The 57549-nt window shown below is 58.4% G+C and carries 47 protein-coding genes, 3 tRNA genes and 1 pseudogene; 26 read left to right on the top strand and 25 right to left on the bottom strand.

Annotated features, from left to right (window positions below; all coding sequences use genetic code 11):
- Positions 1–152: 152 nt before the first annotated feature.
- Both HMPREF2562_RS00750 and HMPREF2562_RS00745 read right to left on the bottom strand, forming a co-directional pair.
- Positions 153–1337, bottom strand: coding sequence for an isocitrate/isopropylmalate dehydrogenase family protein (locus HMPREF2562_RS00750; RefSeq protein WP_049193910.1), 1185 nt, complete (start codon positions 1335–1337; stop codon positions 153–155).
- A 45-nt stretch (positions 1338–1382) separates the two neighbouring features.
- A complete protein-coding gene (locus tag HMPREF2562_RS00745) occupies positions 1383–1931 on the bottom strand; it encodes a neocarzinostatin apoprotein domain-containing protein (protein WP_049172509.1) in 549 nt (182 codons plus the stop codon).
- A gap of 203 nt (positions 1932–2134) precedes the next feature.
- On the opposite strand from HMPREF2562_RS00745, the gene HMPREF2562_RS00740 reads away from it, so the two are divergent.
- From HMPREF2562_RS00740 to HMPREF2562_RS00725, 4 genes are read left to right on the top strand one after another with little or no spacing between them, the layout of a single operon-like run.
- Complete coding sequence (locus HMPREF2562_RS00740; RefSeq protein WP_049193908.1) at positions 2135–3190, top strand: heme/hemin ABC transporter substrate-binding protein; 1056 nt, start codon at positions 2135–2137, stop codon at positions 3188–3190.
- An 11-nt stretch (positions 3191–3201) separates the two neighbouring features.
- Positions 3202–4281: a FecCD family ABC transporter permease gene (locus HMPREF2562_RS00735; RefSeq protein WP_016421808.1), complete on the top strand. Its 1080-nt coding sequence runs from the start codon at positions 3202–3204 to the stop codon at positions 4279–4281.
- Complete coding sequence (locus HMPREF2562_RS00730) at positions 4281–5105, top strand: heme ABC transporter ATP-binding protein (protein WP_083295679.1); 825 nt, start codon at positions 4281–4283, stop codon at positions 5103–5105. The genes HMPREF2562_RS00735 and HMPREF2562_RS00730 overlap by 1 nt, the downstream gene beginning before the upstream one ends.
- The gene (locus HMPREF2562_RS00725; RefSeq protein WP_049193904.1) at positions 5098–5784 is read left to right on the top strand and encodes a biliverdin-producing heme oxygenase; all 687 of its coding nucleotides are present in this window, start codon (positions 5098–5100) and stop codon (positions 5782–5784) included. Before HMPREF2562_RS00730 ends, HMPREF2562_RS00725 begins: the two co-directional genes overlap by 8 nt.
- A 44-nt stretch (positions 5785–5828) precedes the next feature.
- Here the strand turns inward: HMPREF2562_RS00725 and HMPREF2562_RS00720 are convergent, their stop codons facing one another.
- The 4 genes from HMPREF2562_RS00720 to HMPREF2562_RS00705 form a co-directional block, all read right to left on the bottom strand.
- Positions 5829–6518, bottom strand: a complete 690-nt coding sequence (locus HMPREF2562_RS00720; RefSeq protein ID WP_246819310.1) for a hypothetical protein — start codon at positions 6516–6518, stop codon at positions 5829–5831.
- 421 nt (positions 6519–6939) lie between these two features.
- Positions 6940–8703, bottom strand: coding sequence for a phospho-sugar mutase (locus HMPREF2562_RS00715; protein WP_070549376.1), 1764 nt, complete (start codon positions 8701–8703; stop codon positions 6940–6942).
- A 10-nt stretch (positions 8704–8713) separates the two neighbouring features.
- Positions 8714–9364, bottom strand: coding sequence for a deoxyribose-phosphate aldolase (gene deoC, locus HMPREF2562_RS00710; RefSeq protein ID WP_070549375.1), 651 nt, complete (start codon positions 9362–9364; stop codon positions 8714–8716).
- A gap of 104 nt (positions 9365–9468) precedes the next feature.
- Complete coding sequence (locus tag HMPREF2562_RS00705) at positions 9469–10755, bottom strand: thymidine phosphorylase (RefSeq protein WP_070549373.1); 1287 nt, start codon at positions 10753–10755, stop codon at positions 9469–9471.
- Between the two features lie 169 nt (positions 10756–10924).
- On the opposite strand from HMPREF2562_RS00705, the gene HMPREF2562_RS00700 reads away from it, so the two are divergent.
- Both HMPREF2562_RS00700 and HMPREF2562_RS00695 read left to right on the top strand, forming a co-directional pair.
- A complete protein-coding gene (locus HMPREF2562_RS00700) occupies positions 10925–11344 on the top strand; it encodes a cytidine deaminase (RefSeq protein ID WP_049189792.1) in 420 nt (139 codons plus the stop codon).
- Between the two features lie 45 nt (positions 11345–11389).
- Positions 11390–12607 carry a NupC/NupG family nucleoside CNT transporter gene (locus HMPREF2562_RS00695; protein ID WP_048732023.1) on the top strand — a complete coding sequence of 406 codons (1218 nt, stop codon included), beginning with the start codon at positions 11390–11392 and terminating at the stop codon, positions 12605–12607.
- A gap of 35 nt (positions 12608–12642) precedes the next feature.
- Here HMPREF2562_RS00695 and HMPREF2562_RS00690 read toward each other — a convergent pair whose 3' ends face one another.
- The 3 genes from HMPREF2562_RS00690 to HMPREF2562_RS00680 form a co-directional block, all read right to left on the bottom strand.
- On the bottom strand, positions 12643–13836 hold the full coding sequence (locus HMPREF2562_RS00690) for a YihY/virulence factor BrkB family protein (RefSeq protein ID WP_224783750.1): 1194 nt from the start codon (positions 13834–13836) through the stop codon (positions 12643–12645).
- Between the two features lie 143 nt (positions 13837–13979).
- Positions 13980–14981, bottom strand: coding sequence for a sugar-binding transcriptional regulator (locus HMPREF2562_RS00685; protein WP_049172610.1), 1002 nt, complete (start codon positions 14979–14981; stop codon positions 13980–13982).
- A 259-nt stretch (positions 14982–15240) separates the two neighbouring features.
- Entirely contained in the window at positions 15241–17274 is a 2034-nt protein-coding gene (locus tag HMPREF2562_RS00680; RefSeq protein WP_070549371.1) for a M13 family metallopeptidase, read from the bottom strand.
- 106 nt (positions 17275–17380) lie between these two features.
- Here HMPREF2562_RS00680 and HMPREF2562_RS00675 point away from each other — a divergent pair, with 106 nt between their 5' ends.
- Positions 17381–18346, top strand: a complete 966-nt coding sequence (locus HMPREF2562_RS00675) for a glycoside hydrolase family 25 protein (protein WP_070549369.1) — start codon at positions 17381–17383, stop codon at positions 18344–18346.
- Positions 18347–18373: 27 nt separating this feature from the next.
- Here the strand turns inward: HMPREF2562_RS00675 and HMPREF2562_RS00670 are convergent, their stop codons facing one another.
- The 8 genes from HMPREF2562_RS00670 to HMPREF2562_RS00640 all read right to left on the bottom strand — a co-directional run bounded on the left by HMPREF2562_RS00670 (position 18374) and on the right by HMPREF2562_RS00640 (position 30937).
- On the bottom strand, positions 18374–19402 hold the full coding sequence (locus tag HMPREF2562_RS00670; protein ID WP_070549367.1) for a TIGR00730 family Rossman fold protein: 1029 nt from the start codon (positions 19400–19402) through the stop codon (positions 18374–18376).
- A 40-nt stretch (positions 19403–19442) separates the two neighbouring features.
- Positions 19443–22841, bottom strand: coding sequence for an arabinosyltransferase domain-containing protein (locus HMPREF2562_RS00665; protein ID WP_070549365.1), 3399 nt, complete (start codon positions 22839–22841; stop codon positions 19443–19445).
- A gap of 132 nt (positions 22842–22973) precedes the next feature.
- Positions 22974–25007 carry a galactan 5-O-arabinofuranosyltransferase gene (locus tag HMPREF2562_RS00660; protein ID WP_070549363.1) on the bottom strand — a complete coding sequence of 678 codons (2034 nt, stop codon included), beginning with the start codon at positions 25005–25007 and terminating at the stop codon, positions 22974–22976.
- 74 nt (positions 25008–25081) lie between these two features.
- Positions 25082–26536, bottom strand: coding sequence for an MATE family efflux transporter (locus HMPREF2562_RS00655; protein ID WP_070429115.1), 1455 nt, complete (start codon positions 26534–26536; stop codon positions 25082–25084).
- The gene (locus HMPREF2562_RS00650) at positions 26518–27579 is read right to left on the bottom strand and encodes a PLP-dependent cysteine synthase family protein (protein ID WP_069359689.1); all 1062 of its coding nucleotides are present in this window, start codon (positions 27577–27579) and stop codon (positions 26518–26520) included. Before HMPREF2562_RS00650 ends, HMPREF2562_RS00655 begins: the two co-directional genes overlap by 19 nt.
- An 18-nt stretch (positions 27580–27597) precedes the next feature.
- Positions 27598–28986 (bottom strand): alanine racemase, encoded by a 1389-nt coding sequence (locus HMPREF2562_RS10670; protein ID WP_076772194.1) that lies wholly within the window; start codon positions 28984–28986, stop codon positions 27598–27600.
- Positions 28980–29972: an ornithine cyclodeaminase gene (locus HMPREF2562_RS00645; protein WP_070429116.1), complete on the bottom strand. Its 993-nt coding sequence runs from the start codon at positions 29970–29972 to the stop codon at positions 28980–28982. Before HMPREF2562_RS00645 ends, HMPREF2562_RS10670 begins: the two co-directional genes overlap by 7 nt.
- Positions 29969–30937, bottom strand: a complete 969-nt coding sequence (locus HMPREF2562_RS00640; protein ID WP_069359687.1) for a TauD/TfdA family dioxygenase — start codon at positions 30935–30937, stop codon at positions 29969–29971. The genes HMPREF2562_RS00645 and HMPREF2562_RS00640 overlap by 4 nt, the downstream gene beginning before the upstream one ends.
- Positions 30938–31101: 164 nt before the next feature.
- On the opposite strand from HMPREF2562_RS00640, the gene HMPREF2562_RS00635 reads away from it, so the two are divergent.
- From HMPREF2562_RS00635 to HMPREF2562_RS11150, 5 genes and pseudogenes are all read left to right on the top strand, one after another.
- A complete protein-coding gene (locus tag HMPREF2562_RS00635; protein WP_035010183.1) occupies positions 31102–32634 on the top strand; it encodes an ABC transporter substrate-binding protein in 1533 nt (510 codons plus the stop codon).
- A gap of 1 nt (position 32635) precedes the next feature.
- Positions 32636–33583 carry an ABC transporter permease gene (locus tag HMPREF2562_RS00630; RefSeq protein WP_070549362.1) on the top strand — a complete coding sequence of 316 codons (948 nt, stop codon included), beginning with the start codon at positions 32636–32638 and terminating at the stop codon, positions 33581–33583.
- Positions 33580–34371, top strand: coding sequence for an ABC transporter permease subunit (locus HMPREF2562_RS00625; RefSeq protein WP_070429118.1), 792 nt, complete (start codon positions 33580–33582; stop codon positions 34369–34371). Before HMPREF2562_RS00630 ends, HMPREF2562_RS00625 begins: the two co-directional genes overlap by 4 nt.
- A 20-nt stretch (positions 34372–34391) precedes the next feature.
- Positions 34392–34878: pseudogene (locus HMPREF2562_RS11155) on the top strand (ATP-binding cassette domain-containing protein); the annotation flags it as partial.
- A 263-nt stretch (positions 34879–35141) separates the two neighbouring features.
- Entirely contained in the window at positions 35142–35834 is a 693-nt protein-coding gene (locus tag HMPREF2562_RS11150) for an ABC transporter ATP-binding protein (protein WP_255468947.1), read from the top strand.
- Between the two features lie 200 nt (positions 35835–36034).
- On the opposite strand, the gene HMPREF2562_RS00615 is transcribed toward HMPREF2562_RS11150, so the two are convergent.
- The 3 genes from HMPREF2562_RS00615 to HMPREF2562_RS00605 all read right to left on the bottom strand — a co-directional run bounded on the left by HMPREF2562_RS00615 (position 36035) and on the right by HMPREF2562_RS00605 (position 38632).
- On the bottom strand, positions 36035–36796 hold the full coding sequence (locus HMPREF2562_RS00615; RefSeq protein WP_038627263.1) for a decaprenylphospho-beta-D-erythro-pentofuranosid-2-ulose 2-reductase: 762 nt from the start codon (positions 36794–36796) through the stop codon (positions 36035–36037).
- A 25-nt stretch (positions 36797–36821) separates the two neighbouring features.
- On the bottom strand, positions 36822–38291 hold the full coding sequence (locus HMPREF2562_RS00610; RefSeq protein ID WP_070549359.1) for a decaprenylphosphoryl-beta-D-ribose oxidase: 1470 nt from the start codon (positions 38289–38291) through the stop codon (positions 36822–36824).
- 113 nt (positions 38292–38404) lie between these two features.
- Complete coding sequence (locus HMPREF2562_RS00605; RefSeq protein WP_048761551.1) at positions 38405–38632, bottom strand: hypothetical protein; 228 nt, start codon at positions 38630–38632, stop codon at positions 38405–38407.
- A gap of 52 nt (positions 38633–38684) precedes the next feature.
- Here HMPREF2562_RS00605 and HMPREF2562_RS00600 point away from each other — a divergent pair, with 52 nt between their 5' ends.
- From HMPREF2562_RS00600 to HMPREF2562_RS00575, 6 genes are all read left to right on the top strand, one after another.
- Positions 38685–39314, top strand: coding sequence for a hypothetical protein (locus HMPREF2562_RS00600; protein ID WP_070549357.1), 630 nt, complete (start codon positions 38685–38687; stop codon positions 39312–39314).
- A 51-nt stretch (positions 39315–39365) separates the two neighbouring features.
- Complete coding sequence (locus tag HMPREF2562_RS00595; protein ID WP_070549355.1) at positions 39366–40349, top strand: hypothetical protein; 984 nt, start codon at positions 39366–39368, stop codon at positions 40347–40349.
- A gap of 78 nt (positions 40350–40427) precedes the next feature.
- Positions 40428–40961: a GtrA family protein gene (locus HMPREF2562_RS00590; RefSeq protein WP_070547045.1), complete on the top strand. Its 534-nt coding sequence runs from the start codon at positions 40428–40430 to the stop codon at positions 40959–40961.
- Between the two features lie 18 nt (positions 40962–40979).
- On the top strand, positions 40980–42902 hold the full coding sequence (locus HMPREF2562_RS00585; protein ID WP_016421829.1) for a glycosyltransferase: 1923 nt from the start codon (positions 40980–40982) through the stop codon (positions 42900–42902).
- Between the two features lie 10 nt (positions 42903–42912).
- Positions 42913–44109 carry a hypothetical protein gene (locus HMPREF2562_RS00580; protein ID WP_070549353.1) on the top strand — a complete coding sequence of 399 codons (1197 nt, stop codon included), beginning with the start codon at positions 42913–42915 and terminating at the stop codon, positions 44107–44109.
- Between the two features lie 174 nt (positions 44110–44283).
- Positions 44284–45414: a PDDEXK family nuclease gene (locus HMPREF2562_RS00575; protein WP_070549352.1), complete on the top strand. Its 1131-nt coding sequence runs from the start codon at positions 44284–44286 to the stop codon at positions 45412–45414.
- Positions 45415–45784: 370 nt separating this feature from the next.
- On the opposite strand, the gene HMPREF2562_RS00570 is transcribed toward HMPREF2562_RS00575, so the two are convergent.
- The 3 genes from HMPREF2562_RS00570 to HMPREF2562_RS00560 all read right to left on the bottom strand — a co-directional run bounded on the left by HMPREF2562_RS00570 (position 45785) and on the right by HMPREF2562_RS00560 (position 48844).
- Positions 45785–46891, bottom strand: a complete 1107-nt coding sequence (locus HMPREF2562_RS00570; RefSeq protein ID WP_070549350.1) for a glycosyltransferase — start codon at positions 46889–46891, stop codon at positions 45785–45787.
- 155 nt (positions 46892–47046) lie between these two features.
- Positions 47047–47829, bottom strand: a complete 783-nt coding sequence (locus tag HMPREF2562_RS00565; RefSeq protein WP_038627279.1) for a galactan export ABC transporter ATP-binding subunit Wzt/RfbE — start codon at positions 47827–47829, stop codon at positions 47047–47049.
- Between the two features lie 46 nt (positions 47830–47875).
- Positions 47876–48844, bottom strand: coding sequence for a galactan export ABC transporter permease subunit Wzm/RfbD (locus HMPREF2562_RS00560; protein ID WP_083295678.1), 969 nt, complete (start codon positions 48842–48844; stop codon positions 47876–47878).
- A gap of 471 nt (positions 48845–49315) precedes the next feature.
- Between HMPREF2562_RS00560 and HMPREF2562_RS00555 the strand changes: the two genes are divergently transcribed.
- Entirely contained in the window at positions 49316–50584 is a 1269-nt protein-coding gene (locus HMPREF2562_RS00555; protein WP_070549347.1) for an aminotransferase class V-fold PLP-dependent enzyme, read from the top strand.
- Positions 50585–50600: 16 nt separating this feature from the next.
- Here HMPREF2562_RS00555 and HMPREF2562_RS00550 read toward each other — a convergent pair whose 3' ends face one another.
- The gene (locus HMPREF2562_RS00550) at positions 50601–51569 is read right to left on the bottom strand and encodes an NAD(P)H-quinone oxidoreductase (protein WP_049189776.1); all 969 of its coding nucleotides are present in this window, start codon (positions 51567–51569) and stop codon (positions 50601–50603) included.
- A gap of 198 nt (positions 51570–51767) precedes the next feature.
- Between HMPREF2562_RS00550 and HMPREF2562_RS00545 the strand changes: the two genes are divergently transcribed.
- From HMPREF2562_RS00545 to HMPREF2562_RS00525, 5 genes are all read left to right on the top strand, one after another.
- A tRNA-Ser gene (locus tag HMPREF2562_RS00545) sits at positions 51768–51852 on the top strand.
- Between the two features lie 540 nt (positions 51853–52392).
- The gene (locus HMPREF2562_RS00540) at positions 52393–53160 is read left to right on the top strand and encodes a DUF11 domain-containing protein (protein WP_049189775.1); all 768 of its coding nucleotides are present in this window, start codon (positions 52393–52395) and stop codon (positions 53158–53160) included.
- A 62-nt stretch (positions 53161–53222) separates the two neighbouring features.
- The gene (locus HMPREF2562_RS00535; RefSeq protein WP_049189774.1) at positions 53223–53951 is read left to right on the top strand and encodes a hypothetical protein; all 729 of its coding nucleotides are present in this window, start codon (positions 53223–53225) and stop codon (positions 53949–53951) included.
- Positions 53952–54237: 286 nt separating this feature from the next.
- Positions 54238–54981, top strand: coding sequence for a hypothetical protein (locus tag HMPREF2562_RS00530; protein ID WP_070549345.1), 744 nt, complete (start codon positions 54238–54240; stop codon positions 54979–54981).
- Positions 54974–55867 (top strand): hypothetical protein, encoded by an 894-nt coding sequence (locus tag HMPREF2562_RS00525; protein ID WP_224784068.1) that lies wholly within the window; start codon positions 54974–54976, stop codon positions 55865–55867. The genes HMPREF2562_RS00530 and HMPREF2562_RS00525 overlap by 8 nt, the downstream gene beginning before the upstream one ends.
- A gap of 14 nt (positions 55868–55881) precedes the next feature.
- Here HMPREF2562_RS00525 and HMPREF2562_RS00520 read toward each other — a convergent pair whose 3' ends face one another.
- Positions 55882–57021 carry a histidinol-phosphate transaminase gene (locus HMPREF2562_RS00520; RefSeq protein ID WP_049189771.1) on the bottom strand — a complete coding sequence of 380 codons (1140 nt, stop codon included), beginning with the start codon at positions 57019–57021 and terminating at the stop codon, positions 55882–55884.
- Between the two features lie 211 nt (positions 57022–57232).
- Between HMPREF2562_RS00520 and HMPREF2562_RS00515 the strand changes: the two genes are divergently transcribed.
- Both HMPREF2562_RS00515 and HMPREF2562_RS00510 read left to right on the top strand, forming a co-directional pair.
- A tRNA-Ser gene (locus HMPREF2562_RS00515) sits at positions 57233–57324 on the top strand.
- 3 nt (positions 57325–57327) lie between these two features.
- A tRNA-Arg gene (locus HMPREF2562_RS00510) sits at positions 57328–57403 on the top strand.
- Positions 57404–57549 lie beyond the last annotated feature (146 nt).

The raw sequence follows: 57549 nt of genomic DNA, 5'->3' as shown, positions 1-57549 counted from the left end.
GGAAAAGACACACTTTTCTTTACTTAACCCCATATTTCTTGGCCCTCCCCCTATGAGTAATCCCAGTCATCGGCGCTCTCCTTATCGGCGGAGGGTCAACGGCTGGGATTGATAGCAACCACTTTAATTGCGCTTCGTAATCGAGTCAATGCCTACAACCCCAGCTCCGCCCGCACCGCAGCCACAAACTCGCTGGTAGTCGCGGTTCCGCCGAGGTCTGGCGTCGCGGCAGTGCGTGTCGCGGCGTAGACGGCCTCGCGCAGCTTGGCAGCCGGCGCAAGTTCCGAGGTCGGATGCCCAAGATGCTCCGCGCACATTGCTGCAGAGAGCAAAAACGCAGCCGGGTTGGCGATGCCGCGCCCGGCAATGTCCGGTGCCGAACCATGCACGGGCTCGAAAACCGCAAAGTCGTCGCCAACATTCGCCGACGCCGCCAGCCCCAGCCCGCCAATCAGTCCTGCACCAATGTCACTGAGGATGTCGCCGATAAGGTTTTCCGCGATGATGACATCAAAGCGCGCCGGGTCGGTCACCAGCTGCATTGCCACGGCATCCGCATTGGCAAAATCGAATGCGACCTGCGAATACTCCTCCGCCACCTCTTCAACTGCCCCGCGAATCACACGCGCAGAGTCCCGCAGGATATTCGGCTTGTCCGCCACCGTCACCGTCGGCGTGGCCTCCGAATCGGGGTTTGCCGCCTGCCGCGCGAGAGCCAACTTGGCAGCCTGTCGCGCAAGGCGGTGCCACGCAAAGGACGTCGTCACGCGCAAAGAAACCGCAACTTCGCCACGCTTATCGACGGCGCGAGTCACCGTCGAGTCCTCCACTACCTCTGCCCACAGGTGGTGGTGCGGGGAGTCGGCCGGGGCGTCGTGAGGCGGGAGGAGATAGTCGTGACTGTAGAGGCCCTCGGTGTTTTCGCGGACGATGGTGAAATCGGCAGTCGCGCCGGGCAGGGTGACCGGGCGGATGTTGGCGAAGAGGTCGAGACGCTGGCGCAGCTGGAGAACAGGGGAGCGGTAAGTCAGGCCGGTACCGCGCAGATGCGGTGCTAGTTCTTCCTCGGCCTCGCGAGCGGGCTTGGAGGTAATCGCCGCGAGCAGAGCGGCATCGCTGCGCGCAAGTGTTTCCCAGGTTTCCTGTGGGACGGGATTGCCGTGCGCACACCACTGTGACCAGCCAATTTGTGCCTCTGTTAGCTCCCAGTGGGGGAAGACATCGGCGATGAGTCCTCGGCAGGCATCGGTGATTTCAGGGCCGATGCCGTCGCCGGGCAGGAGTGTGATGCGGCGCGGTGCCGCTTCTAAAGCAGTCGCAGGCTGGTCGGTTTCCATGGCTCTTAGCCTAGGACTGCGACGCCTGCGCGTGTGTGGTTTGGCCTACTTAGCGAAAGTAACCGGGATCTCGGTGATGTCCTCGAAGCCCTCGCTGTGGTCACCGAAGAGCTTCAGCACGCAGTCCTGCTGGGTGCAGTCCACGGCCTCGCCGGTGGGCACAACGCTGAGCTCGAAGTGTGCGGTGTTGTCGTCGGCGATGGTGGTGGTGCCGCCGGACTTCTTGGTAATCCACTGCTGCGACTGGGTGCCGGCACTGCGGTCACCGGTGCAGTCCGGGACGGGGTTGCCTGGAGCCTTCTCGGCGGCGCAGAGTGCGGCGTAGTAGCCGTAGTCGGGGTCGAGACCAGACAGGTCGACGGAGATGACATCGCCCTCGGAGAGGTCGTTGACCGGCTCGGCCTCCATGGTTACTTCGCCGGCGCTGGCGTCGGTTTCTTGATCTGCAGCCGAGCTGGTGGTTTCCGAGGCGTTGGTAGCATCCTGTGCGGCATCGTCCGCGTCATCTGTGCCACAGGCGGCGAGAAGTGGAAGTGCGGCGACGGCCGGAACAGCCAGGAAAGCCGCGCGACGCTGGAGTGTACGAGTAGTCATAGGAGGTAACGTCCTTCCGAAAAACTGTAGAAATTACTATCTTTATTTAAGGGTAGGCTAACCTAGAACTAAAAGATAGCCTAAGATTCTTTGGGTGAGTAGAGCAAAGTCCTTTCTAAGCTCTTTGTTACTAGTGTTAGTCGTTATTTAGTCAATCTTTTTGTCGTCTATCTCCGTGCAGCGTCAGCTCACAGAGGGGGAATATGTTCACCGTGCCTGCCTGTCGCGTTCGCAGCCTTGCCGGAACACTGCTGAGTGTTGTCCTAGTCGCAGGACTAGTCGCCTGTGGTTCCGATGATGCCGCGAGGGAGGGGGCATCGTCGTCAAGCGCTGGCGTGACGACGGTTCCGCGCGCCGACAACATTTCCGCTCACGGTGCCGCGCATGCGAACCTACCTTCGGAAAACCCCGAAGTGCTGCTGAAAGACCCGAAGCCGGCAGAAGATAAGGACTACCAGCGTATTCTCACGCTTGACCGGGCGGGAGCACTCAGCCGAGCGGTCTACACGCTTGGCCTCGGAGACCGTCTGGTGGGGCGCGACTCCACCTCCGATTTCCCGGCGGTAAAGGATCTGCCGAACCTCACCATTGGCGGACATGCAGTCAATGCTGAGTCGGTGATGAAGCTGAAGCCGGAGCTCATCATTACCGATGGCACAATCGGCCCCAGCCGCGTATTCGACACGTTTGAAAAAGCGGGGATCACCGTCGTCCATGTGTCGGACGAGCGCACTCCCGAGACCATCAACACGCTTATCGACGAGGTTGCGGGCGCAGTCGGCCTGGCTGACCAAGTTGGCCCGGTGAAGGAGCACCTGGACAAGGAGCTGGCGGCTGCGACCGAGTACGCGCAGGCCAAGGCCGATGGCCGCAAGATGATGATTCTCTACGTGCGCGGAACCGGTGTGGCCATGATTGCGGGACCGGATTCTGGTGGGCGTTCTCTGATCACTCGTCTCGGCGGTGTTGATGCCGGTGAGGGCGTGGGTATTGAAGGTGCGTTCACGCCGATTACGCCAGAGTCGCTCATCGCTGCGGCTCCAGACACCATCCTGGTTATGTCTGGTGGCCTGGAGTCCGTCGGCGGGATTGAAGGCTTGAAGGAAATCCCGGGTATCGCACAGACCCCGGCGGGCCAGAATGAGTCCGTTGTGGACGTGCCCGATTCGCAGCTGCTGTCCTTTGACTCGCAGTCGCCGCGTGCGATCCGCGCCATTGCGGATGCTCTCTACGGTGCTGACAAGACTGCGGGGAAGTGACTGGCTGAGCAATGCAGACAACCGCGAACAAAACTAGTCCGTTCAGACAGGCGGCCGTTTTCATTGGACTCGCCCTAGCGCTGGTGCTGGCAATAGGTTGGTCGGCCTCCGTAGGGCAGTTCGGCGCCACCATCGGCGAATCACTGAGCTCAATGGTGAGGCTAGTGTTCAATGGCGGTCTCGGTGATGCGCCAGAGCCCATCGATACTGTGCTGTGGCAGGTGCGACTGCCGCGCATCGCGCTGGCCTGCCTCGTTGGCGCGGGGCTAGCCCTCGCGGGTGTGGCGCTGCAAGCGGTGTTCGGCAACCCGCTTGCCGAACCCGGCCTCATCGGCGTTTCCTCCGGCGCCGCCGTCGGCGCTGCCACCGCCACAGTTTTGGGCACCGCCGCCGGGCTTTCCGGGGTGCTCGGCGGAGTGTTGAGTGTCTTCGCCAGCAGCTGGGCCATTGCGGTCTCAGCTTTTATCGGTGGTGCGGTGGCCACGGCTATTGTGGCCGCCAATGCGCACGGTGGCCGCGATATCGCCCGAATCATTCTGGTCGGTGTGGCTGTGAACTCCATCTGTGGTGGTCTGGTGTCGCTCCTGACATTCGTAGCCTCCACGGCTGCCCGCGACCGCATTGTGTTCTGGCAGATGGGCTCGTTTGCCAGCGCCACCTGGACGCAGGTTGTCATCATTACGCTGGTGACAGTTCCAGCCGTAATTGCCATGTGGGTCAGCTACCGCAAGCTGGACATTCTGAGTCTTGGTGAAGCGCAAGCCCGCCACCTGGGTATTAACGTCGTCACGCTGCGTCGCGCCATCATTTTTGGCACGTCCCTGGTCGTGGCGGCTGGCGTGGCATTTTCCGGCATCATCGTCTTCATCGGCCTGGTCGTGCCGCACGCTGCACGACTGCTGCTGGGACCAGCGCATCGCACGCTGATTCCCGCATGCATCCTCGGCGGCGCGCTGGCCACAACGCTGGCCGACCTTGCGGCCCGCACCATGATCACCGGTGCGGACCTGCCACTGGGAATGCTTACCTCGATTGTCGGTGGACCACTGTTCTTCTGGCTGCTCCTGCGTTCGAAGAGGGCGGTGCACTAATGGAAATTCACTCTGGCCTGGGCATTTCTGCCGAAAATGTCAGCATCACCCTGGACGGTCACCGCATCCTCAACGATATTTCCGTGGTCGCCGAGCCCGGAAAAGTCACCGCGCTGGTCGGCCCGAATGGTGCTGGAAAGTCGACACTCCTTGCAGCGCTTTCCGGCGACCATGAGCTCAGCGGCGGCAACGTCCGGATCGGCGAGCACTCCATTACCGAGCTCTCCATCGCCGACCTGGCCCGCTACCGCGCCGTCCTGGTGCAGAGCCAAGAACTGTCCGTGCCATTCACCAGCCGCGAAGTCATCAACTTCGGACGCAACCCCTGGGGCTGCCCGAACGAAGAGCTGCTCGCGGAAGTCATCACTGAATGCGACGTCGCGCACCTTCTTGACCGGGAAGTCCCGACCCTCTCCGGCGGCGAGCGCGCCCGCGTCCACAGCGCGCGCGTGTTCTACCAGGACACTCCCGTCGTGCTTCTCGACGAACCGACCGCGGCCCTGGACCTCCACCATGCCGAAAAAATTATGGGAATGATGCGCGCCCGCGCGGCGGCGGGCAAAGCCGTGGTCGTGGTCCTGCACGATTTGTCCGCCGCAGCGGCGTATGCCGATCACGTTGTGGTGGTGGCGCAGGGGCGCGTCGTAAAGCAAGGCCCGCCTGCAGAAACCCTAGATGCACAGACCGTCAGCGAAGTCTACGGCATCGGTGTGGAAGTGCTTCAGGACTCCGCGGGCAACCCCGTGCTGGTGCCTCAGCGCGCGGGCCACAATCTCTCACCCCAGTCTCCGAACCTCACAGAGAAAGAAGAAAGCCATGGTTGAAAACACGATTAAAGAAGGTGACAAGCAGGCTGCTCAGCCCCTGGCAGAGCGACTCAAAGTGGAGACTGCGGGTGTCCACAGTGAAGCGGAGAACTCCGACTTCATGTCGAGGCTGCTTGCGGGTGAACTGAATGCGCAGGCGGCCATCGATCTAACTGGTCAGCTGTACTTTGTGTACGAAGCGTTGGAGCAGGCCGTGCGGTCCACTGCGGAGTCGCCGCAGGTCAGCGCGGTCTACGATGCACAGCTGGAGCGCCTGGAGGCTCTGGCGGCCGACCTTGAACATTTGGTGGGGCCTGATTGGCGGGAAAAGATCTCGCCAGTGGAGGCGACAAAGAACTACGTGGCCGAGCTTCGTGAAATCGAAAGCAACGGCAACGCCAACGCCGCATTGGCACACCATTACGTTCGCTACCTGGGCGATCTTTCTGGTGGTCAGGTGATTGCGTCCATGCTGGCCAAGCATTACGGCATCGGTGCGGAGGGAACCCGATTCTATGACTTCTCCGCGATCGGAAAAATTAAGCCCTACCGCGACGGCTACCGACAGAGACTGTCTGAGCTGGGCATTTCGGATGCCGACAAAGATGCCGTGGTTGACGAGGCGAAAAAGGCATTTCGTCTCAACCGGGCCATTTTCCACGACCTAGCTGGCGGCCTAGACGACGCAGTGGCGTAGGTCGCGGACTGGAGTGCTGTGACCGTGGCGGTGGGCGGTATGCGTTAGCCGATGTACACCACTGCGTTACGGCCGCCCGTGCACTTGATGTTGCTACCAGATGGGCGGCACCACATGTTGTAGGTCAGGCCAGTCGTTGGGCTGTAGGCCGTGATGGTGCCGGATTCCGCACCAGTGGAATTGCGATAGCGGACGTAGGCGCTGTGTACATTTCGAACGAACGGATCGCTCGTTGAGGACGTGCCCTTCCATGCGCTGGAGAGGTTGCCGCCAGCCAGGTCCGATGAGCGAGACGAGCCCGAATTACCGGATGAGCCACTCGAATCTTGAACAACCACGGTCTCAGTCTGTGTGACCGGTGGGTTGGGCTGGCTCGAAGCATCGGCAGCGGCCTGTGTAGTGGCAGCCGTCTGTGTGTCGGCCGCAGTTACCGAGTCATCTTTACTCAGGGTGACATAAAGTACCGCGCCAACCAGGCCCAGCAGGACCACGACCAGCACTGAAATGAGCGCAATCATTGCGCCGGAAGTACCTGATCTTTGCTGCGGATACGCCGGGGCTGCGTAAGCGAAAGTTGGTGCCGGTTGCGCAGCGAATTGGGGCTGCGGCTGTGGTTGGGGTTGAGGTGCCTGGTTCGGGTACACGGGGCCGAAAGAACCGGTGGAAGGATTCGAATTGTAGTTGGGGTCTGAGCTGGGGGACTCGTTATGCGACATGCTGGACGTACCAATCACGAGGAGGAAGTGTTCCCCCTGTGATGAGCCCAACCCACGTAGCGAATGGTGCTCCATCCCCTGGGGACACGGTTAACGGCTTTTATTGTATTACTGGGAAAACTGTAAAGCATGTTAGGAGACGCATGTCGTCCGCAAAATGCGGCCAGAACGGGTTTAGCTAGACCCGAAATGAGGTGGTGAGCTTCAAATGAGGCTGTGACCATCGAGAAACTGCCTAAGTTTATGTCAGTTTCGGCACTAATTTCTGCTTGTTTTTGTCATAAACCTAGTCAGTAACTCATGAGCCGGTCCAAGACTCCGGGCTGCATATGTGAAACTGGGGCGCGCGTGAAACCCCACGGCCATTTTTCGGCCGTTTCGTTCATGCGCACCCCAGTTTGTTGCGAGGTGTAGCTGGTAGCTGGTAGCTGCTTAGTGGCTACATCCCCAGGATTTCCTTGAGCTCGGCCTTAATCTGGTCGAGCCGCTCGGCCGCGGCCACGTGTGGAATCGCGGACGAAGCGACCGGCAGCACGACTTCCAGGTAGCACTTCAGCTTCGGTTCCGTGCCGGAAGGCCGGGCAATGACGCGGTCGTTGGCCTCGGTGAGGATGAGAATGCCGTCGGTAGGCGGGATGTGATAGCTCTCGGCCTTGGCGTCGACCATGTCTAGGCCATCATTCATGTCCGTGACCTGCGTGACCTTCGAACCAGCCAGTTGTGCAGGCGGGTTGGCGCGCAGAGTGTCCATGCCCTTGGTGATCAGCGAGCGGTCCTCGACACGGAAGGTCAACGGTGCGGTCTTGTAGAGACCATGGGCACGGGCGACATCATCCAGAAGGTCCTGGATGCCAAGACCCTGGCCCTTCAGTCGCGCCACCGCGTCGGCGACACGCACCGCCGCAGATACGCCGTCCTTGTCTCGAACGACTGCCGGGTCAGTGCAGTAGCCAATGGCCTCCTCGTAGCCGAAGACGAGCCCGTCCACACCAGCAATCCACTTAAAGCCGGTCAGTGTAGCGCGATAATTCAGTCCGTGACCTGCAGCAATCTTGCTCAGCAGGCGTGAGGACACAATCGAGTTAGCCATTGTGGCTGGGAACTCTGCGCCCTCATCATTGGTCACGGTCGCAATCCCACGGGCCTCGGCATCCGCAGCGATGACTTCACCCAGAAACGCACCGATGTCATCGCCGGAGAGCTGTCGCCAGCCGCCATCGACGCCGCTGTCCGGAATAGCTACCGAGCAGCGGTCCGCATCCGGATCAGCCGCGATGATGACATCCGCGTCTTCAGCACGTGCCAGCTCAAACGCAAGATCCAGCGCCCCGGCTTCCTCCGGGTTCGGGAACGATACCGTCGGGAACTCCGGATCCGGCGCGAACTGCTTCTCAACCACGCTGACATTCGAGAAACCTGCCGCGTTCAGTGTGCGCACGATGGTCTCGCCACCGACACCATGCATCGGGGTGAGAACAATCTTTGCTGCCTGCTTCTCTTCGCTTGACGACGTCGTTGCGAGCGCAGCCGCCCGTTTCACATAGGCATCCAGCAGTTCAGGACCAACCTGCTCGACGGCATCGAAGTCACGCGGGACCTCATCAGCCGGTGGAGCAGCGGCGATGGCGTCCGCAATTTGCTTGTCATGGGGCGCGATGATTTGGACGCCTCGGCGGGAATCCGACTCCACCGCGCGGCCACCGAGGTAAACCTTGTAGCCGTTGTCCTTCGGTGGATTGTGGCTGGCCGTGACCATGATGCCGGCATCGGCATTGAGGTGGCGCACGGCAAAGGCGGTCACCGGTGTGGGCAGCTGCTGTGGCAGAGCCAGGGCCTTGCCACCGGCTGCGGCGACAACCGCAGCGGCATCGCGGTGAAAATCGGCGGAGCCGTGGCGGGCATCGCAACCAATGACCACGGTGAAGTCGTCGCCCACAATGTTCTTCAGATGCGCAACCAGGCCAGCGGTGGCACGGATGACCGTGGCACGGTTCATGCGGGACTGACCAGCTGCAACGACACCGCGAAGACCTGCAGTGCCGAATTCGAGTGGCCCGGCGAAACGGCTTTCCAGCTCGGCAATCGCATCGGGGTTGGCGGCCTTGGCTTCGTCGTAAAGCGAAGAGAGCTCGGCGGCGGTGGCCTCGTCCGGATCGTGGGCGATCCAATCGGTGATGGTGGCTTGTAGCTGTTCGGAGAGCATCGGGGTTCGCCTACTTCAGACCGTCGAGGACAGCGGCGGAGGAGGAAAGACCCAGGCGAGAGGCGCCAGCGGCGATCATTTCCTCAGCGGCAGCGGCATCGCGGATACCGCCAGAAGCCTTGACGCCCAGGCGGTCGCCCACGGTTTCGCGCATGAGCTTCACGGCGTGAGCGGAAGCGCCGCCGGCCGGGTGGAAGCCTGTGGAGGTCTTGACGAAGTCTGCGCCTGCGGACTCGGAGGCCTTGCAGGCTGCGATGATCTCCTCATCGGTCAGGGCGGCCGACTCGATGATGACCTTCAGGACCTTGCCCGGAATGGCATCGCGAACAGCCTTGATTTCGGCCTCGAGGTCGTCGAAGCGGTGCTCCTTGGCGAAGGCGATGTTAATGACCATGTCGACTTCTTCAGCGCCATCGGCCACAGCGCGAGCGGCTTCAGCGGCCTTGATCTCGGCCTTTACCGCGCCGGAGGGGAAGCCGACGACAGTGGCGATGTGCAGGCCTTCCGGTACCTCGACTGGGAGCTGCGAGGGGGAGATGCAGATGGAGTAGGTGCCGAGCTTGCCGGCCTCAGCGATAAGAGCCTTGACCTGGTCAGAGGTGGCTTCTGGCTTGAGCAGGGTGTGGTCAATCATCTTGGCAACATCAGCGCGGGAAGTCATGGGAGAAATCAAGTCCTTTCGGAAATTTGGGAGAGAGCGTCAAGGTAGGGAGGTGGCGGGCTCGGGGCGGGAAGTGGCGCCGGCGCGAGTCTGTCAGTAATTTTCTAGGACACGCGATCGAGGATAATCTCGCGCTCGGCTGTAGGCGCGGTGTCGCCGATTTCAATGCCCGGCTCGATGGACTCGAGAGCGCGCTCGAACTTATCCGGAGTTTCAGTGTGCAGCGTGAGCAGCTTCTGACCCTTGACCACCTTGTCTCCCGGCTTGGCGAAAATCTCAATACCGGCAGTGGCCTGCACCGGATCATCCTTACGAGCACGTCCTGCGCCCAAGCGCCAGGAACCAACGCCGAGAGCCAGTGCATCCAGCTTGGTCAGGTAACCGTCAGCCTGCGCAACCACATCGTGCGTGTGAGGTGCCACCGGCAACGCGGCATCCGGATCGCCGCCCTGAGCGCGGATCATCTTCTTCCACGAATCCATTGCGCGGCCGTCCTTCAGAGCCTGCTCCACGTCAGCATCGTGTACGCCGGCCAGCTCCAGCATGTTTCGGGCCAGCTCACAGGTCAGCTCCACGACGTCCGTGGGGCCACCGCCAGCGAGAACCTCCACCGATTCGCGGACCTCGAGGGCGTTGCCGATGGTCAGGCCCAGCGGAGTGGACATGTCCGTTAACAGTGCGCGGGTATTCACGCCCGCGTCGTTGCCCAGGTCAACCATGGTGCGGGCCAGTTCGCGGGCCTGATTCAGATCCTTCATGAAAGCGCCTGAACCGACCTTGACATCCAGCACCAAGCTGGAGGTGCCCTCCGCAATCTTCTTGGACATGATCGACGAGGCAATCAGCGGAATGCAGTCCACCGTCGAGGTGATGTCACGCAGCGCGTAAATCTTCTTATCCGCAGGTGCCAGACCCGCACCGGCTGCTGCGACGACCGCGCCGGAATCCTCCAGGATCTGCATCAAGCGGTCATTCGGAACATCAGCCTGCCAGCCAGGAATGGATTCCAGCTTGTCCAGGGTGCCGCCGGTGTGGCCGAGGCCGCGGCCGGACAGCTGCGGGACGGCCACGCCGTAGGAGGACACCAGTGGGCCCAGCGGCAGCGTGATCTTGTCACCGACACCACCGGTGGAGTGCTTGTCCGTGGTGGGCTTGCTCAGCGATGCGAAGCTCATGGTCTCGCCCGAGTCAATCATCGCCTGAGTCCAATCCACAATTTCGCGACGGTTCATGCCGCGGATAAAGATGGCCATGTTCAGCGCCGCCATCTGTTCATCGCCCACGACGCCGCGAGTGTAGGCGTCAATGACCCAGGAAATCTCTTCCGGACTGAGTTCACCGCCATCACGCTTTACCTTGATGACGTCAACTACATCGAACTTTTCAGCCATTGTTCGCTCCTTTTATAGGCGATTGTGCTTAGCGATATTGGTCTTGTGAACTCTGCTGATTCCGATTATCATCAGCACTAGAACAAATGTCAATAGTTAACTTTCCATTTGTACCCACATAAGTATGTTTGCATAAACACCTCGCACAGGCTCGGGGAGGGAGAGCACAATGTCCCACATCTCAGACGAAGAACTACTGGCTAAGGCCTACGCAGCCACGGAAAACTCGTACGTCCCCTATTCAGGTTTTCCGGTCGGTGCCGCACTTCTGCTTGACGACGGCACGGTGGTCACAGGCTGCAACGTGGAAAATGCGTCCTATGGGTTGACCAACTGCGCAGAGCGCACAGCCGTGTTCCGCATGGTCGCGGAGCACGGCGGCAACCATAAGATTGCGGCCTGTGCCATTGTCGGGCGAAAGGCGGCACCGTGCCACCCCTGTGGTGCCTGTCGGCAGGTCCTGCACGAATTTGGGTGCAAGCGTGTCATTGTGGAATCCGAGCGCCCGGAAAATGGTGGTTTAGGCGCTCCGGCCAGCATCGACTTCGAAAAAATTCTCCCTTACGCCTTTGGTCCCGAGGACCTGTAGGCATCATCACCACAGCCTCTTTTATCAAGAAAGAAGACCTTAGTCATGGATAGACTGCAAGGCTTACTGGGCATCATCCTCGTCATCGGATTTGCCATTGCTATCTCAAAGAACAGGAAAGCCATTAACTGGCGCACGCTCGGCGTTGGCCTGCTGCTGCAAGCGGTGTTCGCGCTGGTAGTGCTGAAGTGGGAACCCGGCTTCCAGGCGTTGAAGAGCGTCGCCGGTGCCATTGAGAAGATGATCGACTTTACAAATGAGGGCACCTCATTTGTCTTCGGTAATCTTTTCGACGGCACGGGGAAAAACTTCGTCTTCGTGCTCAACGTGCTGCCAGTGATCATCTTCCTGGGCGCAGTCCTCGGTGCCCTCTACTACCTGCGGGTAGTGCAGTACTTCGTTGAGTATGTCGGGTCCGCACTGAAGTTCATTATGGGAACCTCGAAGGTAGAGTCCGTCTTCGCTTCCACGGTGATTTTCCTCGGGCAGTCGGAGGCTCCGCTCGTCGTTAAGCCGTATATTCCGAAACTGACCAAGTCGGAGCTGTTCGCATGTATGTCGGGCGGTTTTGCTTCGGTGGCCGGATCGACGTTGATTGGTTACTCCCTGCTCGGTGCGCCATTGGAGTACCTGCTGGCGGCATCGGTAATGAACGCGCCGGGCTCGCTGCTGATTGCGAAGACTTTCTGGCCGGAGACGGAGGAATCCGATCTGGATGCGTCGGTGAAGGATGTCCGCGACACTGAGTCGAAGAACGTCATTGACGCGCTAGGATCGGGTGCGTTGGCCGGCGGTCGTATCGCTGTGGTTGTGGCATGTCTGTTGATTGCGTTCATCGCTGTGATTGCGATGCTGTCGGCCATGATTGGCGGCATCGGCGGCTGGTTCGGTCAGGAAAACTGGTCACTGGAGGGGCTGTTCGGCCTAATCTTCGCGCCGATTGCCTGGTTGATTGGTGTGCCGTGGGAGAACGCAGGGCTGGTCGGTAGCTTCATTGGTGAGAAGACGATTCTGAACGAGTTCGTCGGCTACACCTCGTTCTCGGAGCACGTCGACTCGCTGGATCCGAAGTCCATCATGTTGGCGACCTTCGCCCTGGCTGGCTTCGCCAACCTGTCTTCCATTGCAATTCAGATCGGTTCCTTCGGTGCGCTATCGCCGGAGCGTCGCGGTGAGATTGCCAAGAACGGTCCGCTGGCGCTGATTGCGGGTCTGTGCACCAACCTGCTCAACGCTGCAATTGTGGGTGTGATTGCGCTATAGCTAGGTGCTTGCTGTGTGGTTAGTTACTGGCCCTGCTAGTCGATCTTCTGGAACGGATCGGTAGCAGGGTCAGTCTCAGCAGCGGGCTGCGAGGAAAAATCTTCAGTTGCTTCTGCTGGCATTTTATCCAGGCGGTCGGGTTCCTCAGTTCGGAATTCGGCCGCCTGCTTTTCTAGATTCTGATGGATTTTCTGCTCGCCCTCGGCGGCCGCGGTAGCTCGGGGTGGAAGCTGGATGTATCGCTCTGCGGGCAGGCCGGCGCGCAGTTGGCGCATCCTCTCAACCTCGGCATCCAGCTTGAAGCCGAAGACCACGACGACATTAATGCCCCAAAGTGCAGTCATGAGAGCAATGACGGCACCCATGGCGCCGTAGGGGTTTGAAGCCGCAAAGTTGAACAGGTAAAGCTGCAATGCCTTGCCAATACCCAGCGAGCTGATAATTGCCAGTGCCGAACCGGTACTGAGCCAGCGGAATTTGCGCATGCGCACATTCGGTGTGAAGTAGTACAGCGAGCCAATCAGAATCATCGACATGACGATAATGACCGGCCAGCGCAGCCAACTCCAGACGGAGATGCAGAAGTCAATGACCTGTCGCGTGGTCGATTCAATACCCAACGGGCGGGCAACCGGTTCGACGATGGTGATAACTAGCTGGTCATTGACAACAATCGCAATGAGCAGTACCACCGTGCCAATGAGCAGCAATAGCGTAATGGCGACCATGAGCAGGTGGTAGCGAATAAGCGTGCGGCCTTCGGATACGCCATAGATGGAGTTACCCGTGCGCGAAAATGCGCGCGTGTAGGCCGACGACGAAATCAGCGCAAAGACAATACCGATAGTCAGTGCGACGAGACCGCCCGTGGCGGAGCCGATAATCGTTGAGATGACATTGCGAATCGGTTCGGCATACTCAGCTGGAATGTAGCTGCGGATGAAATCCTCGGTCAGTCGGTTGAGGTCATCGGTGTAACCGGCCAACATCAGCGTGGCAATTGAGTAAATCGCAAGCAGTGCGGGTGCGAAGGTTAGCACCGTGTAGTAAGTCAACTTCGCGGCGGCGTCGAAACCGAGCTCCAAGAAAAACTCGATACCCGCACGCTTGAGAGCGTAGAGCGCTCCTTTCCACCCCACGGGTGGCAACTTCTTCGCGGACTGAGCAAAAGATGCGTCCGCCGACTCGTAGGCCTGGAGTGTGTGCTTGATCTGCTGTGCTGGTGACACCTAAAGAATCGTCCTCTCCGACCGGACAGCGGCTGCAACATATATGCGGACATCTGCGCTCGCTTAAGTCTATCGGTCGAAGAGGGCAGAGACGCTTCTCGGGCCCGGGTGTCAGTTCTTTGTACTGATGCGTCCCGAGACAGCTAATCCGTGGCAGAGGGAGGGGTGGAGCTAGTGGGTGAGTCTGGCGAGCCCGGTGAGTCCGATGAGTCGAGCGAAAGTAGGCGCTCGGCGGTGGCATCGTCAATGACCAAGTGAGTGGCCAACTTTGTTCGAAGGGCCACATCGATAGCCTCGGCCTTGTGTGCGCCACCGGCCACAAGTACCCGAGTGGGGATCCGGCGCAGGTCAGAGAGGCTGATACCTACCGTGCGGGCATCGACCTCTGGCAGCGCAATGCCACCGTCCGGGCGGTAGAAGCGTGAGCAGGCATCGCCCACTGCGCGCTCCACGAGTAAGTCCTTTTCGGTTGCCGACAGCTGCCCCAAGTTCAAGGCCAGTGAATCATGGTCGACTGCGCCGACAGTGAAAACGGCAATGTCCACCGTCCGGCCAAGCGCCAATACGCTGGCGATGAACCGATCCTGTTCCACGATGCGCTTGGTCTCGACCGAATCGAAAATCACCGGCAGCGGCAATGTGCGGGCATAGGCATGGAAAGCGTGGCAGAACCCGCCAATAGTGCGGATGTCATTCGTCGACTTATCGGAATGACTCATTCCGCCCTTGAGCTGCACAATTTCCACGCCCGAGACATCCTTGGACTTCAGTTGCGTGGATACGGAGTACATGGTCTTACCCCACGAAACACCGAGAAGGGTACCGTCGACCACCAGCTCGTCGAGAAGCTCGGCGCCCACACGCCCCAACTCGCGGAGCAAGACCGCGTTGCCAGCGCGTGCCGGTTGCGCCAGGCGCACATCGTTGAGCTGGTAGCGATCCCGCATCTGCGTCGCGGTCTCTGAGGCTTCCTCGCGCGGGTCGTGGATTTCAATGCGCACGTAACCGCGCTCACGGCCAAGGTTGAGCAGTTTAGAGACCGTTGGGCGGGAAACCCCGAGTTCGGTTGCAACCTGAGACTGTGTGAGCCCCTCGCCGTAATAGAGCTTGACGGCGGTGAGTGCTTGGATGTCGCGGGTGTCCACAGCGGCCTCCTCCAGCAAGAGCACTTAGTAAGCGCACTTGTAACAGGAACCTCGCTTGATTGGGACCCTGCCCGACTTGGTCATCGGGAAAGCGTGCGCCTCACCTGTGATTTTAGTTCTACGTTTGCAAAAACAAAAAGTCAGCTTTTGCATTTGTAGTAAACGGTGAGGCGTTTGCTGTCCCCGGAGGCTGCGGAAGGCATCGGAGAGCCCGGAAAGCATCGGAGGATAAGGCAGCGCAGGTTGGGTTCCCGCAGAATTACCAGATATTCACGCGCTCATTCGGCTCACGCCACATGCCGTCCCCCGCTGAAGTGCCGAAGGCCTCATGGAACTCATCGATGTTGCTGGCAATGACGTTGCAGCGGAACTCCGCCGGCGAGTGCGGGTCAATGGCAAGCAGCTGACGTGCAAACTCCGGACGAATCTTGGAACGCCAGACCAGTGCCCACTGCTTGAACAGGTCACGGTAGGTCTCGGGGGTGTCCTCCAACCCGAGTTCCTTTCCGCGGGCAGCGAGGAAACGGCGGAAAGCGACGACAGCAATACCAAGCCCGCCCAAGTCACCGATGTTCTCTCCCAGGGTGAAGCGACCGTTGACACCGGGCAGGTCAGCGCCCTCCTCGGCCTGCTCGCGCAGAGCCTGCGGAACCAGGCCCTCGTACTGGTCCACCAGTGCGGAGGTCAGCTTCTCAAAAGCTGCGCGATCCTCATCGGTCCACCACTGGTGAAGGTTGCCGTGACCGTCATACTGCGAGCCCTGGTCATCAAAACCATGACCAATCTCGTGACCAATAACCGCACCGATGCCACCGAAGTTCTCCGCCGGGGAAGCGTCCGGTGAGAAGAACGGCGACTGCAAAATCGCAGCCGGGAACGTGATGTCATTGACCACCGGATTGTAGAAGGCATTGACCGTCTGCGGAGTGCCATGCCACTCATCACGATTGGCCGGGGTTCCCAGCTTTGCCACCTCATAATCATGCGCAAAAGCGCTGGCAGCGCGAGCATTGTCCATCAGTGAATCCCCGAGCTCCATCGCCGAGTAATCACGCCAACGCTCCGGGTAGCCAATCTTGGCCTTAAACAGCGACAGCTTCTCCAGCGCCCGCTCCTGTGTCGCCTTCGTCATCCACGGCAGCTTCGAAATTCGCTCCCGGTACGCCGCCAGCAGGTAGTCCACCAGTTCCAGGACCTGCTCCTTGTACTCCGGAGGGAAGTGCTTTTCCGCATACAGCTTGCCGACGTCATGTCCAACCGCCCCGTCCGCAAAGGCAACACCACGCTTCCAGCGTGCACGCTGCTCGGTCGAACCCTGCAGGGTGCGGCCGTAGAAGTTAAAGCTCTCCGCAGAGAAGTCATCCGACAGGTAGGCGGCGCGCTGGTGGAGGACGCGCCACAGTGCCCACAGGCGCAGATCTGCCAGGTCAGTGTCCTGCCACAACTTGCTCAAGTGCTCGAAGTACGACGGCATCATCACCACGATGGTGTCGATGGCAGTCTGGTTCGTCTCATTGACACCGGTGGCCGCGAGCCACTCCGCGACCGGGAAGCCGGTGGGGAGGTCAGAAATGGCCGTCTTGTTATAGGTCTTCAGTGCATCGCGGGTATCGACCACATTCCAGTGACCGGCGGCGATGCGCTTTTCAAAAGCCACGATGCGCGCCGCCGCAGCGGCCGGGTCCACCAACTCGAATGCAGCAAGCGCGGTGGAGAGTTCCCCCGCGCCGTCGTCATGCGAGGAGAGGAGCTTCAACATAGCGGCAACATGCTGCTCATAGGCAGCGAGGGTGTCGGCGTGACCAGGCTCGCGGTAGTAAGCCTCATCCGGGAGGCCGAGGCCCGACTGCAACAGATAGAGAGTATCCAGGTCCGAGCCGGAATCCTTCTCTACCCAGTACCCGAGCGCACCACCGACACCGAGGCGATCGAGGTGGCCGAGCGCCAACGCCAGCTCATGCGCGTTCTCGGCGGAGGCAATCATTTCTAAATCCTGCGCGAGAGGAGCTGCGCCGGCGTTATTAATAGCGGCTTCGTCCATAAAAGAGTTGTACAAGCGAGCGACGCGGGAATTCGGATCCGCATCGGCGGCAGTGGTGATGAGCTCGCGGACGTTTTCCTCCGCCTCATCCCGCAGCTTGTAAAAGGCGCCATCGATGGGGCGGTCAGCCGGGATGACGTGATTGCTAATCCACCCACCGTTGGTGGCCAAGTAGAGGTCATCCTGCGGGCGAGGAGTTGTTGAGAATTGGGACGTTGCGGACTGGGTCTCAGTATTAGTGCTATTTGTCATGCCGCCAGTCTAGGGGCAAGGGCGGATTGAAGCTGTGACTGGAGGGGTGGAATAAGTTTAGGCTTACGAATGGGGCTGAAGTGGTTTAGGGGGTAAGGTGCAAACCATGAAATTTCTTCCACTTTCCGCGAACGCGGTGCTGAAGCGGCGCCCGGGACGCGCCACTTTGGCAAGTATCGTGGCCGTTGCGCCGCTGACCTTGGGTGTTATTGCACCGGCAGACGCACAAACACAGGACGCATCTGCACACTCCAACCCGTCCGCTGCTGATTCCAAGGGGTCGCTCGACTTTTTGACCGAATCACCGAGCATCACCGATGCGCCGCTGGTGTCGGATGCTCAGGAGCCGCAGGGCTCTGATGCCAACGGTTCCTCAACTGGTTCGGCTACCAGTGCATCGTCGAACTCGGCGCGCACCGGCTTCCACATGGGGCCGACCGGTGTGGACGTCTCCAAGTGGCAGCGCCCAGGTGGTGTCGCGCTGAAGTGGGACGAGGTCGCAGCCAGCGGCCAGAAGTTCGCTTTCATCAAGGCCACTGATGGTGTCGAAGGCGACCAGAAGTACTTCCTCGAGGACTCCATCGCCGCAGCTAAGGCCGGTCTGTACGTGGGCAGCTACCACAAGGCGCATCCGGATCGCTCCGCAACCGAGCAGGCCGATCAATATGTGGAAGCACTGCAGCAGCGCGATGAGCAAATCTCCACGGACAAGACATTGCCACCTGTGCTGGACATCGAGCTGGACAACGGCCTCAACCCGACCCAGCTGCAAAAGTGGACCAAGGACTTCCTCGAGCGCGTCGAGGAAAAGACCGGCGAAACCCCGATGATTTACACCTACCGTTGGTTCTGGCAGAACCCAATGGGTAACTCGACCGACTTCACCGACTACCCGTTGTGGCTCGCCGCCTACCAAGACAGCGCTCCGACCTCGCTGCCGGGCGGTTGGGAGAGCATGACCTTCTGGCAGCGTTCCTCCACCGGCCGCATCGATGGCATCCCGACCATCGTGGACGAGGACGTCTTCAACGGCACCGAAGCTGAGCTGCAGCAGCTGGCTGCCGCTCACTAGCCGTGTGTTGTGGGGCCTGGGGGCAGGCTAAAACTTCGTCCGCCCCGCACGCCACGCAATCAACGCAGGCAGGAGCTTGTCGACGTCGTCGACGACAATAAGCGCATCGAGAAGCTCCGGTCGCACAAACCCCGCATCCACAACTTTGCGCAGGAGCGCCAACAGGGGCTCCCAGAAGCCCGAAGGTCCCAGCAACGCCACTGGCTTGGCATGAATCCCCAGGTGCTGCTGGGTCCACACCTCGAAGAACTCTTCCAGTGTGCCCGCACCGCCGGGGAGTGCAACAAAAGCATCGCCGAGCTCATACATGCGCGACTTTCGATCGGCCATAGTCGCAACAGTTTCCAGGTGAGTCAGCCGCGGATGGGCAATTTCCTTCTTGACCAGGACCTCGGGGATGACACCGGTGACACTGCCGCCGTCGTCAAGCGCTGCGTTAGCAACCGTGCCCATAAGGCCAATCGCCGCGCCACCGTAGACGAGCTCCACCCGATTTTTCGCGAGTGTCTGGCCGAGGCGTTCGGCGGTGACGCGCCAGGCGAGATCGTTGCCGAAGCCGGAGCCGCAGAAAACAGTTAGTGACGACAGTGCGCGCTGTGGCTGTTCACGGCCAGCGGCAAGCTGCGGCAGCTCTTCGCGGAGTTTCGGCAGAGTGGTCTCGGCCAGCATAGGGGCGATTTTCCCGGTCGGCAGCCAGGGGTCGAGCCAGCGGACCTCTTCAATCTCGGCATGGGGCTGAACGTTTGCCAACTCATCGGTGAACTCTCCGACATAGCGCACATGGTGGCCGACGACCTCGAAGCCCGCCTCGTTGGCGGCGGCTGCGCGGGCGATATTCCACGGACGCAGTTGCGATAGCTCGATGTCCACGCCGAGCTCCTCGGAGACCTCGCGCGCGGCGGTGACCTCCGGGTTATCGACGGACTCACCCGGCTCGAACTTGCCGCCGGGCAGCATGAACGTATCCGTACCTCGCTTACGAACGCACAAAACCCGCCCCACCGGGTCAGTCACAACCATTGCGGCGACAACGATGGAACGGGTTTGTGCAGTCACTCGGGCTCCTTAGGTGAAGGAAGCGCCGAGGCTCTTTCGCCTAAGGATCCTTCACAATCATCTTCCCGGGCGAGTATAGACCCGAGCGAGTGATATCTTCATACTCAATTTCGGCGACATCCGGCTTGACCTTGTCTTTATTCGGACGCGGCGAGAGCTTCTCGACGGAACCCCAGTCGCGGCGCCAGTCGTTCTTGAGGTAAGTCGGTACGGACGTAGCCTCATTCACAGCGTCGGAGAATCCGAGCGGACCACCGCCATCGACCGACTGCCAGACATCTGCGCCGACGACCTTCAGGCCACGGTCCGGAGTGATGCGGTACTCCGGAAGTTCCGCGACACCGGCGTAGTGGTCGAACGGACGCTGGCACGGGAACTGGAAGGCAACCGGCCAGTCCGGGATAGTCGCAGTTTCCGGTGAGATGACATCAGTCATCGACTGCAGTTCGGCCAGGCGAGGCGGGGTCAGCGCCAGCCACTGATCCTCGGAGACATCATTGTCCTCCGCGACCAGTCGCACAGCGGTGGCTCCCTCTGGGATCTCCTCGGTCAGGAAGCGCAGGTTACGCCAGGTCGGAGCAGGGCCGATATCAATCGGCTCCGACTCGGAGAGGACCTCGAAGCCATCCTCGTCGCCGCCCTTGCGACCATACTGTGCCACCAGCTTGCGACCCGGCTGAGCCACACCGTTGATGTCGTGGTGGAAGATACGGCCGGCCGCCGATACGACGAGTAGCGGGTGGTCCTCGTCAATCTCAGGCAGCTGGAACCAGGAAGTTTCCAGGCTTGCCGGACGCTGAATGTCCTCGGAGTAGGAGCCAAGCACCGGCACCTTATCCGGATTCAAGCCAAATGGCAGCTCGACCTGCGAGCCGTTGATACCCTTGTCGGCGCGCTTACCGCCGTCGGTGCCCGACGCGGAACCGCCCTCAACTGTGGCTTCCGGATCAGAAGATTGATCATCAGTGTCGGCAGTACTTGCCTGGCTCTGGCTGGTGTCCACAGCTTCGGCCTTCATGTTTGACGGGACGCCGTTCGGGTCGAAGCCACGGCTCTTGCCGCCACCGCGCAGCGATTCCGCTAGCGGCTTGCCATCGACGGTATTCAGGAAGCCATCGTTCGGATCGGTTTCCATCAGCACATCGCTCGCCAGATTACATGTCTGACCAGCCAAGGAGCGGATATTACCCGCGGCGACCGAGTAGGCCGGGTACTGCGATACTGCGCCCTTGCCCAGCGAAGCCACCATGAACATCGTCACCAACAGTGTCGTCACCGCAATCGGGGACGATGCAACTGCATTGATGCGGCGCACGCGTGCCGACTTTTCCTGCGACTTCGGCTTGGTACGGAACTCCTGGACGAAGTTCATTACTGCACCAGCCAGCAGCAGTAGCAAGGCCAGAGCCAATACTGCTGAACCCAGCTGGTGGCCGCGCAACTGAATGGTCTTGTCGAACCACGGCACACCGTAGGACGACACATACCACCAGCCGTTAATACCCATCAGCGAGAAAGCGAGGATGAAGGTGAAACCACCGGCAAAGAACAGCTGGTTGCGCGGGTTACCTGCTACCCAATGGCTAATGGCCATAGCGGCAAGTGCTGCCAGGGAAGCCGCGATGCCCGCGTACACACCGAAGTGGTGCGTCCACTTTGTCGGCGTGAAGGTCAGGAAGAACATGGTGCCGATGAACATGAACACCAGGCGTGCCGACGGACCGGCCAGAGCCCCCGGAACGGTGCGGTGACGAAGCAGCGCGGCAATCGTGATGCTCAAGCACGCCAGTGCAATCAGAACCGGGAAACGACGCGGGAAGGCGCCGTCGACTGACTGCAGCACCAGCCAGTAGTAGCGGACGTACTCGTTGTACCAAGGCTCCGACGGGCCGATGATGCTGCGGACACGAATGGACTCGCGGACCGTGGCCAAAGTCTGGTCGCCGAAGACACCGACCAAGATGGCGGTGCCCGCAGCCAGGAACGGTGCAATCTGCATCAGTGGGGCCTGCCAACCACCACCGAGAGCCTTATGGCGCTCAACGACAATGCGCACCAGCATCGGGATGCCTGCGAGCAGGGCAGCAACTGCCATTAGGCCCGTTGGGCCCGAGCCCAGTGCCAGCGTGGCGATAACCACTGCGACTGCAGCTGGCAGCAGGCGTCGAGTTAGAATTGCGCGCTCGATAAATACCCAGGTCAGCAGGGATCCCAGAGCAATGACCGGCTCCGGGCGCAGTCCGTTGTTGTACGGCAGCCAGAAGGCCAACAGCACACCAGCAGCAGACCAGTAGGCCACCCGGCGCTGGGCAATCATCTCGCCGAGGCGCGGGATAACCATTCGGGAAATAATGAACCACACCAGCAGTGCGGACAGCAGCGCAGGAAGTCGCATCCACAGAGACGAGGTGGACACCTTCACCATCAGCGACAGCAGGTCGTAGTAGGGGCTGCCGAACGGTGACTCAGGAGCGCCGAACCAACGGTAGTAGTTCGCCATGTAGCCCGACTCGTCGGAGACGCGCGCCATGGTGAAGATGTAACCGTCATCGGAAGTGTTGCCACCGATGAAGTGCCAAACAACCAAAATCGTGCCAACCAGGATGTCCAGCGGAGTCGGCTTCAACGCACCGCGCTTGAACAGCGGAGTGAAGGAGGAACCGTCGATACGGTCAATGCGAGCTAACGCGACCAGAGAAGCCAGCGTCAGAAGCAGACCCAAGTACATGACGATGTACTTCACCACTGTCGGGTGTGAGGTGTAGCGGGAGTCGATGTTCATGTGGACATCGAGTCCATCGGCTACGGCCTTGGCCGCGTCGCCGTCAGCGGGCAGGTCAGTGTAGATACCGGTGACCTGCGGACGGTAATCGCCGTGTGCGATGGCGGTGAGCTTCTCACCATCTGAGTTCTTGGCGCCGTCGATGTTGACGGTGGTCTCATGCTCGTTTGAGCGGATCTCCAGGATCTTGCCCTTGTTGCTGGCAAGCTCCTTCTTATCCAGGCTCATCACCACGCTATCGCGCAAAATGACGTCGAGGCCGTCCTTGCCCGAACGCACCATCAAGCCCCGTTTGGTCGGCTTATCCGCGGTCGGCGGGATAGTCGACAACAGGGTTGTCCGCTTGTCGGAAAGTTCATCCGTCAGCGACAGAGGCAAATCGACGCTCAGGTCCAACGGTGCCTGCGCCATGAGTGGCGCATCCACTGAGTTCAGTGTGTCGCGCTGAGGCCAAGACACGGAGGACTGAGTATTCACGACCGGAAGGAACGGTGTGATGACAAAGCAAATGAAACCGACGATTCCAGCGATAATCGCTGTCCAACGAGTCAGCGTCGTAGGAGAGGGGCCGTCCATAGGCGGTCTCTCCACGCGGTCGATGGTCACTTCGGGTGAGCCGTCGACACTTTCTTTGATTTCTTTAGTTTCGGCAGTCACAAGGAAAGATACTACGGTAATTGGCGTTTTTCTTTGAGTTTGCAACGCGAAAGTTACATCACAGTTTCCACATTAGTAACAGGAATCACGTTTACGGCAGGGGATAGCCGCCCAATACCTACTTGCCAACACCTACTTGCGAACCGCCACTACAAATGGGCCGACCTGGTTTAGCTCCCAGTGCTTCTCAAATGCAGAGCGGGCAAAATTCAGGCTCCGGAAGACCACATTCGGATTGTTCGGATAGATATCATCCGCGATGTCCAACGTCAGCGGAGCGGCATCCTCGCCATCAGGCGTCTCAACTTCGCCTCGCAGCACAATGGCATCTGGTCCGCGCCACGGCGTTTCGTCCATTGCCTGCACGAGCTCATCGGGGTCGCGAATTTCCGACCATTCCTCCAACGCCTGATTACGGCGGTCAAACTCACCCAGAGGGTTAGCGTAGTGGCTGGTCAGTGCCTGGAATCCGTACCAGGGATAGAGTGCCTGGAAATTCTTCTCATCCGTCAGCACCACCGTCTGGGCCGGATCGAGCCCAGCCTCCTTCAGCGTTTGGTCCACCGCTGAGTACCACGCCCCGGCATTCGGTGGGAAGCGGTCCGCGCGCTCGCCGTTACCGTCGGTGTCGGTATGTGCCAAGTCGATGGCGCCATGCAACTTATTCGGAATCGACTGCGCGTAGCCAATGCCCGCCAGCAGCAAGACTGCCGCCATTACCGCGGAAACACGCTTGGCAATGTGAGCTGGTGCCGCCTGCGGCCAGTACTTCTCGATGCCGTTGAGACGGGCGTCGGCAAGCGCGACCACACCAGCCGCAATCAACATGAACGTAATCGGTGCGGTGAGGCGAAACCCCAGCAGCGTGCGTCCGAGCAGCGTCGCCACCATCGAGGCCACTACCCAGCCATAGAGCACCAGCGTGCCCAAGCCGAGCGCGCGCGCATCCGGCTCTGTGGCGCTGACCAGCATGCGCACGACACCGATGAAACACAGCACACCGATCACGCTGGCGGCGAGCATCGGCAAAGGCAGCTGCGCACCCTCCGGCGGCAGGTAATGCGTCGCTGTCGCGCCCGAGCGCGGTGCCCCCGTCGCAACCGCCAGCATGTACGGACCCCACACCGTCGCCGCAATCAGCATCGATCCCACGCCCATAATGATCAGGCGCACTACGGGAATCCACGAGCTTGACGACGTCCACGCGACCACGGCCAACACGACCACAATAAGCGCGCCTACGGCAGTGTAAAGAGTGTAGAAAGTCGCAGAAATACCCAGGAAGACGAGTACGCCAAACATGGCGGACCAAGCGCCGGTGAGACCGCGCCAGGCCATCACGGTCATCGCCGGAAGACCCATAGCAACGACTGCGGCGTAGGGCTCATCGGCGACAGTGGCCAGGGCGACGGCCGTGGTTGTCAGCGCAATGCCAGTGGCTACTGGCAGGGAGCCACTCAGGCGTTGCCACACCGGAATCAAAACACAGCCAGCAGCGGCGAGTGTCATCAACGCCCAGGGCTGGAAGACCTCCCAGCCGGCAATGCCCAGGATATTGGCCAGGCGTCCGCCCAGGAAGAACCAACCAGCGGGGTAGAAAGACGGGATGTCGATGTACGACATGTCATGCAGGCCAGGCTCCGCGGCCATCCTGGTGAGGTATTCAGTGCGGAACTCCTGGTCGACAGACAGACCGTCTAACCACAGCTTGGTCGAGCCCAGCGGCAGGCCGACGGCAGAGACCACCAGAATGGCCGGTGACATGTAAGCCATCAGGTACGTCAACCACGTTAGCCACCGGGGGCGATTGTCTTTGCCCTTGGTGGCGAAGAAATACAGCAGGACGGTGGTGAGCGTCAGCGTGATGACAATCAGCGCTGTTGCGACCGCCCTGGTCAGCTGCGAGCCGCCAAAGGCCGGCAGTGACAGGCGGTGGAACACAAACCAGGACGCCAGAGCGATAACCGAACCGCCCACAAGCGCTGCGACCAGGTAGAGGAGGGCAGCCTTGAGGGAGAGCTGGTCATCATTGAAGATCTCGTAGCGATCTTCGTCGGTGAACTCGCCTGCGAGCCGGTTTGTGGAAAACTCTGTAGTTTCGTCAAAAGCTGGCGAAGCCTGTTGGGCTTCGCTGCATGATGAGGTGTCGGCCTGCTTGTCAACCATGCTTTTAAGTGTTGCACACGAACGTGAACGACCGGATACCTGCGACGTGGATATCGCTTTGAGGGACGAGTTCTTTAGAGTTTCACGGTAAGGTCTTTACGCGTCGCGAGAAGGAAAGCTCTCCAAAGGATTATTGAAGAACTGGCAAGCCCGATGACCAATCCCCACCACACCCCGTGAGGCCCTAGACCGATGGGAAAAGCAAGTATTAAAGCAGCTGGCAAACCTATAATCCAATAACCAGTGAGGGATGCCTTCAAACCAGTAGTGGTGTCGCTAATCCCGCGCAGGAGACCGATAGCTATGTTTTGTGCAGTATCGACAAATTCCATCACTGCGCCAATAGCCAACAACCCCAATGCGATGCTTAATGTCTCGGTGGCATTGGATTTCTCGGAGCTGTTTATAAATGGGGAAAGTACGAGGCGGGGAGCGCAAAGAAAGCTGACGGAAGCAACAGCAACGATGGCAGCCATCATCGTTTGAGTTCGAATGCCGACTTGGCGTGCAAGGGAGTTGTCATTCAGACCCCAAGCGCGACTCACAAGAATAGAGCTGCCGTGGGAGAACCCAACACCAATCTGGAAAACAATAAAGGTTATTTGATAGACGACGTTGTGCGCTGCGAGTGCTTCTGTGCCAAAGGATCCCATGACCATCGCCAGCACAGAAAACATGCCCGCTTCGGCTCCGTAGGTTGCTGAGACTGGAAGCCCCAGACGAAGCTGAGTGCGGACGAGGTGACGGAGCCTTCCGTGCATCGTGTCTCTGTCGGCACTCCAGAAATCGAGGGCAAGAAAAGTTGAGAGGTCGGGATCTCGGATGGTGATTCGCAGGTAAATTAGGGCCGACAATAAATGAACCAGTGTGGTGGACAGTCCAATACCTAGCAGCCCCAATGCAGGAATAGGCCCGAACCCGAAACCGAGTGCGTAGTTCAATGCTGCATTCACTACAATCATCGCCACGGTGATGTGCAGTAGAGATTTTGGTTTGCCGAGGCCTACACAAAACTGACGGGAGACTTGGAACCACAAACAAGGAACAAGACCTGGCGCGAGCAACCACATCATGGAAGTGGCTGCGGAACTAATCTCAGCGGACTGGCCGAAAAACGGTAGGGCGTAGGCAATCGCCATCAGAACCAGTGCTCCCACTAGACCGCTGACAGTTGCTAATAGCCAGCCGGTGCGTGAGAGGTTGCGAATTTCGCGTTGCAGCGTAGCGGCAGATAGTTCGGAGTCCGCTCGCTCGCGAGATTTGCTTTCGTAGAGTGAATGAGCCGACGCAATTCTATTGCCCAGCGGTGTTAATAGGCCCACGGCCATTGTGCGTATCTGGTTAAACCACACAACTGCCAAACCTCCGCCAGCAAGAGCCCCGAGGCTAAGTTGGCCCATCATGAAAGTGTCGGTGGTTGAAATTGCGATATTCGCAAGCTGTGTGCCGGCAAGGGGAAGAGACAACGCCAAAATCTGGCGGTTTAGTTTCTGAGAGGTAGCTCCGGGCACTACTTTTCCTTCGACCATGAAACTCGTGTTGAATTTAGCGAAATTGGGCTTTCCCCAGCGCGCAATGACATAACTTGTTCCCAAATTTTGGACTCGAGAGCTACATCGAGCAAATCGCGTTCGGCCATCCACTCATCGTTGAACACGGTATCTAGATACTTTTCCCCTCCATCGCACACCATGGTCAATGATGTAGAACCAGCGGGAAAGCTCGGTAGGAGCTCGAGGGCTGCCACTACGGCTCCACCGGCAGATCCTCCCAGTAGAAGTCCCGTATGCTTTGCGATCGCCCGACATGCAGCGAAAGCTGCCTTGTCGGATACCTTTGCTCCGTAGTCGAGTAAGTCGTAGCGAACCGAAGTGCCGATAACTGCACCTTCGGGGGTGCCCGTTCCAGATTGCCAATAGTCGTGTCCAGGAGCACCGAATGCAATGGAACCTTCCGGTTCGACGCCTATAATAGTGGGACGGTGTCCCAATTGATGGAGACGTTCAGTAACTCCAAAGAGACTTCCACCTGTGCCTACAGCACTGATGATATGAGATGGACTTGCTCCGAGATCATTCAAAATTTCATCAGCTGCAGGGTAATAACCCATTGAATTTGCAACATTGTCGTGCTGCTTCATGAATACCCAGCCGTGTTGTTTGCTGAGCTCCTCAGCATGGTTTTCTCTAGCCGATGTGGCGAGCGAATCGTCATCTTGATTGGAAACGAAGCACATCTGTGCATTCATTGCACGCATGGAGTTCAATTTATCTTTACAAGAATGATTATCGACGACTGCTACGAAGTCGTATCCGCGCTCAAGTGCAAGAAGTGCTAAGCCCTGTCCAGTATTACCGGAAGTCGATTCAACGATAGTGCCATGCTCTTGAAGTCGGTTATCCTGCTCTGCCGCCTTAATCATCGACTGGGCCATTCGGATTTTCGCACTTCCAGTTGGGTTGAATTGCTCGAGCTTAAGCAAAACGCGACTTTTCTGGGGAGTACAGACAAGCTCGAACAGAGGAGTATTGCCAATGAGTTGAGACATCTGCGTATAAATTCTTTTTGGCATCTTTATTTGGCCTCTGTTCTAGCGATCTTCCGTGATGGTCATGGTGACAGGATTAAAGGCGTATTTCTGAGGAATCCGATATCCGTGGAAAGCAGACTCGTTCGAGTCCATTTGATACCCGGCTGTGTCGGGATAGACTAGGAAATCTCCAGGTCGAGGCCTGTCGGGGAGTTGAATCATTCTTTTGCTGAGATAATCGCTGTCTAAGCACGTTGATCCGGAAACTGCTGTTGCGGTAGCTACTCCCGAGTCGATAATGACTCCGTTACGCACAAGGTATGGGTCCGGATAATACTCCGAGTTGAACCATTGCTCTGAGAGGCTGAGACTAGTTCCACGTACGACAGTTACTGTCCGTGCAGCATTGGGCAATGCGTGACACGAAAGAACAGGAAAGAAACTAGCACCCGCGAACTGGCATAAAGACCGTCCAGGCTCTGCCAAAATCTTTATGTTGTGACGATGAGCGCGCTGAGCCATGGAGTCCGAGCTGCGTCGAGTGGACTCCATATCTCGACGTGTCAGTGGGCGATGTTGATTAGCTATAAACCGTAGTGAGTATTGTCCGGATAAAGGTGATCCGAACGGATATTGGTCTTTAGGTTTATCCGAATCTATGAACATTTCGTTTTTTAGTCGAGATTGTAGGTTTCGCCAGACTCCATACTCGACTGAGCTTGTGGGAAATCCACCTCCAATGGAAATAGTGTCGGCCCGTGGAGACAGGGAGCGCACCTTGAGTAGGGTGTCGATTGCCAGATGCGACATGTTTATCCTCTCGTGGAGGTCATAACCGTTGCAGTGGAAACTTAGGCCGGTAATTTCGATGTTGGCACGGCCTTGGCTAAGACGAGCGGTTAGAGACAAGGCGGTATCGATGCTCATACCAAACCGTGTGGAGGGGGTTTGGTTCGCAATCCGGAGAAGAACTCGGAGCTGATTAGGCGTATCGATTTCGTCGACAAATTGGGAAATTATTCTTGAATCTACTTCATTGGAAATAGTTAGAGTTGCATCGTGGCAAACTGCCAAATGGATAAGTTCTCGACTCGGTGTAGCACCAGTAATGATTAATTTATTTCCTGGTACACCAGCGGCCAGAGATGATTGGAACTCTTCTACGCTGGCGACATCGATTCCACTGTCGAAACCACGAAGAGCACTCAGTGCTATCTCGCGACTGAAGTGCGCGGACTTATTTGCCTTTTTGCCAAATCGAATACCGAATTTAATGCCGACTTCCTTAGCGGTTGTATGCCAGGCTGAAAGTGTTTGAGCAAATTGGTTTGGGCAAAGGACATGAAAAGGGGTGTCGGAAAGCTCAGCAATGAAGTCAAGTTTCCCTGAGCCAATCAGAGCCGTTTGCCAGCTTGGAACATCAATCTTGCATGATATGGCACTTACCACAGGGATATCTCCGTCCCGAATCCCTGCTTAAGACCTTCCTTGGCGAGGATTTGGCCGACAGCGATATCGGTTAGAACTAGTCCGCTGTTATAGCAAAACGTAGTTTCGTCAATACGAGGCAGTTTGCGCCCTTTGCGGAGCAAATCGGATAGTTCGGCATGGACATTCGGCAACCGACCATCGGTGTCAGCGTAATCGCGACCGGTAACATTCATCTGTTCGATACTCGTCGTGATGACTCTGCTCGCTTGATGACAGATATCAGGGGCGATTCCGTAGCCCACAACAACGACGGTTGCGTGCCGGGGAATATCGGATGCTGTGACAGTACAACGAGTCTCAGGTCCAGCGGCCCCGATAATGAGATCACAGTTTGAACTCACAGTTGTAGGATCGTCTACAATCTTGATTTTTATTTTTCGGCCAAGCTTCACTGCTGCTGTTGATGCAATCTTGGCGCCTTTCTCTAGTCCCACGCTGTGGCTGCCGGCGAGATAAATCGTGTTTAATGTTTCAAAGGTTTCAAGGAGAAAAGGGGCTGCGTTTTGTCCTTGGGTTCCCGAACCGATGATGAGAGCGCTCTGAGGAATTGCACCAGCATACTGTGCCAACAGCGCTGAGACTGCCGGGGTTCTGAGAGTTCCTGCCGCAGCGCCGTCGAGAAGTGCAATAGGATATCCGCTGGAATCGTCGTACAGTGTGAGGGTCGTGTAATAGCTTCTATCCCTGGCGCTTTGTTGGTGAGTTTTGCTCCAATGGGTATAGGAAGTCTTGAATCCGACGGAATTTGAAGAACGACTTCTGCCGACCATCGAGTAACTCACGCTTTCAGGTACTTCAACTTTGATTTTCCCTGGGCACAGAGTTCCTGGCTGGTCGAGCTCGATGAGAGCGGATTTCACCGACTCGAGTACGGACTCGGGTGAAATTTTTATTTGAGCTAGTTCTGATCTGCTGAGGACGGTCAGGTTAGTTCGCTGTTTCATAGGATTTCACCATCCATAAATCGGATGTGTTGGCCGTAGCCGGGTTCGTTGATTTCATTGATGGGGCGTGTGTTTTTGGTTCCCATAATGTTGATGCGTAGCATCCAGCGGTCGGTCCCGTCGTAGTTGGCTACGAAAGGTACTCGTCCGTGGGCGCATCGGTCATTGTTGATGATGACCATCTGACCTGGCTTTATAGGCACCGTATAGGTGACAGTGTGAAGAGCCTGTTGAAGCTTCTCAAATGCCTCCCACCACTGTAAGGTTCCAGAATTTTTGTCTGTGTAGGCGGGGTCAAACCGCATGCCTAAATTGCCATCAGTTTTCCAGATTGATGTCATGGCAGTAGGAGCTGCATATTCGTAATCACCGTAAGATGCATCTGGAATAATGATGGCTCCGTCCCCGGTTAGAATTTTTTTCGAATCTACATCGAGTAGATGCCATGCTTCATCGATGGGGGCCAGCGTAGTGCCGACATTTTTGGGGTTACGAAGACCAAATAAAGCGAAGTGCGTCGCGCGCCGCGGATGAAAAGCATCTTCTGTGTGCAGAGTCAATGTGGTGTTGCTGCTGGCGCCAACTTGCTGGTTCTCCTGGCTGCGGGTCGGCACCAAGTCTGTGGTGATACGGCCTTTCTGCTGTCCGAACCATCCGAATGGGCGACCGACAGCGCTAGCGATGATCGCAAGAACGAATCTCCAGGTTCGGACCTTGCCAACGCATTCCTGCCACGTGGCTGGGGTAGGTCCGTGAACTGCAGGGAAGGGAAGTCCATGGATGGAAGTGGCATGGGCAGTAGGGGAGAGCAGAATTAGTTCTTTCAGTTCCTCCAGCTCATCAGTCAAAAGATGATTGATGGCATTGTACGAGTCGGGAGAGCTAATCTTCTGTGTCGCAGCCAGTTCGTCGGCAGCTTTAACGATCCTGTGTGAGAGTTCTTGGCTCAGGTGCAAATGCTGCATGACAGAGAGATTAGGTGGGGGTAGCCTATGCTGCAAAGGGTGACCTAGGTAATTATTCTTAAAAGAATTTCGTTAGTAGGCTTGCCTAAGCTTTACTGCTGCTGTAGTTGTTAGCTATGTCTTTTCTCCTGTGGGCAGTCTTTCTTAGAGATTAAGGAACCATCATGACCAATTTTTCTCGACGCCAATTCCTCGCTGCAATGGCAGTTATTGGGACAGGCACTTTTCTGACGGCGTGTACGTCACGAGAGTCGACGGCAGGGGATGGGGCTGCCAGTGGGGATGAAGTCGAAAACGTTAATGTGCTGCGTGTTGGGGCTCTCGGGAAAGCGGCAAGCGCTCAACGAGACCCTTACCAGCTTTTGCCTAATGATTCAGATATGCTTATTAGCTCCCTGATCTGGGAGGCTCTGACGGTGCCGGGCGAGAAAGAAACTGTAGTGCCACGCCTGATGCAGGAATGGAAACAGAATAATCCGACTGAGTGGGAATTTATGATTGCCGACGGTGCTACCTTCCATGATGGTTCCTCGGTCACATCTGAAGATGTCGTGTGGTCGTTGAAGAAGATGCTTTCGGATGAGGAAAACTCATTCCGGCTTCCAGTGATGCCTGATAGCATTCGTGCTGCTGGAGCCAACGTCGTTGTGATGGAAACTGCGGAACCGAATTCACAGCTTCCGATGCTTGCGCGATTGATGACCTTCGTGATGAAGAAGGGTTCCTCTGCTGAAAAGCCCATTGGATCGGGGCCGTTCCAGCTGGTCAGTTGGGAAAATGGTTCTGCTAAGCTCAAGCGTTTCGATAACTATCACGGAACAGTAGCAGGAGTTGCTGAGGTCCATGTCATTCCATTTGAAGACTCCACCGCAATGACTAATGCGCTGTTGTCCGGGCAAATTGACTTAGCTCAAGCTGCGGGTCCTATTGCGGCCCGATCCGTCGAAGGAAATGAAGATATAAAGATTGTGCGCCGGATGAATGACTCGGTTATTCCACTAATCATGCGTACCTCAGATGGGCCTTTCTCAGATGTGAAAGTTCGTCAGGCGCTGCGCCTTGCAGTTGATCGGGAGCAAATCATCCAACGAGCTCTCTCCGGTTATGGAACCCCTGCAAACGACATTCTTGGAACGGCAGATTCGAACCTGGATTCTTCGTTAGTGCGTAAGCGTGACGTTGTGAAAGCGAAGAATCTCCTCCAAGAGGCAGATTTTGACCTTGAGAAAACGTATGATTTGTACGTTACCCCTGAGGCTCCGGGTCAAGTAGAGGCGATGAAGGTTATCGCTGATCAGGTGAAAGAAATCGGCATGACTCTCAATGTAGTGGAGCAGGATTCGGGTACTTTCTACGACGAGACATGGACCAAGGCAGACCTATATTGTGGCTATTGGGGAACTAATGATTCTGTGCTCTTCTTCGCTGGGAAGGTTCTCGACGGTGACGCGGCCTCTAATGAGACCGCATTTGATGATGCTGAATTCAACGAGATCTATGATCAGGTACTGGAAAGCACCGATACTGAGAGAATTAACCAGCTAAGCCGCCAGCTGCAGAAGATTGAGTTCGAGCGATCCGGGTATCTGGTCTGGGGTGCATCTGACGGAGTCGATATTGCGAGAGCTAATTTGAGTGGTCTGCCTAAGGCTCCAGGCTATGGTCGTGTCCTTCTTGAAACCGTCCAGAAGGCTTAGTGTGCCAGCGGAAATCGCGCGTTGGCTTATTCCTCGGCTGATAATTCGTGGAGGCTTACTTTTCGCAGTTCTCGGACTTGTTTTTGTAGCGATTGATTGGCTGCCCGGTAATGCTGCCTCCGCAATCTTGGGCGCAAACCGGACCCCGGAAGCTCTGGCAGCGCTAGAAAGAAACCTGAATCTTGATAAGCCGCTTATGGCCCGCTTCCTGAGCTGGCTGGGAAGTGCGTTTGCGGGCGACTTTGGTACTTCCGTAAACGGAGTACCGATTATTAATCTGCTGAGTTCAGCGCTGCCTGTGACGCTGGCAACAACTGGTATGGCATTTTTAGTCACTGCTGTTCTTTCGGTAGCAATCGCCATTTTTTGGGCTTCACGTGCTGAAAGACCCTGGATTTCGCACATTATTGACCGATCGACAGTGGCATTAATTGCGCTACCAGAGTTTGTCGTTGGTGTGTTTCTGGTAGCGGTATTCTCTCTCTGGCTTGGTTGGTTTCCCGCGGTCACTATTACCGCGGAAGGCTTGCCAGCCCAGATAAGTATGTACGCATTACCGGTTATGGCGCTGGTAATTCCTCAGGCGGCCTGGAATTCGAGAATGCTTTTCGCAGCGTTCGAGGATGCTTCTCACAACACTGCGGTCCGCAATGCTGAGCTAAACGGAATCGTGGGAAATCAGCTGGCACTTCGACATATCCTGCCGCTATCCGCACCGACATTTGCTACTTCAATGGCTACAACAGCAGGTGTTTTGATAGCAGGGACAGTCACAGTCGAAGCGTTATTTAACCATCCTGGAGTGGGGCTTTTGGTGTCTAATGCAGTCGCGCAACGGGATATCTCGGTGATTCTTGCCGTACTTGCTGTAACAGGGGCGATCATATTGGTGTTGCTGACTGTGGCAGATGCAATAAAAGTCGCATTCACCCCGAAGGTGCAACTATGATTCGAAGGTTTTTAGCGGGGGCCTTTATCGCCCTAGTGTTAGGCGGACCGGTCGCTGCTGGTTTGTTTGGCATTGAACTGTCGGCGCATGGCGTGCCCTTCGCTAACGGTAACGAGGAGGGTTTCCTAGGAACAGAACACCTGGGGAGAAGCGTGGGCGCTGCAGTGCTTGTCGGTGGCCGGTCCTTGGTCGTAACTGCAATTATCGTCGGTTCTTTGACCACGGCATTTGGCGCTCTATTCGGTATCTTGGGGTCGCTAAAGCCAAAACTGGGCTTCTTTATTGAAGCAGTGGCGGATGTCACCATCTTGGTGCCCGCAGTAATTCTTTTGCTTTTAACTGCAGTCTTGTATCCCAATGGTGGGCTACCAGCGCTTATTGGTGTTTCGGTTGTGGTGGGTACGCCTTATGCTGCCCGTGTGGTCGCCGCCGCCACCTATCCCGTTGCTAACGCTGGTTATGTTCAGGCTGCGCTGGGCAGTGGCGTATCGACCGTCTCGATAATCTTGCGGGACATCATTCCCAATATTTCCGCAGTACTTCGTTCGGTATGGAGTCTTCGCATTATCGAAGCGCTGTATGTGCTGGCTACGGCGAGCTTCCTTGGGGTCGGGAGAAGCCTCGGTGAGTTTGCATGGTCAGCGATGGTGCGGGATAACGCGAGTGGAATATCACTGAACCCCTGGTCAGTACTTGCACCAGCCGCCGCGTTGGCAGCGACATCGATTGCTGTAGTGGCCCTGATTAATGGGAGGCAGAAGGAACCGAAGGATGTGCCGAGCTCGTGATTGATGTAGATATTTCCGTGATGCAAAGCGGGCACGTTATCCTACCCCGCACAGTGCTCACTGCCCGAGCGGGTGAGATTACGGTTTTAACTGGGGTGAGCGGCTCCGGGAAGACCTCACTTTTAAAGGCATTGATTGGTGCGGTACCGGAGAGATCGGAAGTAATTGGTGGGGTTTCTGTCGAGTCCAGTGAGTGGCGAGATGTAAACCCGCTGGAGCTTCCATCATGTGAATTAGCTCATTTTCGCCGTGAGCACATTGCTTTCGTAGGACAGGATCCGGGCGCCGAGTTGCCACCATTGATGTCAGTAGCCCGGATGCTCCGGGAGCTAGCTCCAGCGGCCGACGTTGCAGCGTTGCTGCAGCGTGTAGATCTTCCAGCCAGCATTGCTTCCCGACGTATTCACCAGCTTTCTGGTGGACAGCAGCGACGGGTGGCACTGGCTCGGGCACTATCGCGTTCGCCTGAAGCCATCGCTCTTGATGAGCCCTTCGCCGGCCTTGACTCCGATACTTCGACGGTAATCGCTCATCTGCTAAGAGGCATCGCGGATAGTGGCGTTACGGTCATTTTCACCGCCCACCAGGTTCCTAAGCTTGCGATTTGCATTGACTCGGTCGCGGCTGTCGGGAATGGAACGGAAAAAAGCGATTCGATCACCCAGCGCGTGGAACGCCAGAGTGTAGAGACGACTTCTGGCCACAGCCCGCGTTCAGTAACGAAAGACATCCAGGTCACAGAACTCTCCAAAGCCTCGATTGGTGAATCTATGCCGGGGGCGGGGGCAGGGGCGGGCGCGTCTCCAGTCTTAAGAGTTTCCAACCTGAGCTGCGTGAATAATGAACGCGTGACTCTTTTTCAGGGCCTCTCTTTCGCTGTACAGCGTGGCACTATGGTTGGGGTCAAGGGACCGTCGGGAAGCGGAAAGTCGACACTACTTCGGTGCCTAATCGGGCTAAACCACGCAGAGTCGGGTGAGATTGAATGTGCTGGTGTAACTCGTGAAGCTAAGCGTACATGGCCACGGAAGAATCGTTTGATGATGCAGATAGTTCCGCAGGATCCTGCCTCTACGTTGAACCCGAAAATGACCGCGCTCGATGCCGTAGCGCGTGCAGCCCGGGTGTCGGTAAGGGGACGCCGTGACGCACGCCGAGCGGCAATAGATTTGCTCGATAAAGTCGGTATCGATAAGCAGCTCGCACAGCGTAAGCCAAGTGGACTCTCTGGAGGGCAGAGGCAGCGTGTTGCAATCGCACGTGCTCTAGCCGTGCGCCCAAAGCTCCTGCTCTGCGATGAAATTACCTCTGCGCTTGATTATCAAGCAGCGACCAAAGTGATGAGCGTTCTGCAAGAACTCAACAGCGAGGGAATGGGCATAGTTCTAGTCAGTCACGATGATGAGCTGCTGCAATCGTATTGCTCCACGGTTATCCCAATTGGAACTGCAGCTGTGGGTTGAGACCAATACACGCTTGGTTGTCTGAGCCCAGGCGCTAAAAGTGGGGTCAAGGATGAAAAGGGGCCTAAGTGCAAGAAACTCTCAAGTTTCTTGCACTTCTCGCCCTCCTCAGAAAACAGCCCTGGGGTTTTATCGAAACGGATGCAAGAAACTTGAGAGTCAGCGCGGAAATACCCTGTAAAAGCTCTGCTGTTCGAGTCTTAAATCGGCAGCTTCTTGAAGATCGGGCGCGGGATGTGCTTCAGCACCATCATCACTAGCTGGAATGCCGGCGGAGCCCAGACCAGGGTCTTACCGGCCTCGACGGATTTCACTGCGAGCTTGGCGACATCTTCCTTGTTCACGGTCAACGGAGCCTCGTCCACGTCAGCGGACATACGGGTACGGACCTGACCCGGGCGGATAACCAGGGTCTTGACGCCGTACTCCTCCAGGGCCTCACCCAGGTTCAGGTAGAAACCATCCAGGCCGGCCTTGGTGGAACCGTAGACAAAGTTGGAGCGACGCACGCGCTCACCAGCAACGGAGGACATGGCAATGAACTGGCCGTGACCCTGCGCCTTGAACTTCTGACCAACCAGAACACCCATCGACACCGCGCCGGTGTAGTTGATGTTCGCAGCCAGGACGGCCTTGCGCTGGTTCTGCCAGAGCTCCTCGGCGTCGCCAAGCATGCCAAACGCGACGATGCAGATATCCACGTCGCCGTCGGCAAATGCCTTCTCGACGACCTCCGGGTGGGAGTCGAAGTCCGTTGCGTCGAAGTCGAGGGTGACCACCTCGGAAGCGCCGGCGGCCTTCATCTTCTCAGCGGAGGCCTCGCGCAGTGGATCGTTGGGCAGGGAAGCCAGGATGACCTTGGCCGGGCCCTTCTTCAGGAACTCGGCGGTAATAGCCAGGCCGATTTCACTAGTGCCGCCGAGCAGCAGGATGGACTGGGCAGCGCCTACAGCATTAATCATTGGGGCTTAAATCCTCTCGGTTCTTTTAGTGCAGTTCCAGTCGACGCGACATGTCAGAGGCGAAGACACCGTGCGGGTCGATCTCGTTGCGGGTGTTCAGCCAGCTCTGCATCTCGGGGTACATCTGGTGGAAGTTAGCGGCGGAAGTGCGCGATTCCTTGGCCAGGTAGAGGCGGCCGCCGAACTCCATGACGCGCTTATCCAGATCATCGAGGAAGGCGCCCAGACCCGGCTTGATCGGGAAGTCCACGCAGACGTTCCAACCCGGCATCGGGTAGGACAGTGGGGCCTTGTTGCCGGGGCCAAAGAGCTTGAACACGTTGAGCGCGGAGTAGTGGCCGGAGCGCTGCATGTCCCGGATGATGTCCTTGAAAGGCTCGACGGCGTCGGTCGGTACCACGAACTGGTACTGCAGGAAGCCGTTGGAGCCGTAGCCACGGTTCCACTCGCCGATGAGATCCAGCGGCTGGTAGAACTGGGTGAGGTTTTTGACCTGGTTACGCGCCGGGGCGCCCATGAGGTAGTAGGCCTCACCGATAGCCATGAGGGAAAGCTTATTCATGGTGAAGTTCGGGAAGATATCCGGAACCGTCATCAGCTGCGGAGCGTTGAACTTCAACGGATCCTTGGCCAGCTTCGGGGCGAATTCCTCCAGCTGCGCCAAGGTTGCCAGCGAACCGCGGGAAATAGTGGAACGGCCCAGCTTTGGCTCCGGGGAGATGACGTCGAACCACGCGGAGGAGTACGTGTAGTTGTGCTCCGAGCCATCGGAGTGGAATGCCACGGTCTCGTCGAGGTTATTCGTGCGGTCCGTATCAGCGATGAAGTAGGCCGTCTCGGTCTTGGTCATCTTGATCCGAGCGCGGACAATAATGCCGGTCAGGCCCATGCCGCCGACAGTTGCCCAGAACAACTTGCCGTCCGGGTCATCTGCAGAGCCCTCCGGCTCGAGGTGCAGGATGCGGCCGTCAGCGACCAGCAGCTCCATCGACAGCACATGGTTGCCGAAAGAACCTGCGGAGTGGTGGTTCTTACCGTGAATATCCGGACCAATGGCACCACCGATGGTCACCTGGCGAGTACCCGGCAGTACCGGTACCCACAGGCCGTAGGGCAGTGCAGCCTTCATCAGCTGATCCAGCGTGACACCGCCGTCGACATCAACAATCGCCGACTCCTGATCAATGGAGTGAATCTTGTTGAGCTTCTGCATGTCGATGACAAGACCGCCCGAATTCTGGGCGGGGTCGCCGTAAGAGCGGCCCATACCGCGGGCAATTACACCGCGGCGCAGGTGGTCAGGCTTGTCGGAGTTCTGGTCTGCGACAGCCTTGACGGCGTTAACGATTTCATCCAAGTCCGGCGTCGACAGCACCTGGGACTTAGCGGGGGCGGTACGACCCCAACCGGTCAGGGTCCTGGCTTCTGTGTGTACGGCTCCGTAGGCACCGTTCGAAGCATCGGTGCTGGACTTGCCGTTAGTGTTAGTGGACATCAAGGCTAGGCTACCCCTTTGCACCGGCTCCGTCGCCCGTGACGCTCCGAGGTGTTGGTCACGCTTGAGGCTGCGCACGGGCCGTCGGAAAGCGAACGAAATGTACGAAGAGGCTATAGATCCATAATTTTTCGGATCTCTTCCGGCAGCATTTCCTGCGAGGTGATTTGCGGGCCGTCGTAGGCCTCGAGTGCGCGGTAGACCTGTGCGCGCTCTGCGCTGTCGAGGATGGGCAGTTCCTCGGCGAACAGCATGACCATCTGGTTCGACAGCGGGGTATTGGTGTACTCGGCGGCCATGTTGATGGTTTCGCGCGGCTTCTTCTTGAAAAAGTCGAACATGCGATAAAGGCTACCCCGCTTCGAATCCGTCACTCGCGATACCATCAACCTCATGACATCCACGCCCGCTGCTACTCCGCAGACCCTTGCCGTATGTAGTTTCACATCGCCCGTTGTCATTTGGCATGTGGAGCTCTCGCCGTCCTTTGCAGGCGAGAGGTTGTCGGGTGCATGGCTGGTGGATCCGCTTGACGGCGGAGCCCTGGAGACCGCCGCCAATCTGCTCACCGGTTGCTTTGTTGCGACTGTGACCGCGGGCGATGGTGACGGTGACGCTTCAGCTGAGAGTGCTGAGAGTGCTGAGAGTGCTGAGGGGGCGGACCTGCTATCGCAGGCGATTGAGCAGGCGGGGGCCACGGTGGTGGACCTGCCAGCATCGGTGGCCGGCATTCGTGACCACATCGGACAGCTGCGTGCTGCCGCGAAGGAAGAGAAGGCCAAGCCCGGCAAGGGAAATCTGACGGAGCCGCGGTTCCCCAAGGTCAACGACGTAGAGGTTATTGATTTTCCGCATGTAGGCGAAGAAGTCGCAGGGCCGGTGCTGGGGCTTGCCCGCGGGGTAGAAGAGCTGGTGGCGCAGTGGACCGCGGTGGAGTCGCAGCGCCTGCGTCGCAAGTACTTGGTAGAGCCGTGGGGTGCGGAGCCGCGCCAGATTCCGCTGGTAAAAACGCGCGCATTGTAGCGAGTTTTTGCCATCCAGGCCACATTGTTTTTCCTGCGTACGCTGTGAGGTATGGCAGCACAGACCGATAACGTAGTCGCCTTCCCAGGCGTTCGCGTGGCCACGGAACCGGCCACGCTCATTATCGGTGCCTCTTTAGAGGAAGAACCGTGCAGTGCCCACCGCGTCTTCGGGGTCAATGACCAGATGGATCTGCGAAGCCTGTCCCGCGTGTTAGCAGTCATCTTTGGGTGGGGCGAGGAAAGCGTGCCGACGAAGTTCCATTTGCCCGGCTCTGCGGTGGAGTCTGCGGCGCAGCTGGTGACTGGCGGCAGACCCGCAGCGGTCGGAGTCGTCGATGTTCCCCTGTCCACCACAGTTGCCGAGGTGCTGCAAAGTCCCGGCGATACCCTTATCTGGCAGTGGGGCCTGTGGGAACATACCTTGCAGGTCAGAGAAGCTTTTGCCCGCGATGAGGCCACCCCGGATGCCCTGTGCATCGGTGGCTCGGGTTCAATCCGCGCACTGGGGGATGTGGACGCGGAGGAGCCGGTAGATATTGCCGCAATCAATAGGGAATTGACCGGACGGGACTCTATTCAAAATACGCTGGCCACCGCTCGTGCCGATATCGTGGACATCATCGAGAGGTCGGGGGTGTTTGAATTCGTGCCCCTGTTACAGGCTCTGGACCTGCAGAGGTCGGAAGCAACCGCGCTGGAATTGACCGGGGAGGCGGGGGAGAGCGTCGTTAAGCGATTGCGCGCATTGCCTATAGAGGACGCCGAGAAAGACCCAGCCGGGCACGATGCGGCATTGGTGGAGCTGCTGTGCTTGGCGGCGCTGACCTCGGATGAGCTACGGCATGATGTGGCGGCGCATGTCATGGAGCGCCTCGGCTGGGAGAGCGACGAGGGCATCCCGCTATCCGGCGAGGACGTGGAGGAATTGGCAGCGGCTAGCTGGGCGGAGATGAGCGCGCTGGGGCTAGCTGGGGAGGATACGCTCTCGCCGGTGGAGCGGCTGGATCTACTGCGTGAGGCGCTGCGACGTTAGATTTTTTCTCCTCTTTATTGCTTGTTTATGTTCGCGCTGGCTGTTTGTTAGCTGGCCGGTGGCCTAGAATTCCTAGGCGTGTCAGCGAATGAAACAGCAAATGAAAACCCGAACCGCGACAACGGCAAGCTCGGAAACGGCTCCCACGAAAACGGTTTTGTCGTAGAGGACTCGGCCGCAGTGCCAATGGCGACGGAGGCCAAGGACGAGCACGGACTGAAAGTGCAGATGATGCGCTTTATTATCTCCGGCGTCATCGCGGCGGTGGTGGACTTCGGCCTGACGTTCATCATGCTCAACGCCTTCGGGGCGACCAACTTCTGGGGCAAGACGGTCGGCTGGGTTTTCGGCACGATTACGGCGTACATCATTAACAGCCGCTGGACCTTCAAGTCGAAGTCCTCGGCGAAGAAGGTGCTGGCAGTTGCGGTGCTGTACCTGATTACCTACGCCACCCAGGTCGGCATCTTTAATGTGTTGCAGCCCTGGCTTGTCGAGGCCTGGGATTGGAACGCGCAGTGGGCACAGTTCGGCGCATTCGTCGTCGCACAGGGCGTTGCGACGGTAATTAACTTCATCATTCAGCGTGTATTCATCTTCCGTGTGAAATAGCGCGATACGCTGGGGGACGTGACTTCGACTGCTTCTAATAAGGAATCCACTCAGCTGACCGCCGAAACCGATGTTGACATGCTGACTATTCAGCGCGTGCTGTTTGCTCCGCCCGCAGACTGGGTGGAGCCGGATTTGTACTACCGAGTCGAAGGCGTTGGCGCCTACGACAGCTCGGTGCAGGCCACCCGTAACTCGATCACGCTCGGTCGCCACACCGTGGTGCGCACTGACACCTACTTCGGTCGCTTCCGAGCTTCTTACTGGCAGCGCTGGACCTCAATTAAGCAGGTCGAAATCCGTGCGCGCGTGGTCGGTTCCGCGCGTGTGCTGGCCTACACCGAAGATATTGGGGGCCACCTCCGCTTGGAGGACTCCTGGGCAGCGGGCGGCTCGGATGCCGACGGCAACTGGACCGGTGAGCACTCGCCGATGTCAGGTTCTGCCAATGAAGAGGTGCGCCTGACCGTCCCGCTGGACCGCTTCGCCGATGGCGGTGCCATTCACTTGCGCTTCGACACCGAGGACGCAGGCGCAAAGATTTCCGATGTCCGCTATGTTGTGCCCAAGTCGGCTATCAAGCGCGATATTCCGACTGACCTGGTCATTTGTTCCTACAACCGGCCGGTTGACTGTGCTCGAACCGTCGCCACGCTGGCAGAGGACCTGCCAGCCCTTGAGCGCGTTCGCACCATCCGCGTCGTTGACCAGGGCGAACAGCACCCGGCCGACGAAGCCGACTTCATCCAGGCCAAGGAGATCCTCGGCGAGCGTCTGAACGTTGTCCACCAGCCGAACCTCGGCGGCGCCGGCGGTTTCTCCCGCGGCATGCGCGACGCCACCGCTGCGGGCGACTGCATGGTTCTGCTTACCGACGACGACATCCGCCCCGAGCCCGAAACCACCTTGCGCCTATCCGCCCTGGCCGTATGCGCGGAAAAGCCGATGCTGCTCGGCGCGCAGATGCTCTTCCTGTTCAACCCGACCAGCCTCTTCCGCACCGGCGAGACCTACAACTGGAAGGCGCTGACCGTCGAGGAGAACGACCCCAAGTTCGGTTACGCCGACGTGGACGTGCGCAAGTACCACCAGCTGCGTCGCCTGGGCGTTGACTACAACGCCTGGTGGACCTGCCTGGTGCCGTCCGAGGTCATTAAGAAGATTGGCCTGGCGCTGCCGCTGTTCTTCCAGTACGACGACATCGACTACGGATTCCGCGCCGCCAAGGCCGGCTACCCGACCGACACCATTCCGGGCGCCGCCGTCTGGCACGCCGATTTCTACTGGAAGGACATCGAAAACGCCGCCCAGTACTTCGGCCTGCGCAACTCGCTTATCGCCGCCACCATGCACGGCGATGTCACCGCAAAGGACATGGTCAACGTCGCTTCACGACGAATCCTCTCGAACCTGGTCTCCATGCGCTACGGCCTGGCCTGGACGCAGATGGAAGCTGTTCGTGACCTGCTACGTGGCCCGGAGGTGCTGAAGAACGCATCGCAGGGCGACTTCGCTCGCATTTCTGCTGGTCGAAAGAACTTCCCGGAGACCGAGCTGCTGCCGATGCACGAGATGCCGGGTGGTCTGACCCCAGTTCGTCCGCCGTCACACGAGATCTCCAGCGAAAACAAGACGATGGCAAAGCGGCTTGCGTACACCCAGATGGGTAAGAAGCGCCCGGGGCCGGTGGCTGTGGCCTTCGAGGACTCCTTCTGGTGGCACATTTCCACCTTCGACGACGTCTGGGTCACCGATGCCTCCCAGAACGGTGTGCGTCACCTGGTCCGCGACCTGGATAAGGAAAAGTCCATGCGCGCCGAGACCATCAGCCTCATGCGCGAACTGTCCTCCAAGTGGGACGACCTTGCGAAGCAGTGGCGTGCCGCCGTGCCATCTTTGACCAGCGAAGACAACTGGGAAAAGTTCTTCCAAGGCGAGTAGTTCTTCAATCATGACCACGCACACACCCACGCCTTCGACTAGCTCAGGTGGCAAAACCCGCAAGCAGCTCATCGCCATTTTGGTGCTATTGGTGCTGATTATCCTGTTGCTGGCTCTGTTCCTTTTCCTCCAGGTTTCTGGGGATCGAGGTGGCGATTCGGCGGCTGCTGAGGGCAGTGTGTCGTCGTCAAGCGAAAATGGCGATGCGCAGGTGCAGGCGCAGGCGGAGAAGGCCGTCGTTGTGTACAAGCAGGTGCTGGCGAACCCGGCGCCACTGCAGACTTTTGTCGGAGAAGTTAGTCCTGGTGGGGCGATGAAATATGCGCTCGTGCATCTTGATGATGGGTGCGTGCCCGAGCTGGTGTTGAACTATGGCACAAGTGCGATGAGCGCCGAAATTGATGCGATTGGTGTCTACGGCGTTGACGAAAATGGTCAGGAAATTCAGTTTCAGAATTCCTACCATGACGGCGTGACTTCTGTGGGCGGTGTACGTCGCGCTCTTCAGCGAGCTACTGGTCAGCCGGGTATGTTCTCGTTTTCTGCAGAGAGAGGCGGACGTAATCAGGAAGATTTGCTGGTGACGCGCCAGGGCAATGAGCTGGTGGAAACGCCTGCGAATCCGGGTGCCGGGGAGTTCGAACAGTTTAACTGGATTCCGGTTGACAACCTGGATGTCGTCGAGGCCATTGCTGCTGGTAATGACTGCGCGCCGAGCTCGGGCTCGGGCTCGAATGGCGCTGGCGCTGATGGTGGTAACGGTGGCAACGGTGGCCCGAATCCGACGGCGGGGCAGCAGGCTTCGGGGTCTGGGGCTGGTTCGGGTTCGCAGTCTGGGGCTTCGGATTCTAGTTCGCTGGGGTCGAGCAACGGGACCAGCGGCCAGCAGACCGTAACCGGTACTGTGAAGGTTTTCCAGAATCGAGCCGAGGTTCTCGCTTATCAGCAGCGTGAGGATCCGAACCCCCATCTTGCCGACGATCGACACTTTGCGATTTTGGTTCTCGACCAGCCAACTGAAGTGACAGCAACGCTTGCAGGAAGTAATGAAACTGAGACACGCACTATCGGCCATGTCGTGATTAACCCAAATCGCCACAGCGATGGGGAAAGGGCAACGATTAGCTTCTCAGCTGACGAGAAGTACTGGCCGTCAGACACCGGCATTCCGTTCGGTCTCGCAGTTGAGGACGGCGCCAAGTATTAAGTAAGCGACAGCTGGGTGTCCGCAGCTAGTTATCCACAGCCGCCAAATTGTCCACAGATAAGGGCAATTCGGCGGCTTTTCTTCTGCCAATATTCACGGAGTCGGCCATAAATGAAGGCACTAATTCCAATGTGTGAATTCCTGTAGCCGACCGCGGGGAGTGTGTCCAAACCAATGCCTACCTGGACTTACGATTCCGATGGCCTCATCCATGCGGCTGCGCAGAAGCAAATCAAGCATCCTTGTGAATACGTCAGTGCCACGTCACAGCTGGATAATCTGCACGGCCACGTCGAAAGCACAAATATTCGAGATAGATCCCTGCTCAGACTGGCGCACGGCACCTACATCGAGTGCTCTCGCTGGAATGCGCTGTCAGCATTCGAACGTTTTCAACTGCAGATAAAGGCACTGGTCAAGCCAGGTTCCGGGACAATCATTACGGGCGAAGCAGCCGCTGCGTTGCATGGCATCCCGTTGCTTGTTCGAAATGCCACAATCGCGCTTGCCAATTCCGGCCTGCGCCGACCTGGCGGCGGATTGCGCCATGTCGGTGGCAGAATCCTCGAACAAGACATCGTTCGCATTGGTGGGCGCTGCGTTACAGATGTGCCGAAAACCGTCATCGATATCTGCCGCACCGCCGAGTCCGAAAACGGGCCAATCATCGTTGACACCGCACTGCGACAGTGGTGTGACCTCGAAGAACTGCACACCGTCCTCACAAATTACCCACGTTCGCCGGGTACCCGCCGCGCCCGCGAGCTACTTCGAACTGCCAGCGCACACAGCGAAACCATCGGTGAGTCAATCACAAAGAAATGCATAATCGACTCAGGAATTGCCACGCTTTACGACGAAAAATGCGTGCTCATGCAGCAAGTCGAGTTCTATGACAGTGAAGGATTCATTGGGCGCGTCGATTTTTATGTGCCTCATCTGAATTTGATCATTGAGTTCGATGGGCTGATTAAGTATTCCGGTGGCGGGGTAGCAGCTACGGAGACTGTGCTTCTGAAAGAGCAAGCTCGCGAGAAGCGTCTGCGAAACCTCCACTTAGATGTACTCCGCTTCCAATGGTCACAGGTCATTAATGGGGACTGCGTGGAGGTCTTGCGACAGTTCGCTATTCGGCAGAGGCAGCGCATTCAGGCAGGTGGGTTGGTATTTTCGTCCGAAGTTGGGCGTTTTCGTCAAGCCACTGTCCCGTATAAAGATCGGCAGCTCCGTGAGTCCAGAATCCAGGAGCGTAAGCAGCGTTTGCAGCTTCTGGAAAATGCACCGGCCTCGCGCGACTCAGGCTAAGTTCAGCTGCTGACCTATTGCAATTGTGCTGACTTATGGCCAACTTTCCGCCACTTGTCGATGACTTTTCAGGACTTATGGCCACGCTGTTGGCCTGGCCCGCGCACTTATCGTAGGACTATTCACTTATGCGCAGGCTGTAGCGCATCGATGAGTGAATACCTCATCGATATGTCAGTGGAGGAGAAGGGAACCAGGGGTTAGGTAACACTTTTGCGCACTGAGCACTCGAAATGCGGACTACACGACCCGGGCGAGATCAAATATGCAGGCCAGCGCCTCAGCCTCAGCCCCACCAGCCGCAACGTCTGCGCTCCAGGCCAGTGCCACAGCCTCAGCCCCAATGCCAGCGCCGCAACGCCAGCCCGAACTACTTCGACTTTGGATCGAAGCGCTCGAAGTTCTCCGCGCGCCCCTGCTTCAGTAGCTTGAACCAGCGGTAGAAGCCGCGGACATCGCGGCGCTGGACCAGGAAGAACCAGCCGAAGCGCAGGAACTCCTGTGGCATGAGCTTGCGCATGCCAGGCTGGCTCATCAGGTAGCCACGGTTGCGGTAGGTGAAGTAGCGCTTGAAGTCATTGGTCGGGTACTGCGTGTGCATTTTGCCGCCGAGAATGGGCACAAATTCACCCGAACCGGAGGGGTGCAGGTAGGCCGTCGTCAAGCATGTGCCGAACCGGAGGCCGGAGCGGACCAGGCGGCGGTGGAATTCGACCTCGTCGCCGCGGATGAATAGGCGGTAGTCGGGAACGCCGAGCTGTTCCAGCGAGCGGGCGCTAAACAGCGCGCCGTTGAACAGGGATGCGATGCCGGGCAGGAGGTCGTGGTTGCCGTCGATGGTTTCGAGGTCGCTAGGCAGTTCGAGCCCGGTCGCAGCCTTCTGATCTGCAAAGTTGGTGAACCATCTCCGCCCCTCAGAGTCGTTCACTGCCGGGAGTTTGGGGTTGATGCCGCTTTCGAAAAGCTCCTCGCGATGACGGCGCCACACCAGCCCGCGGCGCAGGGGGAATGCCAGCTTGTTCGGGGCCTTAATATCGCAGACCACCGGCGAGACAGCGTCGAGCTGGTGACGTCGCGCGCAGCTGTGCAGCGCCTTCAGCACGTAGGAGTCCTCCGGGCGCCCGTCATCATCGGCGCACCAAATCCACTCCGCGCCCAGCGACAGCGCAGTCAGCATACCCAGTGCGAAACCACCAGCGCCGCCCAAGTTCGTCTTGGAGCCGAAGTAGTGAATTTCCGGCGCCGATCCGCTTTCCGACGACTGCTGCGCCGCCACCTGCTCAGCGAGCTCCTTGACCTTCGGGTCATTGCCGTTGTCGACGATGATGAGCCATTTCGGCATGTGGGTCTGGCTGGCAACGATGGGAAGCGATTGACGCAGGTCCTCGATGCGGTTGTGAGTCACCACGATTGCGGCCGTTGCTGCTTCATCGTGCTTTGGGTGGTCAGCCGAGTTTTCGCTCACTTCGTTCTCCATCGGGGGAAGTACCGTTTATTACTGTTTTTATTGCTGTCTATCTTGCCATGTTGCTCCGGGTGGGCAATTCCAAGCATCCGTGCCGCCCGCCAGCCGCCCGCCAGCCGTCCGCTCGGCCACGATGGGGAACTGCGCCCGGACTCCCCGCGAAGCTACTACCGGCGCTGCGCGAGCACGTTGCGCACCTGGTCGGCGGCTTCTTTACCTTCGTAGGCTTCGACCACTTCGTCGACAAGCCCTGCCTGTCGAACCGTACCGTGATCAATCCACAGTGCCGTGTCACACAGCTGCGCCAGGAATTCATTCGAGTGCGACGCAAACACCAGCAGACCGGAGCGGTCGACCAATTCGGTCAACTTCGTCCGGGCCTTCGCCATGAATGCGGCGTCGACGGCTCCGATGCCTTCGTCGAGAAGCAGGATCTCCGGCTCAATGGACGTGACCACACCGAGCGCCAAACGCACGCGCATACCGGTGGAGTAAGTGCGCAGCGGCATGTGCAGGTAATCGCCGAGTTCGGTGAATTCTGCGATTTCGTCGAGCTTGGATTTCATCTGCTTGCGCGTCTGCCCCAGGAACAGGCCACGGATGATGATGTTTTCCAGGCCGGAGATCTCCGGGTCCATGCCGACACCGAGGTCGAACACCGGAGCCACACGCCCGCGCACATCGGCGGCACCGCGCGTGGGCTCATAGATTCCCGACAGTAGTCGCAGCAGCGTGGATTTACCCGCTCCGTTGTGGCCTACCAAGCCGACGCGGTCGCCCTCGCGCAGATGGATGTTGATGTCCTTCAGCGCCTCAATGACCACGACATTGGAGTCATTGCGGCCAATCGCACCACCCGCGGCGCCGAGGAACGCCTTCTTCATCGACCGCGATTTGGCGTCGAAAATGGGGAAGTCAACGCACGCGTTGTAAGTATCAATGCTGACCATGCTTATCCCTTGCTAGTTCTATTCGCTTTACGACGGCCTTTGCGGCCTAAACCCAGTAGCTCACGCGGGAGCGCCACAGGCGCATGGCCCCGAGTGCCAGCAACAGGCCAACTGCGGTGCAGGCGAGGACGATCCACCAGTGGTAGGTATCCACCGGCTGGCCGGTCAGTGGGGCGCGGATGATTTCCAGGTAGTGGAACAGGGGATTGATCTCTGCGATGCGTGCGCGTTCGGCGACGGCACCGCCCTGTTCCTCCAGTGTCTTGGTGGTCCACACAATCGGAGTCATGTAAAACACCAGCTGAATTAGGGAATCCAGCAGTGGTGCCACGTCGCGGTAGCGCGTAGCGATGATGCCGAAGAACATCGTCACCCACACACCGTTGACCACCAGCAGCGCCATCGCGGGGATGACCAGGAAGAAGTTCCAGCCCAAATCCGGACGGAAGACCAGCACGAGAATCAGCCAAATCACCATGTTGTGGGCCAGGAAAAGCAACTGACGCCACACCAGCCTGTAGACGTGAACACTCAGCGCACTGGGCAACTGTTTGATGAGGCCTTCGTTTTCAATGAAGACGGTTGCGCCCTCGCACACGCAGCCGGAGATGAATCCCCAGATGATCAGGCCAACGGTCACGTGTGGCAGGAAGAACGCCAGCTCCTGCTGGAACAGCAGCGAGTACAGCAGGCCGAGAGCCAGGGCCATCGCGCCGGTGGCAATGGTGATCCACAGTGGGCCAAGCGTGGAGCGGCGGTAGCGCTGCTTGATGTCCTGCCAGCCCAGCTGCAGCCACAGCTCACGCTGGCCGAAGCCGGTAACCAGATCCTGCCAGGCAGCGCCCATGGTGCGGGAACGCGACTTGAAAGCCGGTGCCTCACCCGTTGCGTCAGTTATGCGCGCAATGTCGCGACGGAGAGTTTCCTCCGTGCGGATAGCGGAGCCATTGCGCACAGTATTGGCCGGCTGGTCGGCTGCGTCTGCGGATTGGCAATCATTTTCTGCGTTAGTCACGTCTCCAAACTACTAGCAAGGGCGGATTAGATTGAATACCGACAGCGCCGGGCGAGCCATTATTCCACGTCGTGACGGCGAACAACGGTCGCGTGGGATGGTCGTCATTGGTGGTTACGTGGTGCTTCTGAGGCTGTTTCCACGGTTGGTTATGTGACTGGTTATGTGAGTCTGGAAAACTTACATACAATCGCCGCTGTAACTGCTTTATGGCCTGCGGCTGGTGCATATGATTCACGCATTGGGAGTGCTTGCGCATGGCTACAGGCAGGAAAAGTTCAGCCAATTTTAAGCAACTACTAAAAAGGGATAAAGATTATCCTATAGGGGGTTGCTTCGATAGAATTGGCTCCAACTAAGATGTGCAAGCGATACACGGTTCGAGGCATGGACACTCGATTCGTGGGTGATTGCACGGTTAATTCTGAAATAGATATCGCAGCTTGAATTCGAAACCGGGAAAGGGTTTTCATGGCCTTTGATGTGCCTACAACCAGGGGTGCTTACTCGTCGCTTTCCGACGGGTGGACATACCTCAATGCGGGTCAACGCACCCAGGTGCCCGAACGTGTCCAGGCTGCGATGATCTCTGCATTTCGCAATGCACAGAAGTCCCTTCCAGGTGAGACTGGGGCGGGGGCTCATGGTCAGTCGCGTAGCTCGGGCGTTCCCGCTGCAGCGGAACTGACCGCCAGTGCGCGCCGGGCTTTTGCAGACCTCACTGGCGGTCCGGTCGCCGGTGTGGTGTTGGGATCTTCGCGTGAGGTGCTCATGGAGCAGTTCACGTCCGCAATGAGTCGACGCTTGACTCTCGGCTCTAACCTGGTGATTTCTCGCATCGGTTCGCAGGTCGTACACGCACCACTACGCCGGGCAGCCAATCTCTACGGGGCTCAAGTCCGCATTGCTGAGGCCGACTTGTCCTCGGGTACGTTGCCCTCCTGGCAGTTCGACGAACTTGTAGACGAGAGCACTCGCCTCGTTGTCGTCCCGGCCGCGGATCCGTTCGTTGGCACCATCGCGCCGGTAGCTGACATTTCTCGGCGGGTGCATGAGCACTCCAACGCCTGGGTGTTGGTCGATGCCTCGGATATTGTTGCCTACCGCGACGTGTCGATGAGCAAGCTGGGCGCCGACATCATGCTGGTTGACGCCTCCGTGCTGGGCGGGCCTGAGGTCGCAGCTTTGGTGTTCAGGGATCCCGAGATGTTCGAGCGCATGACGTCGTTAAGCTATGTGCCGAATGCGCGCGGCGTCGAGCGGATTGAGGTTTCCCCGGTGTCGCCGGCACTGCTCGGTGGGGTGTCGGAATCGGTGCTGCACCTGGCATCGCTGGATAGCACGGCGAGGGGGTCGCGTAGGCACCGCATTGAAACGGCGATGCCGCAGGTTTCTCGCTACTTGACGACGTTGTCGGAGCGCCTGATTGCGGCGCTGATGACCCTGCCGCGGGTGTACATCATCGGCATGGATACCGAAGATGATTCTTTCGCGAGTGTGTCGCGGGCACAGCACATTCCGCGTGTTAGCTTCCTCGTCGATGGAGTGTCGGCGAAGGTGGTCGTGGACAGGCTGCTGGATAATGGCCTGGTGACCAGCATTGTTGATGCATACGAATCGCCACTGCTGGAGGCCATGGGCATCGCTGAGGCTGGAGGTGCCGTGGGGGTCGGTCTCCAGCCGTTCAATACGCCGCACGATATTGACCAGCTCGTGCGCGCAGTTGCCTCGCTCGGTTAACTAGGCGGTCAGCTAACTAGACGGTCAGCACAATCTTGCCGCTGACCGCGCCACTGTCGAGCAGTTCGTGGGCCTTGGCTGCGTCACGCATATCCATGACCTCATGAATTTGAGGGGTGACGGTGCCGTCGGCAAGCATTGGCCAAACGGTGTCCTCTGTGGCGTTGACGATGCGAGCCTTGTCAGCTAGATCGCGGTAGCGCAGGCCGGTGGCGGTAATGGAGCCGCGCTTGCTCAGCAGGCGGCCGATGTTGAGCTCGCCCTTTACGCCGCCCTGCATGCCGATGATGACCAGGTGGCCGTCCTTCGTCAGGGCCTTGACGTTTCGGTCGAGGTACTTTGCGCCCATGATGTCCAGAATGACATTGGCGCCGCCCTCAGCTGCGACGATTTCCTCGAAGTCCTCTTCCTTGTAATTGATGAGGATGTCGGCGCCGAGCTCCTTGCACTTAGCCAGCTTCTCCGCTGAACCGGCGGTGACTGCGACGCGAGCGCCAAGCTGCTTGGCCATCTGAATAGCGAAAGTGCCGATGCCCCCCGCGCCACCGTGAACCAGTAGTAGATCGCCTTCCTTTAGGCCGGCAATCATCACGACATTCGAGAACACCGTGCAGGCAACCTCGACGATAGATGCGGCCTCGGTGAAGGAGTAGCCATGTGGCAGTGGGAGAATCTGGCCGGCCGGGACTGCGACCTTTTCGGCGTAAGCGCCACCGGAGAGAAGGCAGCAGACCTCGTCGCCGACTTTCCAGCCCTGAGAGTCGCCCTTGACCTCTTCAATGACACCCGCGCACTCCAGGCCGAGGGTGTCGGTCACGCCTTTCGGTGGCGGGTAGTGGCCAGCGGCCTGCAGCAGGTCAGCGCGGTTTACGCCAGCGGCTTTGACCTTGACCAGCACCTGCCCATCCTCGAGAGTCGGTTCCGGAGCATCGGCCCATTCCAGGGCGCGGGGGTTGGAAAGATCAGTCTGAATGATTGCCTTCATAGTCTTCAAAGGTAATGCAAAAACTGGTTATGCACGCGGTATTTCAAGCTCTTTTGCAATTAGCAAAAATAGTTATGTCTGTAGAGGTGGATGCTTGGGGTGTGGTGTGGGATGAGAAGGCTAGCGAAAGGTGCTGGCAAGGGGTGTTATGAGGGCGTTTGCTGCCTCACGGCGGTATGCGGTTATGATGTTGGCGTTGGAAGTATGGCAGAGCGGCCGAATGCACTGGTCTTGAAAACCAGCGAGGGTCACACCTCCGGGGGTTCAAATCCCCCTGCTTCCGCAGATAGAAACCCTCGGTAGATGTTCTACCGAGGGTTTCTTCATTTCTCTTAAAAGTTGGCGTATGTGCTGAGGTCAGCGACGGATAGTCGGACCTTTGGGAGGCTTTCGTGGTTAACCCCGTTATGGGGTGGTCGGACGGGCATGTAATTGGGCTCTTTGGATACCCCTGAACAGCGTTACAGGGGGCAAGCTGGGGTGTTTTGTCGCGGGATGGAAAATGGGGGCAATTTTGGCAGCGGTGAGGAACAGCCATTTCAGGGCAGTGCGTATTTCTATAGTTAAAAGTATTCCAGCCGGCCCAAACCTGTAATGCATGTGCGGACATGTGACTGGTGTGACTGCTGTGGCGACATGGTTTTCGATTTTTAGGTTGATGTTCGAAAAATGGCTACTTGTTGCCGCCGTCGATAGGTGTCGTATTAACTATCGCCAAGTGAACCGCACGCCGATGCATCACGCGTGCATTCCTGCTGGAGAACCGCCATGTTGGCCTACTCCGACCACAAGTCTTCGCATCGTTAAAAGGAGCCCGTGACAGATGGCAACTCGCACCGTACGTAACCGCAGCATTGCTCGCATTGCTGCACTCTCTCTAGCCGCAGGTATGACCTTTGCGGGATTCGGTAATACTGCACATGCTCAGGACCTGCTGAGCGTTGATTCCATCACTCAGACTGTCACCGACGCCATTGGTGAAGTCACCGGTACTGGTTCCTCCAGCGCGACGCATAGCTGGAAGAACTCCAATGTGACGCGATCCGTTGAGGTCAATGGTGTCGCGGGTGCCGTCGTCAAGCCTGGCGATGTCGTGACCTTTACTCTGACCTACACGGACAACAATCCGAAACTGTTTAAGTCCTACATTCAGCGCATGACCGATGTCATTCCGAACGGCCTGCAGTACGTGGCCAACTCGGCGACGTACAAGGTCGGCAGCGATGACTGGGCGGATCCGAACGAGTCGGATAAGTGGCTGGAAATCGTTAACAACGGTGCGGTGGAGTTTAAGGCCGGCACCATCTTTCAGGCATGGGGCTCCCCGACCACGTCGACTGTGAGTTTCAAGTGGCAGTACCGCGTCACGGACGCGATTGCCGACGGTGCGTTGAATACGGGAACCGAAATCCACTTCAACCCAGGCGACAAGGTGGAGAAGCTGCATGACATGGGGCCGAAGCTCACTGTGAAGCGGGAGGCGCCGGCTCCGGGTATTCCGGGTGTTCCGGGTGGCTCGCTGGGCTCCCCGAGCCTGCAGTCGCCGGGCTTCCAGTCCCCGGGGCTGCCGTCGCCGGGCATTAACCGCTAAGTAGTTTCCATCTGCGCACTTTCATCTCGATAGTTCTCAGGTCTCACAGAAAGCTTCTCAACATGTACAACGCACACGCCCAGACCACTAAGGCCTCTCGTCCGCGACGTCGCTCCCGTACCGCCATTGCCGCAGTTACCCTCGCAGCTGGCTTGACCTTCGGTTTCGGCGCTCCTGCCATGGCGCAGTCCCCGGGTCTGCCCTCGCCGAGTCTGAACTCGCCAGGACTTAATTCGCCTGGTCTGACTCTGCCGGGCTCGAGCGCCCCGAAGGTGAAGCTCGGCACTGTCGGTGGCCCGATTTGGTCTGCTGATGTTTACTCGCAGATTATCCGCGGTAAGGAGGCCCGACCGGGTGACGAGGTCACCATCCGTATTGAGGTCGTCGGCGTCAATGGCGAAGGCAAACTGCGGGGAATCGGCCACAACATCCCGGCTGACTTTGAGCTCGTTCGTGTGACTCGCCAGTCGCAGGACAATATCCTCGGCGGCGGTATTTACACGCTGAAGGAGGGGGAGTACGTCAACACCGAGCGCAACGGTAATCGTCAGGTGCGCCTGTCCTGGACGGAGGGCGGCTTCCTCGGTGCCTTCAAGGACAACCCGACTGTCAGCAGTTCGAAGTCTGTCTCCGTTGACTTCACGTACAGGGCTCCGGACTACGAAGGTGAGTTCGACAACGGCGGCTACGCCAACTTGGGCGCGGCTTTTAACCCGACCGCGAACTGGGTCGTTGGCGGCGAAAAGGTAGTCGTGAACAAGAATGCGAAGCCGTCGTGGTGGCCGTTCTAACGACTGTTCTAGGTCGCGATTAGCGGCAGTTCTCCAGGGATGAGTAAAAACTTCCCCAGATAGAGAGCGAATTACAGAACGTAAACCCCCGGTCGCATGCGGTCGGGGGTTTCGTGTGTCCGAAATCTGCCACAGGTAATTTTGCGGAGGTAATTTAATTGCTCCGACCAACGTGTACTGTGGCCTGAAACAATACGGGCAAATTGCCAAAACCGGTAAGCTCGGTCTTGCTGTAATACAAACCCAGCGTCATGCTGGCGGACGGTATTGAGGAAAAGGTCGAACAATGGCAACGAATCGGAGCAACCACTCGGACGACTCGTTCGGTGAGTGGAGCATAAATCCGGGCACGTCAGATGATCAACCCTCCGCTGATACGCCGGCAAATGCGTGGAGCGCTGTGGATGGGTCACAGTGGGAGCAGCCTGAGGGGCAAACCCAGTATCTGCAGCAGCAGTATCCACAGTCCCAGCAGCCTGAACCATACCGCCCTGCCCCCTATGTTCCAGGTCCGCAAGCTGGTCCGGCTGCTGCGCCGCGCAATGACAACAAGGGGCTGACCATCGCGGTTATTGTCCTGGCACTCGTTGCGGTCGCTCTCTTCGTCGGCGCAATGGCTTACTTCTACTTCTCCGATTCGAAGGGAGTGAATTCGGCCGGCAGCAACTCGCCCCAGTCGGTTCAGTCCGCTAGTGCTGAGGGTTCCTCCACCTCGTCGACCGCTGAGCAGAAGCGTCGCGCTGAAGGGTTCCAGCCGCCATCGAACTGGCGTCACTGCTCCGGCTCGGGCGGTCCGGGTGATTTGAACTTGGTATATGCAGAAGATGTCGGCGGTAACACGACGACCTGTCAGTTTGCCACCAACGTCCGCAATTCCTTCGTTGAGCAGTACCAACTTACGAAGAAGCTCAACGGTACTGTCACCGCTAGCAGCCCAACAACAGGCAAGACATACAGCATGACCTGCCGCGATAACGGTGAGGTTGTCACTTGTACCGGCGGTACGAATGCGACGGTGCACATTGTCTAAACGTCTCCGAGCGGCTCTGGCCGCAACCGCCGTCGTCACGCTCGGCCTTAGCGCCTGCACCATCGGCTCCGACTCGGCGGGCATGCCGTCGCCGACGCTATCCAATCCGCTTGACGACGGCCCCGGCGGCGCATCCTCCGACGGGAAAGTTGTGCCCGGTGAGATGCCTCGCGAAGTTGTCGAGGCCGTGAAATCCGCGCAAAAGGAACTCGGTGGTTTGGCCGGCGCCGCTCTGGCAACGCCGGATAAGGATTCCGAAGTGGTTTCCACGGGTGACTTCAAAACGGGTCCGGCCTGGTCGACCTCCAAGGTGCCGATTGCGGTGGCTTATGTGCGCCAATCGGGCGTGGATTCCCTGGTCGAAGCCGCAATCACGGTTTCCGATAACGATGCGGCTGAGTCCATGTGGTACTCCCTGGGCGATGACGCGACCGCGGGCGCGACCACCGACGAGATTCTCCGAGAGGGCCACGACACCCGCACCGTCATGGGCACTGACCGCATCCGTGCGGAATACACCGTCTTCGGGCAGACGCAGTGGGATTTGCGCGACCAGGCTATTTTCGGCGCCAATTTGCAGTGCATCGAGGCGGGCCCAAAGGTCGCTGACCTCATGGGACAGATTGCCGACGAGCAGTCCTACGGCCTCGGACGCATCCGCGGCGCCCACTTCAAGGGCGGTTGGGGTCCCGATGATGAAGGCGTCTACCTTGTGCGGCAGTTCGGCTATCTGCCGGGCAAGAAGCCGGGCACCTTCGTTGGTGTCGCTATCGCAGCCCAGCCTGACGACGGCACCTATGAGACCGGCCAGCAAATGCTTGACCGCATCGCAAAGGCGATTGAGCGCAGCGGTGGCGCGACCACCGGCCGCGCCGGTAGCTGCTAGCTGAGCGATAGCTGTTAGCGCTCAATTCCTAGCGCAGCCAGCAGCTGCGAGGTCTCTTCCTCAGTAGTGATGGTGATGCGAGCACCTTCGCCGGCAAAGCAGCGGATGAGAATGTTGCGCTGCGCCAGGAAGTCACCGAGATCCGTGGTGGTGGCCACCGAGACGTCGTCAAGCAAAGAGAGATTCGCGATCCGCCCCTCGTCAATCCAAATGAAGTTGGCCTGCGAGTTCGGCAGCACCGTCTCGCGGCCGGTGGCGGCGTTGATGGCCTCTGTGACGGCGACGCGCTGTGCGCGGACCTCAGCAATGCGGGCGGTGAGCTCTTCCTGTGCGTCGAGCGAGGTGAGCGCGGCAATCTGCGCGAGAGTGTTTACGGAGAAGGGGATAGCGACCTTATTCACGGCCTCCACAAGCTTCTCCGGGCCGAACATGTAGCCCACACGAAGCCCGGCCAAACCGTAGACCTTGGAGAATGTGCGCAAACCGACCAGGTTGGGGTAGGTATCCAGCAGCTCATGCGCCAACGGGGTAGCGGCATGAGTGGCCTCGTCCACCAGCTCGATGTACGCCTCGTCGAGAGCGACCACAACATCGCCCGGAACCTGCGCCATAAACTCCGCGAAAGCCGCGAGAGTGATGGTCGTGCCCGTCGGGTTATTGGGATTACAGACGAAAACCAGGCGTGTGCGGCCGGTGATAGCGGCAGCCATTGCCGAAAGATCATTGCGACCCTGCGCATCCAGCGGCACCGGCACCGGAGTAGCCCCGGCGACGCGAGCGAGAATGGGGTAGGCCTCGAAGCTGCGCCACGGGAACACGACCTCATCCCCATCCTCACAGGTGGCCTGCACGAGCTGCAGGCACAGAGCGGAGGAGCCGCAGCCGACCGCGACCTGCTCCATGGGCAGACCCAGGTGCTCGCCGAGCTTAATGCGCAGGTCAACCGCGCCCATGTCCGGGTAGCGGTTCGGGCTGGTGGTTGGGTCAGCGATGGTCTGTGAGATGGCCTCCACCACCGAGGGCAGTGGCGGTTGGGTCATTTCATTGGACGCGATCTTCAGCGCGCCGGGCACAGCCTTGCCCGGGACATAGGCCGGAACCTGCTCGAGGTCGGCGCGGGTTTTGGGCTGAACTGAAGATGCATCGTTGGTCATAGGCCTAACTGTAGAACATGGCCCGGATTGGGCAGTACAGAATCCCCGCAAAATCCCAAGGTGTGGTCGCTATTTGTGGCGCCGTATTTGGTGGCTCCGCGGGTGTTTTGCTTTTCAATTCTTGTGTTCTGTAGGATTGGCTGCGGTTATTTGGTCTCGTCCACGCAATGGCGAACAGCTTTGCTGAAGCGGGATCGATGCCAGTGGTTTTGGAGGCGTGCCAGAGCGGCCGAATGGGGCTCCCTGCTAAGGAGTTGCCTGTCTTGCGACGGGCCGGAGGTTCGAATCCTCTCGCCTCCGCCACACGCGCCCGTAGCTCAACGGATAGAGCATCTGACTACGGATCAGAAGGTTAGGGGTTCGAATCCCTTCGGGCGCACCATGTAGACCCGCACCTTGTAGGTGCGGGGCTTTTTGTTTTTATTACCTGGCAGTGCAGCGCGAGCCGGGGCATTGCGGGGCGGGGCAGCGCGGTCCTTCACTTGTGGCCAGGGTTCGGGTTAAGTAGCAAAAAGTGTGTCCGCTCGG

The organism is Corynebacterium sp. HMSC077G07 (assembly GCF_001809225.1).
Taxonomy (GTDB): Bacteria; Actinomycetota; Actinomycetes; order Mycobacteriales; family Mycobacteriaceae; genus Corynebacterium; species Corynebacterium jeikeium_D.
This window is presented reverse-complemented; position numbering and strand designations above follow the sequence as displayed.

Coding starts and splice junctions, on each gene's coding strand:
- HMPREF2562_RS00750 (WP_049193910.1), bottom strand. CDS start 1,337: ATGGAAACCGACCAGCCTGCGACTGCTTTAGAAGCGGCACCGCGCCGC.
- HMPREF2562_RS00745 (WP_049172509.1), bottom strand. CDS start 1,931: ATGACTACTCGTACACTCCAGCGTCGCGCGGCTTTCCTGGCTGTTCCG.
- HMPREF2562_RS00740 (WP_049193908.1), top strand. CDS start 2,135: ATGTTCACCGTGCCTGCCTGTCGCGTTCGCAGCCTTGCCGGAACACTG.
- HMPREF2562_RS00735 (WP_016421808.1), top strand. CDS start 3,202: ATGCAGACAACCGCGAACAAAACTAGTCCGTTCAGACAGGCGGCCGTT.
- HMPREF2562_RS00730 (WP_083295679.1), top strand. CDS start 4,281: ATGGAAATTCACTCTGGCCTGGGCATTTCTGCCGAAAATGTCAGCATC.
- HMPREF2562_RS00725 (WP_049193904.1), top strand. CDS start 5,098: ATGGTTGAAAACACGATTAAAGAAGGTGACAAGCAGGCTGCTCAGCCC.
- HMPREF2562_RS00715 (WP_070549376.1), bottom strand. CDS start 8,703: ATGCTCTCCGAACAGCTACAAGCCACCATCACCGATTGGATCGCCCAC.
- deoC (WP_070549375.1), bottom strand. CDS start 9,364: ATGACTTCCCGCGCTGATGTTGCCAAGATGATTGACCACACCCTGCTC.
- HMPREF2562_RS00705 (WP_070549373.1), bottom strand. CDS start 10,755: ATGGCTGAAAAGTTCGATGTAGTTGACGTCATCAAGGTAAAGCGTGAT.
- HMPREF2562_RS00700 (WP_049189792.1), top strand. CDS start 10,925: ATGTCCCACATCTCAGACGAAGAACTACTGGCTAAGGCCTACGCAGCC.
- HMPREF2562_RS00695 (WP_048732023.1), top strand. CDS start 11,390: ATGGATAGACTGCAAGGCTTACTGGGCATCATCCTCGTCATCGGATTT.
- HMPREF2562_RS00680 (WP_070549371.1), bottom strand. CDS start 17,274: ATGACAAATAGCACTAATACTGAGACCCAGTCCGCAACGTCCCAATTC.
- HMPREF2562_RS00675 (WP_070549369.1), top strand. CDS start 17,381: ATGAAATTTCTTCCACTTTCCGCGAACGCGGTGCTGAAGCGGCGCCCG.
- HMPREF2562_RS00660 (WP_070549363.1), bottom strand. CDS start 25,007: ATGGTTGACAAGCAGGCCGACACCTCATCATGCAGCGAAGCCCAACAG.
- HMPREF2562_RS00655 (WP_070429115.1), bottom strand. CDS start 26,536: ATGGTCGAAGGAAAAGTAGTGCCCGGAGCTACCTCTCAGAAACTAAAC.
- HMPREF2562_RS00650 (WP_069359689.1), bottom strand. CDS start 27,579: ATGCCAAAAAGAATTTATACGCAGATGTCTCAACTCATTGGCAATACT.
- HMPREF2562_RS00645 (WP_070429116.1), bottom strand. CDS start 29,972: ATGAAACAGCGAACTAACCTGACCGTCCTCAGCAGATCAGAACTAGCT.
- HMPREF2562_RS00640 (WP_069359687.1), bottom strand. CDS start 30,937: ATGCAGCATTTGCACCTGAGCCAAGAACTCTCACACAGGATCGTTAAA.
- HMPREF2562_RS00635 (WP_035010183.1), top strand. CDS start 31,102: ATGACCAATTTTTCTCGACGCCAATTCCTCGCTGCAATGGCAGTTATT.
- HMPREF2562_RS00625 (WP_070429118.1), top strand. CDS start 33,580: ATGATTCGAAGGTTTTTAGCGGGGGCCTTTATCGCCCTAGTGTTAGGC.
- HMPREF2562_RS11150 (WP_255468947.1), top strand. CDS start 35,142: ATGCCGGGGGCGGGGGCAGGGGCGGGCGCGTCTCCAGTCTTAAGAGTT.
- HMPREF2562_RS00615 (WP_038627263.1), bottom strand. CDS start 36,796: ATGATTAATGCTGTAGGCGCTGCCCAGTCCATCCTGCTGCTCGGCGGC.
- HMPREF2562_RS00610 (WP_070549359.1), bottom strand. CDS start 38,291: ATGTCCACTAACACTAACGGCAAGTCCAGCACCGATGCTTCGAACGGT.
- HMPREF2562_RS00605 (WP_048761551.1), bottom strand. CDS start 38,632: ATGTTCGACTTTTTCAAGAAGAAGCCGCGCGAAACCATCAACATGGCC.
- HMPREF2562_RS00600 (WP_070549357.1), top strand. CDS start 38,685: ATGACATCCACGCCCGCTGCTACTCCGCAGACCCTTGCCGTATGTAGT.
- HMPREF2562_RS00595 (WP_070549355.1), top strand. CDS start 39,366: ATGGCAGCACAGACCGATAACGTAGTCGCCTTCCCAGGCGTTCGCGTG.
- HMPREF2562_RS00580 (WP_070549353.1), top strand. CDS start 42,913: ATGACCACGCACACACCCACGCCTTCGACTAGCTCAGGTGGCAAAACC.
- HMPREF2562_RS00575 (WP_070549352.1), top strand. CDS start 44,284: ATGCCTACCTGGACTTACGATTCCGATGGCCTCATCCATGCGGCTGCG.
- HMPREF2562_RS00570 (WP_070549350.1), bottom strand. CDS start 46,891: ATGGAGAACGAAGTGAGCGAAAACTCGGCTGACCACCCAAAGCACGAT.
- HMPREF2562_RS00565 (WP_038627279.1), bottom strand. CDS start 47,829: ATGGTCAGCATTGATACTTACAACGCGTGCGTTGACTTCCCCATTTTC.
- HMPREF2562_RS00555 (WP_070549347.1), top strand. CDS start 49,316: ATGGCCTTTGATGTGCCTACAACCAGGGGTGCTTACTCGTCGCTTTCC.
- HMPREF2562_RS00550 (WP_049189776.1), bottom strand. CDS start 51,569: ATGAAGGCAATCATTCAGACTGATCTTTCCAACCCCCGCGCCCTGGAA.
- HMPREF2562_RS00540 (WP_049189775.1), top strand. CDS start 52,393: ATGGCAACTCGCACCGTACGTAACCGCAGCATTGCTCGCATTGCTGCA.
- HMPREF2562_RS00535 (WP_049189774.1), top strand. CDS start 53,223: ATGTACAACGCACACGCCCAGACCACTAAGGCCTCTCGTCCGCGACGT.
- HMPREF2562_RS00530 (WP_070549345.1), top strand. CDS start 54,238: ATGGCAACGAATCGGAGCAACCACTCGGACGACTCGTTCGGTGAGTGG.
- HMPREF2562_RS00520 (WP_049189771.1), bottom strand. CDS start 57,021: ATGACCAACGATGCATCTTCAGTTCAGCCCAAAACCCGCGCCGACCTC.